This is a genomic window from Streptomyces sp. NPDC007164 (genome assembly GCF_040634135.1).
Lineage (GTDB): Bacteria > Actinomycetota > Actinomycetes > Streptomycetales > Streptomycetaceae > Streptomyces > Streptomyces sanglieri.
In genome coordinates, this window is record NZ_JBEYFB010000017.1 from 114,889 (window position 1) to 166,294 (window position 51,406).

The 51,406-nt window shown below is 68.2% G+C and carries 44 protein-coding genes and 8 pseudogenes (1 of these 52 cut by a window edge); 21 read left to right on the plus strand and 31 right to left on the minus strand.

Features of this window, described 5'->3' with window-relative positions:
- A pseudogene (locus ABZ622_RS22100) lies at positions 1 to 624 on the plus strand (transposase); its annotated part reaches 20 nt to the left of the window's first position; the annotation flags it as partial.
- 18 nt (positions 625 to 642) lie between these two features.
- Here ABZ622_RS22100 and ABZ622_RS22105 read toward each other — a convergent pair.
- Together ABZ622_RS22105 and ABZ622_RS22110 are read right to left on the minus strand one after the other, a co-directional pair.
- Positions 643 to 1,059, minus strand: a complete 417-nt coding sequence (locus ABZ622_RS22105; protein ID WP_360545714.1) for a pyridoxamine 5'-phosphate oxidase family protein — start codon at positions 1,057 to 1,059, stop codon at positions 643 to 645.
- A 279-nt stretch (positions 1,060 to 1,338) separates the two neighbouring features.
- Positions 1,339 to 1,908 (minus strand): annotated as a pseudogene (locus ABZ622_RS22110) (hypothetical protein); the annotation flags it as partial.
- Positions 1,909 to 2,207: 299 nt separating this feature from the next.
- On the opposite strand from ABZ622_RS22110, the gene ABZ622_RS22115 reads away from it, so the two are divergent.
- Together ABZ622_RS22115 and ABZ622_RS22120 are read left to right on the plus strand one after the other, a co-directional pair.
- Positions 2,208 to 2,906: a TetR family transcriptional regulator gene (locus ABZ622_RS22115; protein WP_360545626.1), complete on the plus strand. Its 699-nt coding sequence runs from the start codon at positions 2,208 to 2,210 to the stop codon at positions 2,904 to 2,906.
- Between the two features lie 55 nt (positions 2,907 to 2,961).
- On the plus strand, positions 2,962 to 4,485 hold the full coding sequence (locus tag ABZ622_RS22120) for an FAD-dependent monooxygenase (RefSeq protein WP_360545628.1): 1,524 nt from the start codon (positions 2,962 to 2,964) through the stop codon (positions 4,483 to 4,485).
- Positions 4,486 to 4,710: 225 nt separating this feature from the next.
- Here ABZ622_RS22120 and ABZ622_RS22125 read toward each other — a convergent pair.
- The 4 genes and pseudogenes from ABZ622_RS22125 to ABZ622_RS22140 all read right to left on the minus strand — a co-directional run.
- Positions 4,711 to 5,736: pseudogene (locus ABZ622_RS22125) on the minus strand (IS701 family transposase); the annotation flags it as partial.
- A gap of 7 nt (positions 5,737 to 5,743) precedes the next feature.
- A complete protein-coding gene (locus ABZ622_RS22130; protein ID WP_360545630.1) occupies positions 5,744 to 5,995 on the minus strand; it encodes a transposase in 252 nt (83 codons plus the stop codon).
- Between the two features lie 258 nt (positions 5,996 to 6,253).
- Positions 6,254 to 6,700, minus strand: a complete 447-nt coding sequence (locus tag ABZ622_RS22135; protein ID WP_360545632.1) for a DUF6069 family protein — start codon at positions 6,698 to 6,700, stop codon at positions 6,254 to 6,256.
- The gene (locus tag ABZ622_RS22140; RefSeq protein WP_360545634.1) at positions 6,697 to 7,308 is read right to left on the minus strand and encodes a TetR/AcrR family transcriptional regulator; all 612 of its coding nucleotides are present in this window, start codon (positions 7,306 to 7,308) and stop codon (positions 6,697 to 6,699) included. The genes ABZ622_RS22135 and ABZ622_RS22140 overlap by 4 nt, the downstream gene beginning before the upstream one ends.
- 387 nt (positions 7,309 to 7,695) lie before the next feature.
- Here ABZ622_RS22140 and ABZ622_RS22145 point away from each other — a divergent pair, with 387 nt between their 5' ends.
- On the plus strand, positions 7,696 to 8,187 hold the full coding sequence (locus ABZ622_RS22145) for a transposase (protein ID WP_360545716.1): 492 nt from the start codon (positions 7,696 to 7,698) through the stop codon (positions 8,185 to 8,187).
- A 207-nt stretch (positions 8,188 to 8,394) separates the two neighbouring features.
- A complete protein-coding gene (locus tag ABZ622_RS22150) occupies positions 8,395 to 8,667 on the plus strand; it encodes a hypothetical protein (protein ID WP_360545636.1) in 273 nt (90 codons plus the stop codon).
- A 496-nt stretch (positions 8,668 to 9,163) separates the two neighbouring features.
- Here the strand turns inward: ABZ622_RS22150 and ABZ622_RS22155 are convergent, their stop codons facing one another.
- Positions 9,164 to 9,814 (minus strand): NAD(P)H-binding protein, encoded by a 651-nt coding sequence (locus ABZ622_RS22155; protein ID WP_360545718.1) that lies wholly within the window; start codon positions 9,812 to 9,814, stop codon positions 9,164 to 9,166.
- A gap of 544 nt (positions 9,815 to 10,358) precedes the next feature.
- Here ABZ622_RS22155 and ABZ622_RS22160 point away from each other — a divergent pair.
- Complete coding sequence (locus tag ABZ622_RS22160; RefSeq protein ID WP_360545638.1) at positions 10,359 to 12,158, plus strand: CocE/NonD family hydrolase C-terminal non-catalytic domain-containing protein; 1,800 nt, start codon at positions 10,359 to 10,361, stop codon at positions 12,156 to 12,158.
- 697 nt (positions 12,159 to 12,855) lie between these two features.
- On the opposite strand, the gene ABZ622_RS22165 is transcribed toward ABZ622_RS22160, so the two are convergent.
- The 4 genes from ABZ622_RS22165 to ABZ622_RS22180 all read right to left on the minus strand — a co-directional run bounded on the left by ABZ622_RS22165 (position 12,856) and on the right by ABZ622_RS22180 (position 15,901).
- Positions 12,856 to 13,074: a type I-U CRISPR-associated protein Cas7 gene (locus ABZ622_RS22165; RefSeq protein WP_360545640.1), complete on the minus strand. Its 219-nt coding sequence runs from the start codon at positions 13,072 to 13,074 to the stop codon at positions 12,856 to 12,858.
- A 261-nt stretch (positions 13,075 to 13,335) separates the two neighbouring features.
- A complete protein-coding gene (locus ABZ622_RS22170; protein WP_360545642.1) occupies positions 13,336 to 13,656 on the minus strand; it encodes a hypothetical protein in 321 nt (106 codons plus the stop codon).
- A gap of 104 nt (positions 13,657 to 13,760) precedes the next feature.
- Positions 13,761 to 14,774 (minus strand): SDR family NAD(P)-dependent oxidoreductase, encoded by a 1,014-nt coding sequence (locus ABZ622_RS22175; protein ID WP_360545644.1) that lies wholly within the window; start codon positions 14,772 to 14,774, stop codon positions 13,761 to 13,763.
- Positions 14,775 to 15,286: 512 nt separating this feature from the next.
- Entirely contained in the window at positions 15,287 to 15,901 is a 615-nt protein-coding gene (locus tag ABZ622_RS22180) for a hypothetical protein (RefSeq protein WP_360545645.1), read from the minus strand.
- Between the two features lie 246 nt (positions 15,902 to 16,147).
- Between ABZ622_RS22180 and ABZ622_RS22185 the strand changes: the two genes are divergently transcribed.
- The 3 genes from ABZ622_RS22185 to ABZ622_RS22195 all read left to right on the plus strand — a co-directional run bounded on the left by ABZ622_RS22185 (position 16,148) and on the right by ABZ622_RS22195 (position 18,219).
- Positions 16,148 to 16,975, plus strand: a complete 828-nt coding sequence (locus ABZ622_RS22185; RefSeq protein WP_360545647.1) for a D-alanyl-D-alanine carboxypeptidase — start codon at positions 16,148 to 16,150, stop codon at positions 16,973 to 16,975.
- A gap of 28 nt (positions 16,976 to 17,003) precedes the next feature.
- Entirely contained in the window at positions 17,004 to 17,615 is a 612-nt protein-coding gene (locus ABZ622_RS22190) for a D-alanyl-D-alanine carboxypeptidase (RefSeq protein ID WP_360545649.1), read from the plus strand.
- A 430-nt stretch (positions 17,616 to 18,045) separates the two neighbouring features.
- Positions 18,046 to 18,219: a hypothetical protein gene (locus ABZ622_RS22195; protein WP_360545651.1), complete on the plus strand. Its 174-nt coding sequence runs from the start codon at positions 18,046 to 18,048 to the stop codon at positions 18,217 to 18,219.
- On the opposite strand, the gene ABZ622_RS22200 is transcribed toward ABZ622_RS22195, so the two are convergent.
- A complete protein-coding gene (locus tag ABZ622_RS22200; protein ID WP_360545653.1) occupies positions 18,209 to 18,967 on the minus strand; it encodes a hypothetical protein in 759 nt (252 codons plus the stop codon). The genes ABZ622_RS22195 and ABZ622_RS22200 overlap by 11 nt on opposite strands.
- Positions 18,968 to 19,013: 46 nt before the next feature.
- Between ABZ622_RS22200 and ABZ622_RS22205 the strand changes: the two genes are divergently transcribed.
- Positions 19,014 to 19,637, plus strand: coding sequence for a hypothetical protein (locus ABZ622_RS22205; RefSeq protein WP_360545655.1), 624 nt, complete (start codon positions 19,014 to 19,016; stop codon positions 19,635 to 19,637).
- 44 nt (positions 19,638 to 19,681) lie between these two features.
- A pseudogene (locus tag ABZ622_RS22210) lies at positions 19,682 to 20,452 on the plus strand (transposase).
- A gap of 66 nt (positions 20,453 to 20,518) precedes the next feature.
- On the opposite strand, the pseudogene ABZ622_RS22215 reads toward ABZ622_RS22210, so the two are convergent.
- A pseudogene (locus tag ABZ622_RS22215) lies at positions 20,519 to 21,456 on the minus strand (FAD-dependent oxidoreductase); the annotation flags it as partial.
- 476 nt (positions 21,457 to 21,932) lie between these two features.
- Complete coding sequence (locus ABZ622_RS22220; RefSeq protein ID WP_360545657.1) at positions 21,933 to 22,181, minus strand: hypothetical protein; 249 nt, start codon at positions 22,179 to 22,181, stop codon at positions 21,933 to 21,935.
- Between the two features lie 137 nt (positions 22,182 to 22,318).
- Here ABZ622_RS22220 and ABZ622_RS22225 point away from each other — a divergent pair, with 137 nt between their 5' ends.
- Positions 22,319 to 22,867, plus strand: a complete 549-nt coding sequence (locus tag ABZ622_RS22225; protein WP_360545659.1) for a hypothetical protein — start codon at positions 22,319 to 22,321, stop codon at positions 22,865 to 22,867.
- A 508-nt stretch (positions 22,868 to 23,375) separates the two neighbouring features.
- On the opposite strand, the gene ABZ622_RS22230 is transcribed toward ABZ622_RS22225, so the two are convergent.
- The gene (locus ABZ622_RS22230; protein ID WP_360545661.1) at positions 23,376 to 24,527 is read right to left on the minus strand and encodes a hypothetical protein; all 1,152 of its coding nucleotides are present in this window, start codon (positions 24,525 to 24,527) and stop codon (positions 23,376 to 23,378) included.
- A 474-nt stretch (positions 24,528 to 25,001) separates the two neighbouring features.
- Here ABZ622_RS22230 and ABZ622_RS22235 point away from each other — a divergent pair, with 474 nt between their 5' ends.
- Positions 25,002 to 25,469, plus strand: coding sequence for a hypothetical protein (locus ABZ622_RS22235; protein WP_360545663.1), 468 nt, complete (start codon positions 25,002 to 25,004; stop codon positions 25,467 to 25,469).
- 644 nt (positions 25,470 to 26,113) lie between these two features.
- Positions 26,114 to 26,581, plus strand: a complete 468-nt coding sequence (locus tag ABZ622_RS22240) for a hypothetical protein (RefSeq protein WP_360545665.1) — start codon at positions 26,114 to 26,116, stop codon at positions 26,579 to 26,581.
- A gap of 165 nt (positions 26,582 to 26,746) precedes the next feature.
- On the opposite strand, the gene ABZ622_RS22245 is transcribed toward ABZ622_RS22240, so the two are convergent.
- Positions 26,747 to 27,742 (minus strand): integrase core domain-containing protein, encoded by a 996-nt coding sequence (locus tag ABZ622_RS22245; protein ID WP_360545667.1) that lies wholly within the window; start codon positions 27,740 to 27,742, stop codon positions 26,747 to 26,749.
- A gap of 449 nt (positions 27,743 to 28,191) precedes the next feature.
- Here ABZ622_RS22245 and ABZ622_RS22250 point away from each other — a divergent pair.
- A pseudogene (locus tag ABZ622_RS22250) lies at positions 28,192 to 28,380 on the plus strand (LuxR C-terminal-related transcriptional regulator); the annotation flags it as partial.
- Positions 28,381 to 28,613: 233 nt separating this feature from the next.
- Here ABZ622_RS22250 and ABZ622_RS22255 read toward each other — a convergent pair.
- Both ABZ622_RS22255 and ABZ622_RS22260 read right to left on the minus strand, forming a co-directional pair.
- Positions 28,614 to 29,336, minus strand: a complete 723-nt coding sequence (locus ABZ622_RS22255) for a response regulator transcription factor (RefSeq protein ID WP_360545669.1) — start codon at positions 29,334 to 29,336, stop codon at positions 28,614 to 28,616.
- Positions 29,333 to 30,559, minus strand: a complete 1,227-nt coding sequence (locus ABZ622_RS22260) for a sensor histidine kinase (RefSeq protein ID WP_360545671.1) — start codon at positions 30,557 to 30,559, stop codon at positions 29,333 to 29,335. Before ABZ622_RS22260 ends, ABZ622_RS22255 begins: the two co-directional genes overlap by 4 nt.
- 236 nt (positions 30,560 to 30,795) lie before the next feature.
- On the opposite strand from ABZ622_RS22260, the gene ABZ622_RS22265 reads away from it, so the two are divergent.
- From ABZ622_RS22265 to ABZ622_RS22280, 4 genes are all read left to right on the plus strand, one after another.
- Positions 30,796 to 33,009 (plus strand): MMPL family transporter, encoded by a 2,214-nt coding sequence (locus tag ABZ622_RS22265; RefSeq protein WP_360545672.1) that lies wholly within the window; start codon positions 30,796 to 30,798, stop codon positions 33,007 to 33,009.
- 325 nt (positions 33,010 to 33,334) lie between these two features.
- Positions 33,335 to 33,676: a hypothetical protein gene (locus ABZ622_RS22270; protein ID WP_360545674.1), complete on the plus strand. Its 342-nt coding sequence runs from the start codon at positions 33,335 to 33,337 to the stop codon at positions 33,674 to 33,676.
- A gap of 202 nt (positions 33,677 to 33,878) precedes the next feature.
- Entirely contained in the window at positions 33,879 to 34,301 is a 423-nt protein-coding gene (locus ABZ622_RS22275; RefSeq protein ID WP_360545676.1) for a hypothetical protein, read from the plus strand.
- A 38-nt stretch (positions 34,302 to 34,339) separates the two neighbouring features.
- Entirely contained in the window at positions 34,340 to 34,573 is a 234-nt protein-coding gene (locus ABZ622_RS22280; RefSeq protein ID WP_360545678.1) for an alpha/beta hydrolase, read from the plus strand.
- Positions 34,574 to 35,225: 652 nt separating this feature from the next.
- Here ABZ622_RS22280 and ABZ622_RS22285 read toward each other — a convergent pair.
- The 10 genes and pseudogenes from ABZ622_RS22285 to ABZ622_RS22330 form a co-directional block, all read right to left on the minus strand.
- Complete coding sequence (locus tag ABZ622_RS22285) at positions 35,226 to 36,809, minus strand: alpha/beta fold hydrolase (protein WP_360545680.1); 1,584 nt, start codon at positions 36,807 to 36,809, stop codon at positions 35,226 to 35,228.
- Positions 36,810 to 37,110: 301 nt separating this feature from the next.
- Positions 37,111 to 37,368, minus strand: a pseudogene (locus ABZ622_RS22290) (transposase); the annotation flags it as partial.
- A 323-nt stretch (positions 37,369 to 37,691) separates the two neighbouring features.
- Complete coding sequence (locus ABZ622_RS22295) at positions 37,692 to 37,886, minus strand: hypothetical protein (protein WP_360545682.1); 195 nt, start codon at positions 37,884 to 37,886, stop codon at positions 37,692 to 37,694.
- A gap of 222 nt (positions 37,887 to 38,108) precedes the next feature.
- Positions 38,109 to 38,568: pseudogene (locus tag ABZ622_RS22300) on the minus strand (IS6 family transposase); the annotation flags it as partial.
- 192 nt (positions 38,569 to 38,760) lie between these two features.
- Positions 38,761 to 40,008 (minus strand): 2-oxo acid dehydrogenase subunit E2, encoded by a 1,248-nt coding sequence (locus ABZ622_RS22305; protein ID WP_360545684.1) that lies wholly within the window; start codon positions 40,006 to 40,008, stop codon positions 38,761 to 38,763.
- Positions 40,009 to 40,014: 6 nt separating this feature from the next.
- Positions 40,015 to 42,669, minus strand: coding sequence for a pyruvate dehydrogenase (acetyl-transferring), homodimeric type (gene aceE, locus ABZ622_RS22310; protein ID WP_360545686.1), 2,655 nt, complete (start codon positions 42,667 to 42,669; stop codon positions 40,015 to 40,017).
- A 219-nt stretch (positions 42,670 to 42,888) separates the two neighbouring features.
- A complete protein-coding gene (locus ABZ622_RS22315; RefSeq protein ID WP_360545688.1) occupies positions 42,889 to 43,656 on the minus strand; it encodes a DsbA family protein in 768 nt (255 codons plus the stop codon).
- Positions 43,656 to 44,252 (minus strand): GntR family transcriptional regulator, encoded by a 597-nt coding sequence (locus ABZ622_RS22320; RefSeq protein ID WP_360545690.1) that lies wholly within the window; start codon positions 44,250 to 44,252, stop codon positions 43,656 to 43,658. Before ABZ622_RS22320 ends, ABZ622_RS22315 begins: the two co-directional genes overlap by 1 nt.
- Positions 44,253 to 45,000: 748 nt before the next feature.
- Positions 45,001 to 45,255 carry a hypothetical protein gene (locus ABZ622_RS22325; RefSeq protein ID WP_360545692.1) on the minus strand — a complete coding sequence of 85 codons (255 nt, stop codon included), beginning with the start codon at positions 45,253 to 45,255 and terminating at the stop codon, positions 45,001 to 45,003.
- 81 nt (positions 45,256 to 45,336) lie between these two features.
- Positions 45,337 to 45,597: a hypothetical protein gene (locus ABZ622_RS22330; RefSeq protein WP_360545694.1), complete on the minus strand. Its 261-nt coding sequence runs from the start codon at positions 45,595 to 45,597 to the stop codon at positions 45,337 to 45,339.
- 115 nt (positions 45,598 to 45,712) lie between these two features.
- On the opposite strand from ABZ622_RS22330, the gene ABZ622_RS22335 reads away from it, so the two are divergent.
- On the plus strand, positions 45,713 to 46,378 hold the full coding sequence (locus ABZ622_RS22335; protein WP_360545696.1) for a helix-turn-helix domain-containing protein: 666 nt from the start codon (positions 45,713 to 45,715) through the stop codon (positions 46,376 to 46,378).
- A 60-nt stretch (positions 46,379 to 46,438) separates the two neighbouring features.
- On the opposite strand, the gene ABZ622_RS22340 is transcribed toward ABZ622_RS22335, so the two are convergent.
- Positions 46,439 to 47,020, minus strand: a complete 582-nt coding sequence (locus ABZ622_RS22340) for a 3-oxoacid CoA-transferase subunit B (RefSeq protein WP_360545720.1) — start codon at positions 47,018 to 47,020, stop codon at positions 46,439 to 46,441.
- Between the two features lie 200 nt (positions 47,021 to 47,220).
- Between ABZ622_RS22340 and ABZ622_RS22345 the strand changes: the two genes are divergently transcribed.
- Positions 47,221 to 47,919: a hypothetical protein gene (locus tag ABZ622_RS22345; protein ID WP_360545698.1), complete on the plus strand. Its 699-nt coding sequence runs from the start codon at positions 47,221 to 47,223 to the stop codon at positions 47,917 to 47,919.
- On the opposite strand, the gene ABZ622_RS22350 is transcribed toward ABZ622_RS22345, so the two are convergent.
- Complete coding sequence (locus tag ABZ622_RS22350) at positions 47,832 to 48,902, minus strand: RNA polymerase sigma factor (RefSeq protein WP_360545700.1); 1,071 nt, start codon at positions 48,900 to 48,902, stop codon at positions 47,832 to 47,834. The genes ABZ622_RS22345 and ABZ622_RS22350 overlap by 88 nt on opposite strands.
- A partial coding sequence (gene uvrA, locus ABZ622_RS22355; RefSeq protein WP_360545702.1) for an excinuclease ABC subunit UvrA occupies positions 48,899 to 51,406 on the minus strand: 2,508 nt, incomplete at its 5' end. The genes uvrA and ABZ622_RS22350, both read right to left, overlap by 4 nt.

Consider the following 51,406-nt stretch of genomic DNA (forward strand, 5'->3'; position numbering starts at 1 on the left):
CCAGGCATGGGACCGGGTCCATCCCGGCTCGCTCACCGTTCCTCATGGCTCGACTACGAGGGTGAACTGCCCTTGGTCGAGGGAACATTGACCGGCCTGAATGCCGAGTACCTGTCGAAGGAACGGGACCCTCCGCCGGTGTGGCTGTGGTCCTCGAAAGCCGGTTGTCACCCCGGACGAAGTGGACCGTTTCTGGCAGGCATTCCTCCGCCGCTTCGATCTGGAGCACACCATCCGCGTCGCGAAGCAGACCCTCGGCTGGCCCCCCGAAACTCCGTACTCCCGAAGCAGCGGACCGCTGGACCTGGATCCTGATCGTCGCTCACACCCGGCTCCGGCTCTCCCGGCCGCACGCCGCAGACCTTCGCCGACCCTGAGAGAGACCCGCCGCCTCCGACCGGCTCACCCTGGCCGGGGTCCGCCGGGGGCTCAGGAACATCCGCGCTCACCTCGCCTGCCCGAGCCGTGTTCCCCAACCTCGAGTCGTGTTCCCCAACCCCGAGGCGTCGACCCCGGACGTCCACCCGGCGCCAGAACAAACGCCGGGCACCCCGCTACGACGTCGGCAAGACCTTCAAACGCCCCGAGACCCTCAAGGCCATCGGCAGACCCGGCAGATCCTGGTCGACACAGAAAGCAAGCTCAGCGAGTGGCCGTATAGCTCAGATCGTGGGCTGTCAGGGACGAGGGGGTGAGTCGCAGCCACACCGTGCCGCGCTGTTCAGGATCATCATGCAGGTAGCGGACGAAGCGTGAATCCCAGCAGGACTCATCCGTGCCCAGATAGCGGACCAACTTGCGGCGCCCACGCGGAACGTCGAAGGGAACCAGTTCGGCACGTCCACGGGCGATGACCTGGCGGACAAGTCCCGTAGCGATGTCACATACATCCACCACAAGAGCGATCTGCGCGTCCGCGCTCACCCGGTGAAACAGCTTGGTCCACGGCCCGGTCAATACCCAGAAGGCGCTTTCCTCCCACAGAAACCACACAGGCCGCACGCTCGGTCCATCGGTAGCGATGCGCGCGGTGAGCGGCTGGCTGAGGAAGACATCAATGTCAAAGGGAGGAGGCGTCACGTATCCATGCTCGTTCGTCCAACCACCGCCGAACACCCCGACCTTCGGCCTAGGCCGAGCCATCGGTAGACCTGGCATGTTCGGGTTTTCTGCTGGTCGGGGATGTTTTGCCTGGTCAGTATCGGTTGGGTGAGCGGGCTCGTGGGGTGTGGTGGTGGGTTTCGGCGAGGTGGTCCAGGCGGACCTGGTCCAGGGACGCCGGTGGATCTCGTCGATCATCACCAGACGCACGCCCGTACGGTTGTAGGTGTGGCAGACGGCGTCGGTGATCTGAACCTGGGTCATCCGGCCGGTGGCGGAGATGTCGAGGTAGCGGGTGAACTCGGTGGCGAGTGCTTTCGCGGTTGCCCCGGGCGGGACCAGTGGGCGGGCGACCGGCGCCGGTGCATTCGTGGTGGTGGCCGATGGGTGTCGTCGGGTGTGGGTGAGGTGGCAGGCACGCCCGACGTGGAGCAGCGCGGTGGTCTTCCCGGCTCCTGCCGGCCCGGTGACGATCAGCAAGGGCCGGGCGGTGGTCTGCTGGTAGCGCCCCAGGGTCATCGGCGTGCGCACGTTTGTGGTGAGGGTGTCGATGGCGGGGGCGCGGACGGTGACGAACGCGGAGCGGTACGCGAGACGTTCTCCACGCCGCCTACCGGTTCCCCGAGTGCGGGCGACTGCGGGGGAGGGGTGGTCGCGAAGTGCTGCCAGCTCTGCCGGGTGGTCACCGGCCACGTTTCGCCGCCCGATTCGTCGAACTCTGGTGCGCCCGTACCGTGTTTTGACTGCCCGTCGGCTTCCTCCGCCGCCAAAGAGGCCACCTGCTCCCGGACGGTGGCCGGTCACCATTTGAGGGCCTGCCCCGGCGTCGTAGAGCCCGCACCTGCCACCGACACCGCCGGGCCGTCCACCGCCTGGTCTTCGCCCTCGGTGGTGTCCTGTGCGCCCCGGCCGAGGTCGTCGAGGCTGTTCTCTCCCGCGAGCTCGTGGCTGCCGAGTCCAGTTTGTGAGTGAACCCCGGTCCTTTGCCCTTGCGGTCGGCGTCGGCCGACCAACACGTTGGTGCACTGTTCCAAAAGTGGACCGTACGGCACTTTGGTGCAGCGAACTAATTTGGATCGCCGTACCAAAAGTGGCACCATCGAGGTATGACGACACGAGCACGCCGACCACAGCGGCGAAACCAGGTGCTCTCCCGGGAGCAGATCATCGACACTGCGGTCGAGATGCTCGATGCGGGCGGCGAGAGTGCGCTGACCACCCGGGCGCTGACCGAACGGCTGTCCACCGGTTCCGGGGCGATCTACTACCACGTGGGCAGCCGTGACGAGCTGCTCGACAAGGCGACGGAAACCGTGATCGGCGCGGCGCTGGCGACCCCGCCCGCCACGCCCGCGGCCACGCCCGCGGACGAGATCCGTGTCGTCGCACTGGCCCTGTTCGACGCCATCGCCGCACATCAGTGGCTCGCCACGCGGCTGACCCTCCAGATCATCAGGAATCCGGCCGGCCCGGTGGCGGTGGGGATCTTCGAGCGGATCGGCGGGCAGGTGGGCGCCCTGGGTGTGCCGCGAGCCTCCTGGTTCGACGCAGCCTCGACGCTCGTGCACTACATCCTCGGAGCCGTCAGCCAGAACGCCCGCATCGAGGGGGACACCTCCGGGGTCGACCCCGACGGGGACAGCGACGAGTTCTTCGACGCGGCGTCGACGGCATGGCAAGGGCTCGACCCGGAGGCTTACCCGTTCATTCACGCCATCGTCGGCCAGATGAGAGAGCACGACGACCGCGAGCAGTTCCTCACCGGCATCGCCGTCATCCTCGACGGCCTCACGCATCTGCGCTGACCCGTCCGATCTGGCCGGGTGACCCCATCGTTCGTTTCTCGAAAGGACACCTCTCATGCATGATGTCGTGATCGCGGGCGGCGGCCCGGTCGGTTTGTTCCTGGCCGGCGAACTGGCCCTGTCCGGCTGCTCGGTTCTGGTCCTTGAGCGAGACCCGGAACTCACCTCGCCCCTGAAGGCGTTCCCGCTCGGCCTGCGGGGCCTGAACGCCGGATCGGCCGAGACGTTCTACCGCCGCGGCCTCCTGGAAGCGATGGCGCAGGCTTCGGGAGTCAACCCGGAGAAGGTGGGCGCAGATCCAGCAGCAGTCGAGGCGCCCGACCCTCGTGAGCTGAGCCATTTCGCGGGTATCACTCTCCACGCGGCCGACATCGACACAGCCGCCCTCCCGCCCCGCCTGCCCAGCCCGGCGATGGCGGGGTTCATGACGAGCCTGGAAGCGGTCGGAACAGTACTGTCCGAGCGGGCCACCGCGCTCGGAGTCGAGATCATCCGAAACGCTCCCGTCACGGCCGTGGCGCAGGACACTGAATCTGTTCTCGTCACTGCAAAAGGCCAGAAGTACCAGGGGCGTTGGCTGGTGGGTTGCGACGGCGGGCGCAGCGCCGTACGTCAGCTCGCCGGCTTCGAATTCGTCGGTACCGAGCCGCTGTTCACGGGATACGTCGCCAAGGTCACCTTCGCCGACCCCGAGTGCCTGCCGCTCGGGTTCAACCTGACGCCGAACGGCATGTATCTGCGTACGCCCCTCGAAGGGCACCTGGGCATGATGGACTTCGACGGCGGTACCTTCAACCGTTCCCAGCCGCTGACCCGCGAACACCTCCAGACGGTCCTGCGCCGCATCAGCGGCACCGACGTGACGCTGAGCGAGGTCCATCTCGCCTCCAGCTTCACCGACCGCGCGATGCAGACGACGACGTATCGCGAGGGTCGGGTGCTGCTCGCCGGCGACGCAGCACACATCCACTCGCCCCTGGGCGGACAGGGCCTCAACCTCGGCATCGGCGACGCCGTCAACCTCGGCTGGAAGCTCGCCGCCACCGTGCGCGGCTCTGCTCCCGGGGGCTTGCTCGACACCTACACCACCGAGCGGCACCCCGTCGGCGCCGCCGTGCTCGACTGGTCCCGCGCCCAGGTCGCAACCATGAAGCCGGGCCCCAACGCCCCTGCGCTGCGTCAACTTGTCCACGACCTGATGAGCACCACCGACGGAACGACCCACGTGTACCGAAGGACCTCCGGTCTGTTCAACCGCTACGACCTGGGCAGCCAACAGCCCTTCATCGGCCGCACCACCCCGGACTTCCGCTTCGAGGACGGCACCCGCCTCGGCGAATTGCTGCGCCAGGGCCAGGGAGTTGCGCTCGACTTCAGCTCCGACCGTGCGCTGCAAGTCGCGGCCAAGGGGTGGGCAGGCCGAATCCACTACGCGGCCGGCCCGGCGCGCAATGACCTCGGGCTGGGTGCCGCGCTGGTTCGGCCCGACGGCGTCGTGGCCTGGACGAGCGGGCCCGTCCCGGATCGCGACGCGTTCGAGCAGGCGGCTGCCCAGTGGTTCGGCGCGCCGCAGAGCTAGAACAACCAGCGGCTCCCTGGTCCGTTCCAGGCGCGGTGCCGTTCACCCGCTGAGGATCGCCCTCCCCGGCGCCGGGGCGTCGGCCCGGAAGCACAAGACCGCGAACGACACCAAGGCCCCTCCAGCGCATCAAGCAAGGCCGCCTGACATCGAACTTTCGAGCACCAACACTTCCAAGCACCGCCCGTCGGCGTCGGGGAACACTGGTACTCCAGCCGAATTTCTTCATTTGCACTGGTCAACGGCTTGGGCGCGGAGAGCGTAGCGGGCTGGAGTGAGGGTGGGACGGCCTTTCCGGGTAGTTCCACGAACGTGTGGCCACGCTGCTTGTAGTGGCAACGGTGGGCGCGTGCTTGGTGACGGCGACGCCAGTGGGACCACGTCATTGCGTGGCGCGGTCCGGAGCACGGCGGTGGGGTCCAACTGCCGGCAGACGTCGAATCTCGGCCGGTGTACGCTCCACGACGTCGAGTGTGTCCCGCTCAGTGTCCCCTTTTCCTGTTTCTGGCCGGCCAGGCCGGCCAGGACGGCCAGGACGGCCAGGACGGCGAGGACGGCGTGGGCGAGCATGGCGAGTGTGATGTGTTGGTACCAGCTCACGTAGCGGCGCACTTCGTACTGGCCAAGGTCGCATTCGTCCTTCGCGCTCTGGAAGCATTCCTCGACCTTCCAGCGGCAACAGGCGATGCGTACGAGGTCGGCGACGGTGGTTTTCAGGGGTGCGCCGGCGAGGTAGTGGGCGCTCTTGTCGGGCTTGATGCTGTTGCGGCGGGCCGACGTCCAGCGTTGCCGGGTGGGTTCGGCGCCGTCGAGTTCCCACACGACCGGCAGGCGGGCTGCGGCCCAGTCGTAGAATCGCTCGCCCTTCGCGCCGCTTCCTGCGGACTGCTGCTGCCAGGCTTCGGGCGGGGCCTGGCCGATGAGGTGATCGATGCGCGGGCCGTGGATCTGCTGGGACTTGGGTACGGCGACGACGTAGAAGAAGCTGTGGTCTTCGAGGAAGCGGCGGAAATGGGAGTCCTGGCCGTAAGCCGAGTCCGCGGTGACTCGGCCGATGGGCGGGGGTGAGGCGAGGGCCCGTAGGAACAGGGCCCTCGTCAGTTCGCCCTCGGTGGCGAAGACACGGTCTTCGGGGACACGAGCGGTCCGACAGCGTTCGCGGTCCTTGGTCCAGGACTTGGGCAGGTAGAGCTCACGGTCGACGAGGGTGTGGTCGCGGTTGGTGGCGTAGGCGGCGAAGACGCCGATCCGGTAATTCTCAGTGCGGCCTGCGGTCCCGGAGTGCCGACGTTGGGCACCCCGTGGACGTGGTCCCCTTCTCCACGTAGCCGGTGTCGTCGATGGTCAGCACGCCGCCGTCCGCGCCGAGGTGCTCGGCGACATAGGCTGGCAGGTCATTGCGGACCTTGTCGGCCTCCCAGCGGCTCCGGGAGAGCAGATGCCGCAGCCCGCCAGGGGTGCCATGACCGGCGTACTCGGCAAGCTGCCAGCCGTTCTTGTGGCGGCCCACAGGGCCAAGAAGCCCACAGACATGGTCCCGCATCCGGCGCCGGGGTTCCACACGGGCGAACCGGCCCCCGATCCGCAAGAGCAGGTCACCAAGTCCCTTTTCCCGCAGGTTCGTTGGCGCTTCGTTCACGTTGGCGGACCGCCCACAACGTGGCCATTGCAAGCAGCGTGGCCACATGTCCGTGGGACGGCCCGAAAATGACCGTCCCACCCTCACTCCGGCCCGCTACACTCTCCCCGCCCAGGTCGTTGACCAGCGTCAATGAAGAAGTTCGGCTGGAGTATCAGCGGCACTGGCACTGGCACCGGCACCGGCTCCCGCCCCGGGTGACCTGCCGCCCAGCCCCGGGATCAGTACCGCCGCCACTGCCAGGTGCATCAGCGCGAGGGAGGCCCGGGTACCGCCGTCCAGGCCGTCGCCGATGAACGGCAGATAGGACACGGCCAGTACAGCGACGGCCACTCCGGTCCAGATGCTGCGGGCGCGCCACGCCCCGAACCGCTCCAGGGCGGCCAGCAGTCCCCAGCCGGAGAGCGACGCGAACAGTGCGACGACCGCCACGGGCACGGCGCCGATGTCGAGTGTCTGCTCGCCGTCGGCGATCCGCAGCCGGTGTCCCAGCAGTGGGTCCGTGACCAGCCACACCAGGACGGAGGCCAGGACCGCGAGGCCCGTAACCGCCAGACGCCTTCTCCGCACGTTCACTTGGTGCCCCCCGAGAGCGCCCCGTACAGGAAGACCTCCACCAGCTCCTGCGGGGTCAGGTCGGGCTCGTCCTCCGTACGCGGCTGGGTGAAGAGCAGTCCGAAGAAGAGAGCCGCGATCTGCTCCGGCGGCCGGCGCAGGGCGGCCTGGTCGGGCTCCAGCAGCTCCGTGAGGGCCGCGCGGATACGGGCCGTCGACTCGTTGCGGCCCGCGCCGCGTACAGTGCCGGGGTGCTTGCCGCCGCGATGCCCCAGCGAGCCGACGATCGCGCCCATCCTCGACAGGTGCGCCTGCAGCGCCTCGGCCGCCTCCGCGAGCCGGTCGGGCAGCGGTTGGGATACGTCGATCGCGTCGAGCTCACGGACCGCGTGGTCGGGGGAGAGCGCCTCGGCCATGCAGGCCTGCAGCAGTTCGTCCTTGTCGGCGAAGACCCGGAAGATCGTGCCCTCGCCGATGCCCGCGGCGCGGGCAATCTTCGCGGTCGTCACCGCGGCGCCGTACTCGGCGATGAGCGGGATCGCGGTCTGGATGATCATTTTGCGGCGCTGCTCCGGCGACATGCCGGGGGCGCGGCGGCGGGTGGTCTGGTTCTCCCTGGGTGCTGTCATGACTGCGAGAGTACGGAGTGAGTCCTCACTCCGTCAATGAGTGAGGACTCACTCCGCTCACATTTCTCGTACCCGGCTGCTTGCCGATGGCAGCCCACCAAGATCCGCAGCTACGGCTGGAGTAGAACCAGGGCCTTGTTACGTATATGGGCAGGCGGTCGTTGGTGTGACTTCTTGCCGGTGTGAGGGCTGGTGAACTCGCAGCGTGTCGAGGTCGGTTGGAGGCGTTCTCCGGGGAGGTGTCTGCGCCCCTGGCGCGTGCGGATCAGCGGGTGAAGGGCCGGTTGTATCTGCGGGGTCTGTTGCTGGATGGGCGTCGGAAGTCGATGCAGCCGACGACTGGGCGCCTCGGTGTGGACCATCAGCAGTCAGCGGTTGCAGCAGTTCATGGCCTCGTCGGCCTGCTCGGTGGACACTGTTTGTGCAGGGTTGGCCCGCTGTGCGGTGGCGGTGGTGCGGCCTCAGATGTGGGTGGTGGACGACACCGGGTTCCCGAAGGACAGGACGTCCTTGCCCGGGGTGGCCAGACAGTACTCCGGCACTCTGGGCAAGGTCGGGAACTGCCAGATCAGGCCAGTGTCCATGCGGTGTCCGATACCGCTTCCCGCCCGCTGTCCAGGCGGTTGTTCCTGCCCGGCAGCTGGGCTGGCAGCCGCGGACGGGCGGGCCCACTGCCGGATTCCCAAAGGCGAGCACCACCGGCCGAAATGGCAGCTCGATGAACTGGCCGCCGTCGGACTGCGGCCGGCGGTGCTGGTCGCGGACACCGGCTACGGAGCGAACGCCGACTTCCGCCACGGCCTGGAACAGCGGAACCTCGCCTATGCGTTGCAGGTCAGGGGCGAGACGACTGCTCACGGCGAGTGGGCCGAACCCTAGGAGCCGTCTTGTGGCAGGCTCGGGCCGCGCCCGCTGCCCCACTACCGCACCCGAACCGCCCTGGCCGCAGGACGCGGCAAAGCAATCACGGTCACCTGGCGCAAGGGCTCGAAAGCTGAAACGACCTCAAGGTTCGTTTTCCTACGTGTCCGGCTGGCCGGCCGCCGCCCCACACTCGCCCGGGACGGTGTCATTCCACTGCGGTGGATGATTGCCCAGTGGTCGGAAGGCGAGGATGAGCCGGTCAAGTACTGGATCTCCAACCTGCCCGCCGACATTCCCGCCCGCGAGCTCGTCCGCCTTGCGAAACTGCGCCGGCCCATCGAACACGACTACCGGGAGCTGAAGACGACACTCGCCCTCGACCACTTCGAGGGCCCGTCATTCACCGGCTGGCACCGCCCCGTCACCCTCGTGACCGCAGCCCAGCTCTTCCTGACCGAACAGCGGACCTGCCCAAGAGTCCCTGCCAAGGCCTGACCCCCTACCAGGCCCTGGACCTCCTCCAACACCTCCTGGCCACCTGGACCGGAACCTGTCCCACCTGCCGACAACCCACCCCATGGCCGATCGTGGTGACGGTGAGGCCGCAAGGGCCACTTTGCATGACCTGGCGGGCGAGCTTGGGGCTGCAGCCCTGAAAGTGCGAACTCTGGTCGTACTTGGCGACTTGCTGGCTTCTGACGGTAATCACGGCATGGCCCGACACGTACTGCGCGAGGCCGTCGTCCTGGGCCAGTCACTGGACGGAGCCGATGACCTGGTGGACCACGACGTGAACCGGGCCCGCGATGTCCTGGAACATCTGGCCTGACGCCCGACGCCTCACACAGCGAAGCCACGACGCCTTCGACCTCGGAGAAGCACTACTCCGGGGCGTACGGACCCGTAGTGCGCACTGGCCGTTCGCGGGCGGGGGTACGGTGCCGTTGGCTTCCCGTCCTAGGAAGCCTTGAGCGCGGTGCGGGGATCCGGATCAGTAGCCGACGGTGAAACGCTCACCGATGTGCCCCGGCTGGTCGATCTCGTCGAGCAGGGCGACGGCGTAGTCCTCGGCGGAGATACGGCTGCTGCCGTCCCCGGCGACGACCAGGTCCTCCACGGCGGTGCGGTAGGCGCCGGTTCGCTCGCCCGGCTCGATCGTTGCGGCCGGGCAGAGGCAGGTCCACCTCACGTCGTTGACCGTGCGGTAGAAGTCCAGGGCATCCCCGTGCGCATGCATGATCTGGAGCAGGAACGCCGGCAGGCCATCGGCGTCCCAGACCTGCTTGCCGTCCGGTGTGCGCAGGGATCCGGCGCCGCCGACCACGACGAGCCTCGGCATGTCGGCACCCAGTCTGCGAAATCCGGCGACCAGGGATTCGGCGGCCGGCCTGATGGTGGCGATATGGCCCGGACCGTCGCCACCGCCGACCGCGCTGATCACGGCGTCCTGCCCTTCGGCCACCTCGGCGACGGACTCGGGATCCAGCACATTGCCGGTGACCACGGTCAGATTGGGGTCGGCCCGGGTGAGCTTCGCCGGGTCACGTACGACGGCAGTGACATGGTGGCCGCGGCGAAGCGCCTCGTCCAGGATCCGGGATCCGATGGTTCCGTTGGCACCGAACAGGGCGATCTTGGACACGTGCTTCTCCCGTCGACTGGCCATCCGGCTGGTCGGCAGACTAACGAGACGCCTCATGTCAGCGACGGTGAGACCGGCCGCAGCCGAGGGAAATCGACCCCATCAGGTGACACCGGCCCGGCCGGGTGACACCGGCCCGGCCGGTCAATGTCCCGGAACACGAGCTCGGCTGCTGGCCCGGCGTGTTGCGACCGGTTCGTTCGCAGTCTTTCCGAGCGCCGCCGCTGTACCGCCCGCGCCGCCTTGTTGCCGGCGGCCCGGCGTGCTCAGGCCGCAGTACTCCTGACCACTGCGAACGGGACCCTGACGGGTCGAGCAGCATGGCGGTGCGATACGCACCGCCCTCCCCATCCGGTACTTGCCTGACCTCAGCCGGCCCCGGACTCCCCCCAACAATCTCTTGCTCCGAAGCCCCACAGAGAGCCCCTTCCCTCGTTCGGGTTCAACTGGCGCCGCATTGGTTTCGGTGCCGGTGCTCCTGATCATGATCGGCCCCGGTGGCGTCCCCTCGGGCGCCCTGATCTGCCAGGAAAGGGCGGTTCGTATGACAACAGCAGATGGAGAGCCGATCGCGTCGGTCACCGACGCGACACTCGCCGACATCGCGGCCAACGGCATCTGGCGCAGCGGCGGGCTGGACATCAATCCGTCGGTTCTCGCCGTCGCCCGGGCCCTGCTCGCGGCGGTGCAGGGCACCGCGCCGGCCGGCACGCTTCCCGAGGACTTGCGGGAGCTGGTGGCCCGCGTCCTGCGGGAGGCCGGGATCACCTTCCCCCGCATTTCCGTGACGGAGGAGATCAGCCTCTCCGCGTTCGCGATCAAGCAGCAGACCTCGGAGCCGCGCCCGGTGGTCATTGTGCCCGCCGGGTGGAACCCGTACGGCTGGATGCCGTTCATGGCCGGTTATCTGGCGCTGGCGGCGCGCGGCTACCACGTGCTGGCCTACACGCCGCGGGGGATCGGCAAGGCGGAGCTGCCGTACACCTCCGAGGGGCTCATCAACATCGCCGGGTCGGACGACTGGGCGGACGGATCGAAGGTGATCGACCACGCGGAGGAGCTGTTCGAGCCGAGCAAGGTCGGGTTCATGGGCCTGTCCTACGGTTCCGGCATCAGTCAGCTGGTCGCCGCGCACGATCCGAAGAACCGGGTCGCCGCTGTGGCCGCGCTCAGTACCTGGGGCAACCTGGCCACCAGCCTCTACGACAACGGCACCCGGCACGAGGCGGCCGTACAGACGCTGATCGACTTCACCGGAGGTGATGAGGAGGACAAGTTCGACGAGGGGACGCGGCGGATCCTCCAGGACTTCCGGGACGGCCAGAACATGGAGGGCGTGGTGGACTGGGGCACCGAGCGTTCCCCGGAAACCTACGTGGACACCACCAACACACGGGGCATCCCGACCTTCTACTCGAACACCTGGCACGAGAGCCTGTTCCCGGTCGGCGAGGCGATCGCCGTCTTCGAGAAGATCACCGCCCCCAAACACCTGAACCTGTGGATCGGCGACCACGGCGCCCCGGAAGGCGCCGGCATCACCGGCCTGGCGACCGGCACGCCCTTCCCCGGCCTGATGACCCCGATGAGGGAGGCGTACGCCTGGCTGGACCACTACCTCCTCGGGACGGCCAACGATGTGCCGGACTGGCCGGTGGTCAACAGCCAGGTCATGTTCACCTACGAGACCGCCCCGGCCGTCGGCGGCCGGCGGATCACCGTCCCGGCGCGGCGCGAACCACTCCACTCCTGGGCCGAGGCCACCACCGGCAGCGAGTCCTGGTACCTGAGCGGCAACAACGGCGGTGACGGCACCCTGTCCGACAAGCCGTCCACGGGCTGGAGCCGAGACTTCACCGCCGGACACGAGACCACCGCCACTGCCATGGACGACATCATGGACACCGGGCAGAAGGAGTGGTTCGGCAACCCCAAGCGCTACGACCCGGCCGGCTTCAAGCCGAACCTCCTGCTGACCTGGTCCACCGAGGCACTGACGGACGGCCGCCGGATCCGCGGCGCCGCCACACTCCGGCTAACGGTCCGGTCCGACGAGGCGGACGCCGCGACCCTGGTCGCCTACCTCTTCGACGTGGCCCCGGACAACAGCGCCCGGATCATCACCCACGAACCCTTCACCACCACGGACCTGCGCCCCGGCACGGACCGCACCGTCAACTGGACGCTCCAGCCCACCGCCTACGACCTACCCGACGGCCACCGCCTCGCGCTGGTAGTCAACAGCCGCGACAAGCTGTACGCGTTCACCGGCAAGCAGGACAGCACCACCACCATCACCTCCCTGACCGGGGAAGAAGCCGTCCTGGAGCTGCCACTCGGCTGAGCAGAGCCCCCTTGCGCGAACGGACGGATCCGAGCATGTCCCATCCGTCCGCATACGCAAGGGACTCAAGCGGACGTAACACCGAACCGGCCGTTGTCCCCTGAAGGGATCGCCTATCTGACCTACGCCCTCGAAGGCAGCGGCCGGGAGCCCCTGTAGACCGCAGGTCACTCCAAACATCAAGGGTCACGAGGAAACGGCAAGGGTCCTCGCCACGACATCCTTCCCGTCGAGGTCAGAGATCTGTTCATCGGCTCCGGCTTCAAGGAGGAACACGCACGACAAGGGCGCCGGCGTGAAGGCATCCGACTCCCGACCTGGGAGCCGTCGCGGACGCCGACGCCCTTCTGACGCATCGGGTCGCCTCCACCGGGTGGCCCGATGACGGCTCTCGTCGTCGTGTCTTTGTCGCGTAGCAGCCGCAGGACGCCGGGCGGATCGGGAAGGCAGAAGAGGTACATCGCATCGAGACCGGGAGGAAATGCCACGCTCGTGAGACTGAGCGGTTATGCACCCGGTGTGAGACAGCGACAGCGCCGCTGATCAGCGGGCATGGGCCCATGCCGAGAACCGCGAGATCCCACAGGCCGGGAAGTCGACCGGAATGCCGGGAAGTGTGCCCCGCTCAAAGGTGGGGCAGGGCGCGACCGGGCCACCGCCCGTAGTCCGATCCTTGTGCGGGGCGGGAGCGATCGCATCACCAAGACGCCGTCCCGAGGTCGCAGCTGGCCCTGCTCATGACGATCATGCTTCGGGCTCGGTGACGACGGGCTTCCAGGCTCGTGATTCGCACGGACATCCCCTCTGCCTCGGTCGTCAGCTCCAGGTGGGGGATGAACAGGCCCTGTCGGCGTACAGCGTCCGGCAGAGCCGGCTCGCACCGGTTCGCCTGGGAGCGGCGCTGGTCGAGCAGCACGACGGTGACCGGCTAGCCGTCCACGTAGCGGGGCGCGGTGCGGCCGCAGCGCTGGACAGGCCTTGCGCGGGAGTGGACTGGCCGCCGGCATCAAAAGGGATCGCGACGTCGTCATCGCTGGTCTCACACTGCCCTGGAACTCGGGCGTCATCTAGGGGCATGTCAACCGGATCAAGATGCTCAAGAGGCAGATGTTCGGTCGCGCCGGCTTCGCGCCCCAGAGAGGTGTGCGGCGGTTTCAGTGCGTCAGGTAGCGGCGGGTCAGTGCCTCCAGCGGCGGAACGCCAGCCCTCGGGCCGGGGGCGGACCCACCGCGGGCCCGACCCGGGGCCGCGGTGGGCTCAGAAGGGTGTCGCCGGCCCAGCCCCACTGGCTGGGATCGCCGGCGCGCCCGCCGGCCCCGTACATGCCGTCGTTCGTGATCAGCATGGCGCCGGTGGCCCGTTCTGCGGGCGTCCAGTGGGTGACGTCGACGAGCTGGCCGTCCAGGGCGCCGACGAGCTCGACGTACCCGTGGCCGGGCTGCTCGTCGGGGTCGTCGTGGTGGGATCCGTACACCCGTCGCCGAGGAAGTGCAGCCATGGGACAGGCTTGCACCGGGCGCCCGGCGACGGCATCCGTTGTCCTGTGTCACGGGATCTTGACCGTTTGCCAAACGGCAAACGATCTTGATCGCGTGTCTGATCTCATCCGGTCCTGGTGTCTGCTTCGCCGTGCTCAGTCGCTGGGCCTTCAGTCTCACCGGACTCTGTCGGTGCGGTGATCGTCAGGTCGTTGCCAGTCAGGTCGCGGCTGGCCGCCCAGAGACGTGCCGCGGTCGTGGTGTCGGCAAGATTGTTCCAGAGGGGTTCGATCCTGGGCGTACCGCGCAGCCCGAACTGTCGTGGGCTCCACATCTGGCCGCCGCGGACGTTCGGGTCGAGCACGGCCCGGACAGCGGGCCATGCGGCAGCGTCCTTGCCCTGGACGAGAAGGCCGAGCGGCAGATGGCGCAGCCGCTCGCCGGCGGTCCGGACATGGAAGGGCGGGCGCGAAGGCGTGAGGGAGTCGAGCGCGCCGCCAGGATGAACGACCACGCTCAGTGTCGTGCTGCCGGCAGCACGCAGGCGGCGGTCGAGTTCGAAAGCGAAGAGCATCTGAGCCAACTTCGACCGCGCATAGGCGCGCTTGGGCTGGTAGTCGTGTGTGCTCTGGAGATCGTCGAGGTCCAGGCGTTCGGACTTGGCGGCGAAGCTGCCGGTGGTGACGATCCGGCTTCCCGGGGTTGCCGTGAGCAGGGGGACCAGGTGGTGGGTCAGCGCGAAGTGCCCCAGGTGGTTGGTTGCGAGCATCAGTTCGTGCCCGGCCGTGGTTTCGCGCCGCGGCGGATGGTCGAGCGCCACGCCGGCGTTGTGGACGACGGCGTCGAGGCGATCCAGTCCGAGCGCGTCCACGGATGCCTTGAGCGATGCGAGATCGGCCAGATCCAGGGGCAGATGCTTCACCTTGGCGCCGGGAACGCGCGAGCCGATGGAAGCGATCGCGTCTTCGGCCTTCGCCCTGTCTCGACTACCGAGAACGACCACGGCTCCAGTGCCGGCGAGCTGCTCGGCGATGAAATATCCGATGCCCGCGTTGCCGCCGGTGATCAGGAAGCTTCTATCTTCGGCGTGAGGCAGCCGGTGGACGTCCCACTGCGGGACCTGGGGTACGGAGGGCATGGCGGGCTCCCGGAAGCTCGGAGTGGTCTGGAGGCGGGCGGGACCGTACATTCACAACCGGCCACGCCCAGTTCCCACAATCTCGGGCGCCACTTACATCCCGCCGACAGCTCGCCGTCCCCGCCGACAGCCGACCGACATCGCCCGAGCCCATCGCGCCAACAGCCGCAGCCTCCCGCCGAACAAGAACAAGTGACAGAAACCGCTGGCCATCAAGATCATTTGGCAAACGGCCGAGATCGCTCGCCATGGGACATCCGTTCGAGTGGACCGCCCTGGATCGAGTCGCTGTCCCGTCTAAAGTAATCTGGTCCCTGTGCCAGATGATCTGGTTCGATTGGCTCGTTGTCTCACATGATCTGGTCCGCTGGTGCTGCTGTCCGGTCCCACTGGACCAGGGGCCGTCCGCTTGGTCTCACGCGGCAGTCGGCGGATAACCGGGGTTTTGGCTTGCAGGTCGGGGGCCGGTCGGGCGGGTGTCGGCAGGTATCAGGGCCTGGGTGGCTGACGGGCTACCTGTCCTGGGAGTCCCCGCGCAGCGAGCGTGTCAGCTCGGAGACGTTTAGCGCTTGGACAGCGGACAGCCGTCGCGCCTCCCACAGCAGCACGGCGGCATCCATCGCCTCAGGGGACGGAGGGGGCGGCATCTTGCGCAGGGAAACGCCCGTCAGCGCGGCCAGTTCGCAGGCGTCGATCCCCAGCAGGGCGGCGAGATCTGTCACCAAGCCCGGGGTCAGCTCCTTGCGACCGGAGCCGATCACGCCGTAGGTGGCCGCCGACAGGTACGTGGGCGTCACGAACGCAAGCGCCCTCGCTATGCCCATCCAGTTCAGGTTGCGGTACTGGAGCATGCGGATGGCCCAAGAGCCCGGACCGCCAACGAGGGGCACGAGTGGCTTCGGGGCGAAGCTGGAACGCCGTTCCTCCTGCGGTAGTGAGCGGATCAGCTGGAGAAGTTCGCAGCGTCCCGCTTCGGAGAGGCGCACTGCATCCGTCACCATGCTCGCCGCCCACTTCGCGGCCGTGGCGTCTAACGGCGCCAGGTCATTCGGGACCGCCCGCCCCGCAAGGATGAATAGATCGACAGCGTGGAATCCCAGCGTGGGCGCAAGCCGTCTGAGCAGCACCTCACCTGGGCCCTCCCCTGCAAGCACCGCCCGGACCTCGTCCGCGGTCGACCCGGCGCGGTCGGCCAACTCCTGCGCGCTGAGCTCTCTGTGGTTGGATGCAGGTTGCGGCCGCGTGCAACTCTGTTGGTCGCAGGTTCGATGGAGGCTGCTGTCACGATGTCGGCATGCTCCAATAACTCCACGGACCATTTAGCTTCTCCGTCGTCAAGTACTGCGCGAGTAAGTTCCGACCTGAAAAAACTTATGAACGGTGCACCGTGGTCATCAGGCCAGTGGGGCGTGCAGGTCGCCGACCTGAAGACCGGAGAAGTTGTCCAATCGAAGAGCACTAATTCTCAGTTCATGACTGGTTCGACGGCCAAGACTTTTGCTGTAAGTGCCGCGCTCAACGTCCTGGGCGGCGACCATCGTTTCCGTACGCCAGTAGTGCATTCAGGCACCGTATCGCCTGACGGGCGGCTTTCAGGAAACCTGACTATGGTCGGGAGCGGTGATCTGGCGCTCGACGGGCGGACCGCTGCGTCAGGGGCACTCGACGTGCCGGACTTCGACCACTATGGCGCCAATGCTGTACCTGGAATGGCGACCCTTACTCAAGAGGATCTGCTGGCGGGCATCAACGAACTGGCTCGGCAGGTTGCGGCAAGCGGCATCCGTCCGATCGACGGTGACGTGGTGATTGACAACCGGCTCTGGGATCCAGTGTCGATCGGCGGCGTGCCGGTCACCCCAACCATCGTCAACGACAACCTGATTGACGTGCTGATCACGCCGGGCGTCCCCGGCGAGCCGGCGAAGGTCGACTGGCGTCCGAAGACAGCAGCCTTCAGCGTCGACGCACAGGTGACAACCACGCCTGCTGGAAGCAAGCCGGCGGTGACGACCGAAAGTGTCACCCCCGGTCAGATCAGGGTGCGAGGTTCCGTGCCTGCGGATGCGAAGGACCCCTTCGTGACGACGTACCAGGTTCCCGACCCGGCAGCCTTTGCCCGGACCGTGCTCATCGAGGCACTCGCCCGGAACGGCATCAGTGTGACTGCACCGCGACTGGGAGAAAACCCCCAGCAGTAAGCTCCCTCCGTGGAAGGAGGTGAACGAGATGCCTGCTTCGGTAACCTGTACGTCACCACCCTTCAAGGAATACGCAAAGCTGATCAACAAGGTCAGTCATAATCTCGGGGCGAATCTTCTGCCACCGCTGATGGCGGTGCAGCATGGTCAACGAACCTATGCGGACGGGATGAAGATCGAGCGGGACTTCCTCGCTCGCTCCGGTATCGATCCGCATTCACTCACCCTCGTCGACGCCCAGGGCCTACCCGGTGACAAGGCAACGCCAGCTGCCCAATTAGCATTGCTGCGACATCTTGCCCGACAGGACAACTTCGACGTCTTCTACGACTCCATGCCGAGCATGGGGGTCGATGGTTCGCTCGCTGATGTCATCGAGCGCACCAACCCTGCCGCAGGGCACATCCGGGCGAAGACCGGCACCTTGGTCAGCGCTTACAAGGGCAAGCTGGCTCTCGGCACGAAGGCACTCGCAGGATATATTGACGCGAAGGACGGTCACCGCTACGCCTTTGCGATATACGTGAACAACATCCCGGTGCCCAGTAATTCCGTGAGCGATGCCATCGACCTTGCACTCAGGGCCAACAAGCAACTGGGAGCGATGGCCGCCAACATTTGCAAGTCACCCAAGGCTTGATGGGCACTCAATGAGGTGAGCGATCTGGTGTCCTTGGGCGAGCGACGAATCAGTGCGTTGCCGGCACCACGCGGATCTTCCTCGACCTCGTACGACGGTCCGCCGACGGAGTCGGTGGACCGTTTCGCTTCATGTGGTTGATGGTGGCCATGCCGGTGCCCCGGGCCGCCGAGCGGTGGCGACCGGCTGGGCGGTTGTTGAAGAGACAGAGCTGTGTCTGATGGGTCAGAGCGAGCAGGCGCCCAGGCCCGCTGGTCAAGAGCGATCTGAACATCGTCAGCCGAAAAGGGTTCTGGGCGGGGGTTGGACCAGCGAATTGTGACTGTTCCTTGCGAGCGATCAGTCACATGCCCTGCGGTCCGGCCCGCGAGCGAGCAGGCGGTCGGTGAGCTCGTTCAACCCAGGCTCCGTTCAGAGGAGGCGCTGGTGGATGGCCTCGACGATCAGCACACAGACCGAGTGGGACAACCACCGTCCGCGCTGGGCCAGGCGCCGAACCTTCCACGGGCTCGTCTCGGAAGATCACCGCACTTTCCGGGGGATAAGCGCCGATGAGTTCGGACCGCTGAATCTGGTCGGGGTGTTCTTCCTGGTCAGCATGTGACCGGTTCAGGGCCGTTGTGTACGGGCCCAAGTTGGGGTCGGGGCGGAGCGGTGGTGGGCTTCGGTGAGGTGGTCGAGCCGGATCCCGTCGAGCAAGGGTCTGGTGGTTTTCCCAGTGCCGTCACAGATCGCGGTGATCGCGGCCTGGCGGACCAGCCGGGGCAGGCTCCCGATCCGGCCCGCGGTCCTTCGGTGGAGATAAGCGGCGTGGCGGGGGAGGGTTCCGGGCCGATGCTGCTGGAGGTCGAGGGCGTTCTCAAGGTGAGTGATGAGTTCTCTGAACGGCTCGTGTGTCCCGTGCCGGTCGCGTACCGGATCCGGCCCTGCCAGCTCTTGGCCGCACACTTCAGCGCGTGGTCGCCGGTGAAGTCGAGGACCACGCCCCGGCCTTGGCGCAGCAGGTCACCGAGGCGAGTGCCGTCCTCGAAGTGGAAGTCGAGGGCAGTGCTGCCGACGAGCGGCTGCGCGCTGCCCAGGTTGTAACGGTTGAACCCGGTTGTCTTCCGGTAGGCGAGGGCCGTTCCGTCCGTGGTGCTCAGCAGCTCGTGGACCAGCTGCCGCAGCGCGGGGGCAGTGGAGCCGGGCTTCATGGTGGCGACCTGGGCGCGTGACCAGTCCAGGATGGCGGCGCCGACGGGGTGGCGCTCACTGGTGTGAGTGTCGAGCAGCCGTTCGGTCGCGGCGCCGTGCACGGTCGCGGCGGGCTTCCAGCCGAAGACCTGTTCCGTAACTGGGCGGCGCCTCCACACCGATCCCGGATCGAAGCGTGTCAGTGGCTGGTGGCAGGATCCGAGTGTGCTGATCAAGGGATACGACGAAGGCCCGCTGGTTGCGGGCGAGTCACTGCTAGCCCGTCCGGGCTTCTGGTCGAACTACCTCATGCCGATGTGCGGCGATGGGTCGAGTACTACGCGTGCTGTTCCGGAGTGGTTCGGCGATGACGGCGCCGATGCCGATGCCTTGTCCGAGATCCTCTTCGATCCCGAACGCTGGCCGGTGCTCCGGGTACCGGCTGAAGACGGTCCCGGAGTTGTGGTGATCTACCGCAACATGGTCGGCGAGTACGGCATCGACTACCTCTTCACTCATCCAGGCCGGAGCCACGCCCAGCAGATCGCCAGCTGGGAGGGAGACCTTTCGGGGACCGGTCTGACGTGGGAGGAACTGGTCCGCATCGCTGACGCTCCGTCTCCCGCGGTCGAAGGTGTCGAGGACGCGGCCGCCCGCCTCCTGCTGGTCCTTCCCCTCGTTACCGACTCCGACGTGCCAGAGTCGGCGCCGGCAAGGCTCAGCGCCGCCCTGACCTCGGTTGGAGCGCTGCAAGACGCCGTCCTCGGTACGGCAGAGCGACTACTTGCCCGCCTGACGAGAAGATCGCGCCACGATCCCACCTGGGGATCGCCGCTGAGCGGCAGCTAAACGACGGGCCCATGCCGCTGGTCACCCCACGGGACGATCTTGGTATGGCTGGTGTGATTGCATCGTCGGAGCTTGCCTGGATAGCCCCGTTCACTGGGCTGAGCCCGCGCCAGTTCGGCAAGCTGGTGACCCTGCTGCGGCGCGAGGGGGCGGACGAGGTCTGCAAGGGGCGGCCGTGGAGCCTTCGGCTGGAGGACCGGGCGCTGCTGGTCGCGGCGTACTGGCCGACGAACTTGACGATGCGGCAGATTGCGCCGCTGTTCGGCGTTTCGAAGTCTGCAGCCCACCGGATCATCGATGTCCTCGGCCGATGCTCGCGCCCCCAGCCCCGCAAGCGGTTCGCCAAGGACGCCGTACTCATCGCGGACGGCACCCTGGTGCCCACCCGCGACCACGCCATCGCCGCGCAGTCAAAGAACTACAGGTACTCCACGAACCACCAGGTGGTCATTGACGCTGGCACCCGGCACCCGGCGTGTGGTCTTGGTCGGCCGCCCCTTGCCCGGAAACCGCAACGACCGCAGGGCGTGGGAGGAATCCGGTGCCAAAAGCCGCCGTCGGCAAGACCACCAGATCGCTGACGGCGGCTATCCCGGCATCGGGCTCGTCATGCCCACCGTCGCCGCGAGGGAGAAGACCTGCCCGGGAAGGAAGCCCACAACACATCTCACAAGCAGGTTCGGGCCCGCGTCGAGCATGTCTTCGCCCGCATGAAGACTTGGAAGATCCTCCGCGACTGCCGACTCAAAGGTGACGGCGCTCACCACGCCATGCGCGGCATCGCGCGCCTGCACAACCTCGCCCTCGCCGGATAGGCGAGCGGGCTGCACAGCGAACAGCCACGTCTCCACCAGCTCAGAGAGCACTTACGGGACAGCCCTGAGGTTGACGGCATCACCGATACCGAGGTTGAGCCCCTGGCCGCCGAGGGGGAGTGGCGGATGTGCGCGGCACCGCCGGCGAGCAGGACGCGGCCCTTGCGGTAGGCCGTCACCTGCATCGCACGGTCCGTCAAGGTCGATGCCAGATGAACATTGGTCAGCGTCAGGTCGGAATCGGTGGTGCGACGCAGGACTTCCTGAAGGTGCTCACGGGGCAGCGGCTGGGAACGGTTGAACGTGCTGCCGTCGAAGTCCATCATGCCCAGGTGCCCCTCGAAGGGCGTACGCAGATACATGCCGTTCGGCGTCAGGTTGAAGCGAGTGGCAGCTGCTGCGGGTCGGCGAAGGTGACGCGCGCGACGTAGCCGGTGAAGAGCGGATCCGTGCCGACGAAGTCGAAGCCGGCGAGGCCGCGCACCGTACTGCGGCCGCCGTCGCATCCCACCAGGTAGCGCGCCTGGTACTCCTGTCCGGCTGCCGTGACGGCGATGGACTGGTCGTCCTGCGTCACAGCCGTGACGGGGGCGCCGCGGACGATGTCCACGCCGAGCGCAATGGCACGCTCGGCCAGGACCTTGCCGACCGCTTCGAGGCTGGTCATGAAAACTTCCTTCGCCGGGCTGGACGGCCGGAACGGGAAGGCGGACACATCGATGTCGGCCGCGTCCGGGCTGATGCCCGCGAAATGACTCACAGCCCAGGGAGCCGGCGCCTCGTCGCGTCGGGGCCGCGCCGACCTTCTTCGCATCGGCGCCGGAAGCGTCAATCACGGCTTCGAGCAGGCCGCGGCTGTAGAACACCTCGGCCGATTCTGCGCTCAGGCCGCGCAATCCGAGCGGGAGTGCCTTGTAGGGCGAGGCGACCTCCTCGTCCCGCTCCAGGACCAGGACGGAACAGCCGCCCGGGGCGAGCTCGGTGGCCCCGAGGATGTAGTGCACAAGCGTCGAGACGGCGTCGAACCAGAAAGCCTGTGGCACACCCAGCGCGCCCACTTGATGGCCGATCCTCTCGAAGATCCCTACCGTCACCGGGCCGAACGGCTTCCGGACGATCTGCAGAGTCAGCCGTGTCGCGAGCCACTGGTGCTCGGCGATCGCGTCGAACAGCGCCAGCGCAACGCAGCGGATCTCGTCGTCGGGCGTGGCCGCGGCGGGCTTGGCTGCCAGCGCAACGGTGACGACCGTTTCCGTTGCCATGTCCAGCAGCTCGCCACGGCTGCCCACCCGGTAGTAGATCGCCCCGGGCCCGGTGGACAGGCGCTCCGTCAGCGCTCTTGGTCAGTGCGCTCTCGCCACCCGCGTCAAGCAGCTCGATCGCAGCCTCGATGATCTGCTCCTGGGAGAGCACTTGGTTGCGACGCTCTAAATGCTTCAGCGTACCTTCCGAGAGTGCCCAGGCGCTTGTTCGACCGACGTCAGGTGAGGGGTGGACGGAATGGAACGACGTTGTCGGCGGCCGACTCCTCCCGCTGGATGCGAACCGCGCCGGCCAGGGTCAGGCTGGTCGCCAACCGTCGGAGTTCTGTGATCTCTTCTCGCGGTTGGAGGCAGCTGACGGTTTGTCGCAGTCGCAGCCGCAACCGCTTCTCCGTCTCCGGCATCTGCTGGGCCTCGGTGCGAATGCGCTCGCAGAACTCGATCTTCAGGTCCGCGTGCCGCTTCATGAGGGCCATGCGGTGGACGCCGGCTTCGACGGTGGGCGGTCGCGTCGTGGATGTCGGCTGCGGGGTTGCCCCGGGTGGTGCGCCGCGAGCAGCGCACTGGCAATGGCCCGTCGGTGCCGTGTGCTTGGATCGCTTCCATGACGAAGGACGACGACATCCAGCAGACCCCGGAGGGCTCCGCCGAGCTGTGGATCGGGGCGGTGCCCTCGCTCGGGCCCGGTGGGCGTGATGTGTTTCTGGGGCTCGGGTCGCACGCCGACGAGCCCGGAGCCCGGCTGGCGCGGCTTCTTCTCGACCGGGGGCACGAGGGTGAGGAGGGCGTTTTCTACCTGCTGCCGGAGGATCTGGCCGCCCGCTACGAGCGGACCGGTGACCGGCTCGCGGTGACGCTCCTCGCCCACCGGGACGTCCTCGCCCACAGCCTCCGGGCGTGCCCGGAGGAGGGGCGCGTACTACCCGGAGCACTGCCCTCCGATCCGCTCGACGCCGACCGGGTCATCCTGCTCCGCCGCGAGCTGACCACCGGCTTCGTCCCCGTCGAGCAGGGCGGGGAGTTCCAGCCGGTCCTCCTCGTCGACCACACCGCTGGTCCGAATGCAGGGCCCGAGGAGCTGATCGCCCTGTTCGAGGAGGGCGAGGCGGGCATCGCCGTACTCAACGCGGAATTGCTGCCGGACCGCGCCTGACGTTCCAGTGCGGGACGGTTCGGTCGGGGCCGGAACGTCCCGATGGCCCGTTCCGTGCTCAGCTGCGGAGGCTCCTCCCGATCCCGATCCCGGACCTTGACGCTGGCGCCCCACCATCCTGCGGGTGTTCAGGAAGCTGCTGAAACGGAGCAGCAGCCCCGGGCTGAGGACGTCGGCGCCCTGGCGCACTGCCTGCCGAGCGCGGCTGCCGTCGGCCACGCGAACGATGAACCGGACATCGGGCGGCCGGAGACGATCGGATCGCCGGCCCTGCGGAGCCCGCAGGTGGTGACAGGCCAGGAGCGGGCGCGTCTTCAGCAGCCGCGCTCACGCCGCCGGGAAGACCTCAGATGTACGGCCGTACGTCGTGCCGTCGGACATTGCGTTCCGCCGCAGGCATCCCAACCGGCTGCTCGTCCTGACGATCAACCTCGAAGACCGGCTTGTACTTCGCGACCGCTCCGACCGCTCTGACCGCTCGCCGACGTGGCGAACCTGACCGCGCCCCTCAGCCAGTGGCGGGATAGGTGACCATGTTGATGTCCATGGCTGCGTACTCGTTGACCAGGTACAGCTGTGGGCCGGTGAAGGTCGTCCGGTCCTTCCCCGTCTTGGCGTCAAGGATGACGCCGTCGGGGGCGGAGCCGTAGACAGCACCGTGCAACGCGCCCAGGATGGTCGGCATCTTACGAGCGGGGTCGTCCTCCGAGATGTCCCACAGCACCTTGCGGCTGCTGGCCTTCACCCCCCACACATGCTCATTGCCCTCGCACACCACCACCGACTGCTGGTCGTAGTGGCAAGTGAAGGTGTCGCCGCCGCCGATTCCGGCCACAGGCTCACCCGTCCGGATGTCGTGCAAGCCGGCATTCGAAGCGAACAGGCCGCCTCCCACGCCGTCGATCACCAAGCTGCCGGTAGCCCCGCCCTTCCAGCTCACCGATCCGTCGGTGACGGCCCTGCCGGTGAGCGCGAGAGTGTCGTCGTCGGAGTTCCAGCCGAGCAGGCTCCCGAAGTCCGCTCCGTCACCCACCTGCGCACCGACAACAGTTCCGCTGTCAACAGCGGAGGCAGCAAAGCCCTGCTCCTTCCACTTCACCTGACGTGTGCTCACATCGACGGCGTAGGTGACGGCGCTCTCGCCGTCCCCGCTCGCTTCGTCGAGGCTGGTGAGGGCCGTGACGACCGCTGTCCCGTTCTCCGCCCCCACGACGACCGGTTCCATGTCACTGACTCCCATCCCGGTCGGCGCCGGCAGGCGGGTCGTCCAGGACACCTTGCCGGAGTCCGCGTCGACGGCCCGCAGATAGACATCGGTCCGGTCGACACCGGTGCCGGTGCCCTTCGTGTAGTCGGTGTACGCGAAGAGCGCCTCCGTACGGTCGCCCTGCTTCACGAACACCGGTGGGATCCGCCGGTCGTCGGGGTCGTCCACCGCCGTACCGGTGTAGCGGTCCTTCCGGCCCAGGGCGGACGACCAGATCTTGCGTCCGGTCGAAGTGTCGTAGGCGTCGAGGCCCTCGTCCGTCCGGATGTACGCCTTGGGGCCCAACAGCGCGAACCCCCGGGTCCTGACACCCTCGTCGTACTCCGGCTTCACACCCTTGCCGAACTTCAGCGGAGGGTCGAACGCCTTCGCGCGGGCCGCGGGTTCGGCCACCGGCCCGGCCTCCGGAACCTTGCCGGATCCTTCGGAAGAACCGCCGGAGCAGCCAGCGAGGCCAATCAGGACAGCAGCGGACATCAGGCACATGACAGATCGATACGCGAATCGCACAGAAGACTCCCCGTTCATGGTCAACTGTGCGCCACCTTAATGCTGTTCGCGATCGTCTTCATGAACCAGATCACCACCTTCCAAGACGTCCGGAGGCTGGTCGACGGGTAGTGCCGTCTCGGGCCGCCCGACGGGTTTCGGGGGCGCCGGGCTCGCAGGATCCATTCCGTGGCTGGAGCGCATCCGCCACTTCGGCGGCGGGTCACCGGGCGCGTTGAGTATCAGGAGTAGGCCGATCTTGTCGCAGGTGTGCTGACTTCGTCACAGCAGCGCAACTGCCGTGCTCGCCCCGGCTGTTGCTTCGTCTCGCTGGATGAGGTCCCCCTTGAGATCACTGGCAGATCAAGAGGGGGAATCATGGGGCTCAGGCGTGTGGGCCGGTTCGGCACCGTCGGCGCGGTGGTCGCCGGGGCACTCGGCGCGTTGGTCGTCTTCACTCCGTCGTCGGCATCCGCGGCAAGCGACTGGCACTGTTCCGGCACCGCGGTCAAGCGCTGCGCCACCGTCTGGTGGGACGAGGCAGCCAACACCTTCCGGGCGCGGGCGAAGATCACCGACGTTGCCGGTGGCGGCAGCTACCAGGTCAAGGTCACCAACGTGAAGCTTCAACGCACCAGCAGCAGCGGCGGCTATGTGACGGTGCGTACCGCGAAGGATTACGACGGCTGGCACGGCACCGAGGACCTGGCCGGCACCAGCACCGTCAACCCATGCGCCTGGCCGGGGCAGAGCTTCAGCGTGGTGGCGACGTTCAGCTGGAAGGGTGCGTCCGCCGGCGAGAAGACCTGGCGTCCCAACAACGCATGGGGCCATCTCTGCAGCTGACACCGCGCAATGCGTCCGTCCCGCACCGAGCGGTGCGGGACGGACGCGCTCTCTCGGCCGCATGCGCCGAGCTGATCAGCGGCCTGACCTGCCACCTTGGACAGCTGCCATGAGAGACCAGGTCCGACCGGTCGGTGATGTGATCGCGTAGCTCACTTTCAGCAGCAGCTTTGTCCGGTACTCCGGGCAGCGGCTGGAGGTTGACGGGCCCGGGAATGTTCACGAGAAACCGGAGGCGCCCCCACCCGGCCCCACCGAAGACTTCGACACCACCTTTCCACTACTGCCAGGTGCGGTCGTTGAACAGACGATGGACGTGCTCGCGGCGGATCCACGGGATCTCGGCGAGCTCCCCGTCGGCGAGCCGTACCCAGATCCGGCGAACGTCGTGCGGGCTGCTGTGGAATTCCCATTTCCCGCCCCCGCCACTTCGGAGTCCCGGCCTCGGCAGGGGCCCAGCAGATCGTGGTCGTAGGCGCGGTGATGGAGACGGGTGCCGCGTTCAGTGACGGCCTGCCACCGCACCGGCAAGATCGGCTGCACGACTTGGCGGCACACCATTGTGGGAAGCTGACGTCCGCCGCGCCCGAAGGCTGTCCCGGCTCGCCAAGTCCCTTCTGGTGCAGACATGTTGGAATGCCTATATGGTCACTCCCGCTGACGGAACCACGCGCCTGAGTCCGGACGAGTTCGCGCACCGCCTGCGTGCCGAGATCGAGCGGCTGAGAGACGAGGCGGCACACCAGAGACAACTCGCCCACCGCCGGGCCGAGTTCTGGACCAAGATGGACATCGCCCTCGGCTTCCCCGCGGCCCTGCTCGCGGGCACGGCGGGAGCGGCAGGACTGGCCTCGGCGGACGTGCGCGTTCCCGCCGCCCTCGCCGCTCTGGCCTCGGCCGGGTTCGCGGCGGGAGCGGGCTTCCTGCGCAGCGACACCAGGCGCCGCGCCAACAAGCGCGCCCGGCACGCATGGGCCTCGGTCGAGGCCAGGGCCATGGTGGCACTGACCCAGGAGCACGTGACCCACGAAGACCTGGGCGAGCTGCTGGAATGCCGCCAGGCTGCGCTGGGGGCCTACGACGGCGAGGAGCCCCAGCCCGGGGCGTCGTGATCCGCAGCTCTTCGGCTGCCGCTCCGGTTGAAGAACTCGGAGCGGGCGACCTGGCAGGCGCAGCCGCCCCCGTGTAGGGCTGCGTCCACCACACCTGTGGCTATGGCTTCGGCTTCGCTGACGCGGCTGTGGAACGTCAGGTCCTTGCGCAGGTTCTCCTGGCTGCTATTGAGCCCTGGTGTGAGTTGGGGCGTGGGTGCGAGGCTGGGCTGGGGAGCTGAAGGTTGAGTGAGAACCGTCCGGGGTGTTTTCAGATGATGTATCAGGCGGCCTGGCCTGGTGTGGTGTCAACTTCGGTGAGAATGCCAGGCGTTGCCGCAGATCGGTGTCCGCGTCTAATGGCGCGTCCGTGTTTTGGCTGGCCAGGGGCGTTCTGCCTGGTTGGAGGGGTGGGGTTAGCGGCCTCGGGTGGTGCCGTTGGTTTCGGCGAGGTGGTCCAGACTGATGGCTTCCAGAGTTGATGATGCCGCCGAGGACTCTGGTGCGGCGTAGGCCTCGGTCGTCGAGGTCGTGCACGATTGCGGGCTGCCCGGTCGCGCTGGGCGGTAGGTGTTGCCGGGATCGGTGCGGCCGGTGTCCGTTGTAGTGGTCCTGGTAGTCAGTCAGGACCTTCCTGGTGTGGCTCTCGCCCAGGGGCAGGACGTGGTCGAGAGCCTCGCGGTGGATGGTGCCGATCACGCGTTGGCAATGCGCGTTTATGCGCGGTGCCCAGGGGTCGCTGAGCAGCACCTCCGTGTCCTCGGTGGTGAAGACGGCATCGAAGGCGTCGGTGTACTTGCTGTTGCGGTCGCGTAGCAGGAACCGTGGCTCGGCGCCCCGTTCGCCGGGTTCGGCAGCGATGTTCCGGGCCTGTTGTACCGCCCACTGCGCGGTGGGGTGCGTGGTCATCCCGGTGATGTGCGGTCTCCGGGTGCCGTGCTCGATGAACGCCATCGCGTGCAGGCGCTTGCCCTGGGCCGTGTCGATATGGCAGAGGTCCGCGGCAAGGATCCCCTGAGCCTGCGACGTGAGGAAGTTGCGCCAGGTGGGGCCGGAGCGGCGCGGGGCCGGGGCGATGCCTGCTGCGTGCAGGATCTCCCAGACCGTGGAGGCTGCGACGGGGTGCGCGAGTCTGGCCAGTTCGCCCTGGATGCGGCGGCGGCCCCCAGTGGGGATTTTCATCGGCCAGGCGCAGCACGAGACTCTTGAGTGCGGCCGCCGTCGGCGGCCGTCCGGTGCGGGAGCCGCGGGCGGGGCAGTCCCACTTCCTGACGATCGGTTTGCGGCGCCAGGCCGGCAAGGTGCCGGGGGCGACGGGGAGGACGGCGGCTCAGCTGACCAGCGGCCACGCGGTATCAGCGAGTTGAGGGCGGCGAGCCAGAATCGGTTGGCCGGCTCATAGCGCACCCTGCCCTTCACGTGCCTGCGCAGGATGGCATTCTCGTGCCGCAGCACCAGCAGTCCGGCATCCTTGGCGGTGTCTCGACGCAGTAGGGGCGCGGGGACGGACAACAACAGTGCGCGGGCGGTGCGGTAGAGCAGGGACACGATCATCAGGGCAGCATTACAAGTCCCCACCGACGGCCCTGGAAGCGGGGGCTGACCAGCAGCAATGACTTTTCGAGCCCCCACAGGAAGTGCTGCGCCTGATGGCCACCGACCTATCCAACCCGGAGATCGCAGAGTCGCTCACGGCGAGCCTGGAGACGGTGAAGACCCACGTCGGGAACGCGCTGACCAGGCTCGGCGCGCAGAACCGGACCCACGTGGTGATGATCGCGTACGAAACCGGCCTGGTCGTGCCCGGGGTCGGGGGCTGACGCGACGTCAGGTGGCCTGACCCGGCCTGCCCGGCCGCTGAACCAGCGTCCGGGGCAGCCCACGCTCTGGGCGCCTCCCGACCCCAAGGAAAGCCCGGCTATGGGAACCTGGGGAGATACCCGACCTTGCGGCGGGAGCAGTCGGCCGCGTAGGAGTTTTGGGAGGCACTGCCGATGGCCCGGCCCTCCTCGACACCACCCTCTGCAAGCCGTGAGCGCACCGGTCGGCCCGGCTATGCGGTGTTTCCGTCGCCGCGCGGGCTGCCGGTTGCCGCGCGGGCGGTGACCAGCCCCGATTCGTAGGCCGCGATGACCGCCTGGGCGCGATCACGGACGTCGAGCTTGCCGAAGATGCTGGTGATGTAGTTCTTGACCGTGGAGACGCTGATGTGCAGGGCGTGGGCGATCTCGGCGTTGTCGAGACCGGTGGCCATCAGACGCCACACCTCGACCTCCCTGGGAGTGAGTTCGCCCAGGTCGGTGGGGAGTGGCTGCGACGCGCCGTGAGGGACCCGTACGTAGGTGGAGATCAGCCGCGTGAGCAGACGCGGCGCGACGACGGCCTCGCCTGCGTGGACGGTGCGGATCGCCGTGCTCAGGTCCTCCGGCGAGCTGTCCTTGGGCAGGAACCCGCAGGCTCCGGCGCGCAGGGCACCCACGACGTACTCGTCCATGTCGAAGGTGCTGAGGGCCAGGACCCGGCACCCGGGCACAGTGGCGGTGAGTTCCCCGGTCGCGCCGACACCGTCGAGGACGGGCATCCGGATGTCCATCACCACGACGTCGGGGCGCAGCCGGCGGGCGAGGGCGACAGCCTGCGCGCCGTCCTCGGCCTCTCCGACGACCTCGAAGGACGGGTCGGGGGAGAGGATCAGCGACAGGCCGCGCCGGACCAGCGGCTGGTCGTCCGCGATCAGCACTCTGATCCTCGGTGTGTTCGGCCGGGTCCCGGTCATCGGTGTGCCTCCTCGTGCTGGACGGCTGCTTCGGCCGCCTCGTCCGTGGTCAGCGGCAGGTCGGCAACCACCGCGAACCCACCGTCGGCCTGGGGGCCGACGGCGAGGGTGCCGCCGTGCAGGGCGACGCGCTCGCGCATGCCGATCAGGCCGTAACCGTCCGAGCCCATCGATGATGCCCCCTCCTGCGGCGGTGCGCCCCCGCCGTCGTCCCGTACTTCGACGGTGACCCGATCCTGGTGGTACGTCAGCCGTACGGACGCGTGGGCGGGCCCCGCGTACTTGCGGGCGTTGGTGAGGGCCTCCTGGGTGACCCTGAACACCGTGAGGCCGACGGTCGGCGGCAGCGGGCGCTGCGGCCCGTGGACCATGAACTCGGTCGGAAGTCCGGCAAGGCGGGATTCGGCTACCAGACGGTCGAGGTCGTCGACGCCCGGCTGGGGCTGCGACGGCGCGGACTCCGGTTCGTCACCGGCCCGCAGCACATCGAGGAGCTGGCGCATCTCGCGCAGGGCAAGCCGCCCGGAGGATTCCAGGGTGACCAGGGCGTCCCGGACCACCTCCGGTCGGCCGAGGTTGGCCCGGGCTCCGCCGGCCATCAGCTGCATGGTGGTGATGTGGTGGGCCACGATGTCGTGCAGCTCCCGTGCGATGCGGCGGCGTTCGTCGGCCACCGCACGGTCGGCGAGAAGTCTGCGGTTCGCCGCCACCTCCCGCTGCCAGCGGTTGACCGCCATGGCGGTGCCGACGACGATCAGGGCGGAGAAGGGCGTGACAGCGGCGTCCTGCCAGGGCGGAATCCGGCCGTGGCTCTGGCTCAGCAACGTCAACGACACCGTCGCGACAGCCGCGAGCGCTGTCACCCGGCCGGTGCAGGCCCTGGCGACTGAGTACAGGGCGACCAGCAGGACGGCACCGAAGTGTCTGGGCAGCGGCGCGGTCAGGGTGGCTGTCGTATCGAGTGCCAGTACGGCAGCGAGCGCCACCACCGGGTGACTGCGCCGGACGAGCAGCGGCAGGGCTGCCAGCGCGACGAGGAGGAACCCGACCACGCTCACGGCGTATCGGCCGCCGGGGTCGTCGAAGAACACGTAACTGAGCAGGTTCATCGCGCAGGCCCCGCCGGTCACGAGCGCGTCGTTGCGGGACCACGGCGGCCCGGCGCTGTCGCTGTGCAGCGGCTCCTTGGCATCGCCGGGCCCGATGTGTCGGCGCCTGCGCATTTCTGTTCTCCCTGTGTCCGGGCCCTACGGTCTCCGGTACAGAGTTGCACAGCAGCTGCAGCTCGCGGCCCGCGACCAGGACCTGGGTCCTGGTCCCTGGCCAGGGCAGGACCCAGGGCCCCGGCCCGGATCATCCGCTGCCAGGACGCTTCCCGGCCCCTCGGGGTGATGGTCTGGATACCGGCCGGGAGCCCCCGGCAGACATCCGCATGCAAGTCCGTCCGCCGGAGGACATCGTGATCCGCGCCCTGACCGGATACTCCACCAGACACCCGTGGAAGGTCATCGCCCTCTGGGCGGTGCTGGGTGTCGTGCTGAGCGCCCTGGCCCCGACACTGATCGGCCGTGTCACCCAGAACCAGACTGGGGATTTCCTGCCCAAGACCTACGACTCGGCCGCCGCGCTGGAGATCGCCGAGGAGCAGTTCGGGGTGAACCCCGACGCCACCACGGTGACGATGCTGGTCGCCCGGTCCGACGGCAAAGCTCTCGGCGCCGCCGACCAGAAGCGGGTCGAGGCCGAGGCGGCGAAGCTGGCGCAGCGCCGGGTGATCATGCCCAGGGAGGACGACAGGCCGAAATTCCTGGTCCCGGACCGCTCCCAGACGCCCCGGATCGCCCCGGCGATGGTGGCGCCCGACCGGAGTTTCGAACTGCTCTCCGTCGAGCTGATCGGGAACCGTACGGACAAGGGGGTCCAGGGCGTCTACCGGGCCTTCCGGGACGCCGCCCGGACGCAGTTCTCCGAGGTGGGGATGCGCACCGGCTTCACCGGGAGTCTCGCCGACACCGTCGACACCACCGATTCCCACGAGACCGCCGCGAAGGTCGGGGGCGCCCTTCTCATGGGGCTCATCCTGCTGATCAACGTGTTGGTGTTCCGCAGCGTGCTGGCGGCCCTGCTGCCGCTGGTCGCGGTCGCCATGATCATCGGCGTGGCGGGGGGAGCCGTCGCGGGAGCCGCGATACTCACCGGGCGCAAGCTCGACGCGGGCACCCCTGATCTGATCAGCGTGGTCCTGCTCGGCATCGGCATCGACTACCTGCTGTTCCTGCTGTTCCGCTTCCGCGAGCAACTGCGCGCCCAGCCGGAGCAGTCCGCCCGCGAGGTGGCCGGGCAGGTCTCGGGACGGGTGGGCACCGCGATCACCTCGGCGGCGCTGACCATCGTGGCCGCGTTCGCCACACTGGGCGTGGCGACCTTCGGCCAGTTCCGCTCGCTGGGCCCCGCCATCGCCATCGCGGTCCTGGTGATGCTGCTCGGCAGCCTCACCCTGCTGCCGGCGCTGCTCGCGGCCGCCGGGCGCAAGATGTTCTGGCCCTCCAAGACCCTTGGCCACGAGCCCGACGAGGGCCGTGCCGCCCGCTTCGGAGCGCGGGTCGCACGACGACCGATGACAATGACGTTCGCCTCCGTCGCCCTGCTTGCCGCGCTGGCCGCCGGGCTGATCGGGATCCGCATGGACTACGGCCAGGGCAACACCGCTGCCAAGACCCCTGCGGCGGCCACCGCGACCGAGATATCCCGTGCGCTGCCGGCCGGAGTGTCGGACCCGACGAGCGTCTTCGTCACCACCACTGACGGCGGCACCCTCACCGCAGACCGACTGGACGACCTCTCCCGTGCTCTCACCCAGGTCAAGGGCGTGGGCCAGGTCGCACGGACCGTCCTGAACAAGGACCACCGCGCCGCCCGGATCGACCTCTACCCGACCGCGGACCCACAGAGCCAACAGGCCCGCGACCTGGCCTCCGGACCCGTGCGGGCAGCGGTCACCCAGCACACACCCGCCGGAACGACGGCACACGTGGGCGGAACGGCAGCGATCTACGCCGATATCTCCACCGCCGTCGACCACGACCTGAAGATCGTGTTCCCGGTCGCGGCCGCACTGATCGCGCTGATCCTCCTGCTGCTCCTGCGCAGCCTACTCGCACCGGTGATCCTGATGCTCTCCGTCGGGCTCGGCTTCGCTGCCACCCTCGGCGCCGCCACCCTGCTCTTCCAGCACGTCCTCGGCAAGCCGGGCGTCAACTTCTCCCTCCCGCTCGTGCTGTTTCTGTTCGTCGTGGCACTCGGCACCGACTACAACATCCTGATCAGCGACCGGATCCGGGAGGAGATGCAGCGACCGGGCCCGGCCCGCGCCGCCGTGGCTCGCGCGGTGCAGCACACGACACCGGCCATCGCGACCGCAGGCCTGGTCCTTGCCGGCTCCTTCGCCACCCTCGCCACGACCCCGGGCAACGAGCAGATCGCCTTCGCAATGACGCTCGGAATCCTGCTCTCCGCGCTCGTCCTCTCGCTGGTGCTGGTCCCCGCCCTTACCGCACTCCTCGGACGGAGCACCTGGTGGCCGGTCCGCCCACGGCCCACCAAGGGCGGCCACCCGCAGCACCGTGCGAACGCACCTGCCCCGGAACCCGACCGGTTCATGATGGTGGACTGACCGAACGGCTCAGGTGACCCGTGAGCTCTCACCTCCGGCGTGGCCTCGCATGGTTGAGCGTGCGCACCCGTGACAGCCACCAGATGTTTCAAGAGCCGTCAGAAAACCCTGGAAGCCCACTGGAAATCTTGAAATCGCGCCAGGCCCAGGCAGGTTCCCCCGATCGATAGTCAGGGGCGAAGCGGTTGAGCCAGGCAGTCAAAACAAGATCTTCATCGGACTTCCAGGTCCACAGCAACAAGGTGCCTGATACCGAGCCGAAGCCGACTTCCGCGCCCCCGGACACCGCGTTCCGCGCCACCGACCGTACCCGCCAACCCAAGGAGTGACCATCCTCAGCCCCACCGCGCGGCGTGCCTCCGCCGCGAGCCTCACCCTCGCCGCCTGCTTCATCACTTCCCCTGCCCTGGCCTCAGCTTCGGAGGCTCCCGCCAAGAACGGCACCGGAGCCGGGCTCGACCAGTACTACCGGCAACACCTCGGCTGGGGCAGCTGCGTCACGGGCCCCGTCGACACGACGGGCCGCGATCTGGGCAAGACCGGTGTGCAGTGCGCGGACGCCGCTGTGCCGCTCGACCACGCCCACCCCGAAGGGCGCACGATCACCCTCGCGATATTCCGGCTCAAGGCCACTGACACCCACCACCGCATCGGATCGACCTGCTGAACAACGGCGGGCCAGGCGGACCTTCAGTCCAGTCGCCGTCGGACGTCCGCAAGGCGATGAAGGACGTCGGTGCGCGCTACGACATCGTCGGCTTCGACCCACGCTTCGTCGGCCGCAGCACCCCACCGGACTGCGGCCGGCCCGTCGGCACGTCCTGGCTCCCGGCCGGCACCAGCCGGGCAGGCTTCGATCCCGCGCCCAAGTGCTCACCACCGTCGACCGCGCCCTCAAGGCGTCCGCCAGCGGTCCGCTGACTGTCGGCACCGGCTCGGACACCTGCCGGATCGACGACTCCCAGGTGTCGGTCCTCCTCTACTCCAGCATCGGGGAAGACACCGACCCGCCGCGGGCGTTCCTTGCCGTGCCCCGCGCGGCCGTGCTGAGCCGGGCCGCACGGGGCACGGCGCCGACGCCGCTCTCACCTGCGACGCTCCGGCACCTACTGCACGGCGCGGCCGAACCGTCGGGAGTGCAGGCCGCGGTCCTTCGCGGGGACGTGGCCGCCCCACGCGACCCCGAGGCCTACTGGCGTGACATCGAACGCAGCCGGGCCGCGCACCCGGTGTTCGGACCAATGACCAACAACATCGCCCCCTACGCCTTCTGGGACCGCCCCCCCCCGTGAGGACCCCACCCAGGTCCGCCGCGCCCCCCGCACTGATCGTGGCAGCCACCGGCGACCGCCGCGCCACCTACAAGAGCAGCGTGACCCTGCACGAGCAACTGCTTGGCTCCAAGCCGCTCACCCTCAAGGGCGCCAGCCGGCACGTCCTCTTCGGCCGCTACAGCAATGTCTGCGTGGACGACGAGGTCAACAGGTACCTGGTACCGGCAAGCTGCCGACGGAGAAACAGACTTGCGTCAAGCGCGCCGGTGAGGCGTCTTCGTCGGATCTGATGACGACAAAGGCATTGTCCGCGCAGATGGGGGCGTCGATCAGCATCAACACCGCGGCGGTCACTGGTGCAGCCGCCGCGCTGATCGTCGCTGGTGGCGCCGCACCGCCGTCGCAAGACCCGCCGCGCCGCCCGAGTGGAATCGGCGCAACCCAAGGGCGGGCTCGCCTCGGCGGGGTGCCGCCCCTCGCCAGCGTCTGACCCACCGTCATGCGCCTCCAACCCCGGAACCGCTCCCGCAGCATCCGGACCTCGGTATCGGCCAGCACTCCGAACCAGCCAGGGAGCACCGCGACCACTGAACCGTTCCGGTTTGATCGGGGCTCGGTGTCCTGCGACGCGCCGGCGGCGACTGGACGACCGCCGGCATCACGCACCCAGGTCCGCAGCGCCTCGGGTTGACGTTCAGATCAGCCGCGACGTCCTTGAACGTCCGCCTGCCGGCCGAAGCCTGCCACAGCGCGATCGCGTCGGACCAGAACTCCGCACTGTACTGCCGCGGGCCCCCGAACCGGGACACTGGGTCAGAACGTCACCAGCGGGCCCGCCCCGCGCGTACAGCCGATGCGCGGGGCGGGCCGTTCCTGTCGAACCTCCCCCTCAAGATGGGTGTGGCTCCTCTTGAAGGAAGTTCCTGATCAAGGAATGTGCGCTCACCTGGGCTGAAGCCCGGCTTGCTTGGAGCAGGTCCGGTCGTTGGCAGGTAGCCGGCCGGTTGCCAGGTACTGGTTGACCTTGTTGTCGACGCAGGCGTTCTCGTACAGTCCGTAGATCGCGTGCCGGTTCGCACCCTTGAGGGTGATCAGCTTGGAGCTCGGCAGCAGGCCGTGCAGGGCAACGGCACCCTTGTGGGCGGTGCGCGTGTCGCCGGTGGCGGACACGATCAGCGCCTCGGCGTCGTGCTTCACCTGGGTGGGCTTCTCGCGGGGCCGGTCCCAGAAGGTGCACGGGTTGATGTTGTTGGCCAGCGGGCCGAAGCGCGGGTACGCGGCGCGGCTGCGCTCGGTGGCCCGCCAGTAGACCTCGGGGTCGCGCGGGGCCGCCCTGTCCCCGCAGATGACCGCGGACTGCACACTGCCGTGGTGTGACTGCTCGCCGGTCAGCGCGAATCGCAACAGCCCGGCGAACTGCGGTGACAGCCGGGTCGGCTGCCCGGCCGCGGCCTCGTTCAGCACGGACACCTGCTCGCCGAGGGCCGCGCGCGACGCGTCGGTGTCGCTGTCGAGGCCGGCGAGCAGGAGGAACGGGGTCTGGGTGTCGTCAAGTTGGAAGGCATCCGGGGCGCTGCCGACGGTCAGCGGTGCGCGCGCGGATGCCCTGATGACGCGGTCGATGGTGGCGAGGACCTGGGCGCGGGTGCGGCCGAGGCCGTAGGTGTCGTTGCGGGCGGCAGCCCAAGAGGCCCAGTCGGCGAGCGCCTGCTCGTTCTCACCGACGGCCTCCCGGAGCAGCCGGGGGCCGAACTTGCGTGGGTCGATGGCGCCGTCCAGGACCATGCGGTCGGTGCGGCCGGGGAACATCTGGGTGTAGACGGTGCCCAGGTAGGTGCCGTACGAGTAGCCGAAGTAGGAGATCTTCTTCTCGTCGAGCGCGCCGCGGATGATGTCCATGTCGCGGGCCGTGTTCCGGGTAGTGACGTGTGGCAGCACGGAGGCGTTGGTGGCGCGGCACTTGTCGGCCAGGTCCTTCTGGAGGGCGACCTGGCGCTCGAAGCTCGCCCGGCTGAGACCGGCCGAGAAGAGGTTGGTGCCGACGGGCAAACCGCAGTCCAGCGGGGTGCTGCGGCCGACGAAGCGCGGGTCGAAGCCGACGATGTCGTATCGCGGGCCAACCTTCTTCATCCACGCGTGGAATTCCGGCGGGGATTCGAGGGCGGTGCCGCCGGGACCGCCGTTGTTGAGCAGGATCGAGCCGACGCGGTGGCGGGTGTCAGTGGCCTTGAGCCGGGATATCGCGACCGTGATCGTACGGCCCCGGGGGTCGGCGTAGTCGAGCGGCACGGTGACGTCCGCGCACTGCACGCCGGCCTTGTCCAGATCACGGCCCATGGTGTCGCCCGCGCCCTTGGCGCAACTGCCCCAGCCCAGGCGCTGATCGTAATAACGGTCGAGCCGGGCTTCGGACTTCGACATGGTGGGGGCCGGCGCGGCCGTGGCGGTGGGTGCCGCGCCGAGGCAGGCGACGAGGGCGAGGCCCACCGCAGAGGTGCGGCGCAGGGTGGGACTGGAGGTGATCACGAAGCCCCCTTGGGGCGTTGGGTGTTGTGGTCGGAAGTGCCAGTCGTATGCGCCGCGTCCGCCGTGAATGCGGCAACCGCCACCACGCCCGACGGGACAGCCGACACCGCTGCAGACCGGGCCGGCCGGTGCCCGTCGAAGGGGGATCTCTTCGCCCTGTTCCGTATATGTTTCACACCGTAGACGCTATGCGCAGCAGGAGCCCCACTCACTACGGCTGTCCCCCCAATCCCGGTGCGGCCATCCCCAGCAACGGATCGTCCACGTCCCGGAACGAGAAAGGGTCCACGGCGTCCTCGGCTGCCTGGATGCGAGACAGCAGCATCCTCCACGTTCCATCAGCCGACCAGCGACGATGCCGTTTATAGACCGTCTCCCACGGCCCGAACCGCTCCGGCAGGTCCCGCCACTGCACACCGGTTCGCACCCGGTACAGCAATCCGTTGATCACCCGACGGTGATCGCTCCATCGGCCTTCACGCGCCACCACCAGGAGGAAGGGAGGAAGGAACGACTCCAGCCGGGCCCACTCCGTATTCGTCAGATCCCCACGGCCCATGAAGTCGGCCTGGCCCCAACACCCCTCTCAGGTCAGGGGGTTCGAGAAACAGTGCCTAATCGCACCGGGTTTTCTTGCTGGTCAGGGCTGTTCTTCCTGGTCAGTACGGTGGCGGGGGCAGGGCCGTCGTGTGCGGGGCCAGGCCGGGTTGGCACCGAGGTGGGGAGGTGGTGTCGTTCAGCAAGGTGGTCGGGCTGGATGCGGTCGGGGCTTCCAGTCACGGTTGCTCAGCTCAGCTCTTCTCCCCTTGATCCTGCTCGGCACCCTCGACCTCGAACGCGAGGGAGCTGTTCTGCAGCAGCCCCTCCACCCACGTACTGATGTCACCCGTGGTGACGCTCTTGTCGTTCGCGCTCTGCGTGACGTGGTGAGAGCTTCACCTGGCTGATCACGGCGTCACCGGGGCCGCTTTCGTTGACGAAGATGACGTCCGATGCCGATGCTGAGGGCGCGGCAACGGCGAAGAGTCCGGCGACCAGACTGGCCAGGGTTGCTGCGCAGGCGAGATTCCTCTTCATTGTCCATCTCCCGTGTGTTGGGTGCGGGTACGTGTGCTGATCTACCCGCGTCCGGCCAGTAGTGATCAGTTCGGGGATTCATTCACCACAACAGGGGCGAACCGGCTGAGTAGGCTTGTTCACGTTGCGGAGCAGCGTTTCGGCAGCAGCTCGGGAGACGGTGCCTCAAGCGGGGGCTGTCACGTTGTTGAGTGCGTGAGTGCCTATGGTGTGTCGGGTGCCGATCGAGGGCATGACCTCGCGGTGGGCCTCGCCGTAGGAACGGAGCTTGTCGGTGACAACCACCCGGGGCACTGTACGGGTCTTCTTCAGCAGTCTGCGGAAGAACCAGCTGGCCGCAGTGGTGTCCCGCCGGTTCTGTACGAGGGTGTCGAGCACGGTGCCGTCGGCATTGACGGCCCGCCACAGGTACTTCAACTCGCCGTTGATCTTGATGAAGACCTCGTCCAGATGCCACTTGTCCCCGGGGCGGAGCTGCCGGCGGCGCGGCGCGCCGGCGTAGGCCTGCCCGAACTTGGAGCACCAGCGGCGGGCCGTTTCATGGGAGCCGAGCACGCCGCGCTCGCATCAGCTCATCGATTTCGCGGAAGCTGAGCGGGAGACGGAAGTACAGCCACACGCAGCACGCGATGATCTCCACCGGGTACCGGTGTCCCTTGTACGACGGGGGTGCGGACGACACGAGCGATCCCCGTGTCCAGCACGATCAACTCCAAGATCATCCCAGGTCGGTCAGTCACGTGACAACGCCCGACGAGCGCGTCCTGGCCGACCTTTGATCGGGCGGACCCAGATCGGCCCGACCAGCTCGCCGCGCCCGTCGCTCGGGCCGGACATGCCCATGTCCTCAGCATCTGAGGCTTTCCTGAAGCGGCTACAGACCCAGCTCGGCGGTGAACTCGCACGCCTCAAGGATCTGCTTGACCGTCGTCAGATAGCGGGCCGCGTCGGCGCCGTCCACCAGGCGGTGGTCGTAGGAGAGCGTCACGTAGGTCATGTCGCGCACGGCGATCGTGTCACCGAGTTCCGGGTCGGAGACGACGACCGGGCGCTTGACCGTGGCGCCGATGCCCAGGATGGCAACCTGGCTCGGAGGGACGATGACCGTGTCGAACAGCGCACCGCGCGACCCGGTGTTGGAGATCGTGAAGGTGGCGCCGGCCAGGTAGTCCGGGGCGATCTTGTTCGTACGGACCTTGTTGGCCAGCTCGGCGGTCCGCTTGGCGATGCCCGCGATGTCGAGGTCACCCGCGCCCTTGATGACCGGGGTCATCAGGCCCTTCCCCGAGTCCACGGCGATGCCGACGTCCTCGGAGTCGAAATAGGTGATCGTGCTCTCGTCGTGGTTCAGGTGGGCGTTGATGACCGGGTGGGCCTTCAGCGCCCGGACGGCGGCCTTGACGAAGAACGGCATCGGGGTGAGCTTGACGCCCTCGCGGGCGGCGAAGCTGTCCCCGGCCTTGGCCCGGAGCTTCATCAGCTTCGTGCTGTCGACCTCGATGACCGAGGACAGCTGGGCCTGCTCGTGCAGGGCCATGTGCATGTTGTCCGCGATGGCCTTGCGGATGCGTGGCAGCTTGACCGTCCGGCCACGCAGCGGGGGTGATCCCAGGACGGAGGCCTTCGGCGCGGCGGCGGCCGGCGCAGCAGTGGCGGGCGTGGCCGTCTTCGCGGCCTCGGCGGTGGCGATGACGTCCTGCTTGCGGATGCGGCCGCCGACGCCGGTGCCCTGGACGGTGGACAGGTCCACGCCGCTCTCCGACGCGAGCTTGCGTACCAGCGGGGTCACGTAGGCGCCGTCGTCCGCGGGGGACACGGCGGCCGGAGCGGCCGGAGCCGGGGTGACCGGCGGGAGGGCCGGGGCTGCGGCGGCCGGAGCGGCACCGGCGGCACCGATGACGGCGAGCTCGGCGCCGACCTCGGCGGTCTCGTCCTCGGCGACAGCGATCTTGAGGAGAACACCGGCGACGGGCGAGGGGATCTCGGTGTCGACCTTGTCGGTGGAGACCTCCAGGAGCGGCTCGTCCTCGGCGACCTCGTCACCGACGGCCTTCAGCCAGCGCGTGACGGTGCCCTCGGTGACCGACTCGCCCAGCGCGGGCAGGGATACAGAGACTGACATGGTGGTTCACTCCTTCCCGGTCAGGCCGTAGCGCTGGGCGGCGGCGTCGGGAACGTCCGGTTTCACGTCGCCGCGGGCGGCGAGCGTGCGCAGGGTGTGTACGACGATGGACTCGGCGTCGACACCGAAGTGGCGGCGGGCGTTGGCTCGGCTGTCGGAGAGGCCGAAACCGTCGGTGCCCATGGAGGTCCACTGCTGTGGCACCCAGGGAGCGATCTGGTCCGGCACCGCGCGCATCCAGTCGGACACGGCGACGACGGGCCCCGGAGTGCCGGCCAGTGTTTCGGTGACGTACGGAGTGCGGCCCTGGGCCTCGGCTTCCATGGCGTCGCGGCGCAGCAGTGTCCAGGAGGGGGCCGACCACACGTCGGCGGCGACGTTCCAGTCGGTGGCGAGCAGTTCCTGGGCTCTCAGAATCCAGTGGATCGCGGTGCCGGAGGCGAGCAGCTGTGCGCGCGGAACGTCTGCGGCGGCCGCAGCGGCGGGCCGGTAGCGGTACAGGCCGCGCAGGATGCCCGCCTCGATGCCCTCAGCTTGCGGCATCGGCGGCTGGATCTTGGTCTCGTTGTAGACGGTGAGGTAGTAGAAGACGTCCTCGGGGCTCTCGCCGTGCATGCGCCGCAGACCCTCGCGGACGATCACGCCGACCTCGTAGGCGAAGGCGGGGTCGTACGGAAGACATGCGGGGTTGGTGGAGGCGATGAGGTGTGAGTGGCCGTCGGCGTGCTGGAGGCCCTCGCCGGTCATGGTGGTGCGTCCTGCGGTGGCGCCGACCACGAAGCCGCGGCCCAGCTGGTCAGCGAGAGCCCAGAACTGGTCGGCTGTGCGCTGCCAGCCGAACATTGAGTAGAAGATGTAGAAGGGGATCATCGGCTCGCCGTGCGTCGCGTACGACGTCGCGGCGGCGGTGAAGGAGGCGAGTGAACCGGCTTCCGTGATGCCCTCGTTGAGGATCTGACCGCTGGTGGACTCCTTGTAGTAAAGGAGCTGGTCTCGGTCGACGGGCTCGTACGTCTGGCCCTTGGGGGAGTAGATCCCGGCGGACGGGAACAGCGACTCCATGCCGAAGGTGCGGGCTTCGTCGGGGACGACGGGCACCCAGCGGGCACCGGTCTCCTTCTCCCGCATCAGGTCTTTGACCAGGCGGACGAAGGCCATGGTGGTGGCGATCGCCTGGTTGCCCGACCCCTTCGCGAGCGCGGCGAACGGCTTGTCGGCGGGGGCGGGGAGCGGCCGGGGTACGACCCGGCGGGCGGGCGCGGGGCCGCCGAGTGCGCGGCGACGTTCCTGAAGGTAGGCGACCTCCGCGGAGTCGGCCCCCGGGTGTGCATAAGGCACCAGACCCTCACCCAATTGGGAGTCGGGGATGGGAAGGTCGAGGAGGTCACGCATGACGCGGAACTCCTTGCCGGACAGCTTCTTCATCTGGTGGTTGGCGTTGCGTGACTCGAAGCCGGGGCCCAGCGTCCAGCCCTTGACCGTCTGGACCATGACGACGGTGGGAGCCCCACGATGCTTGAGCGCGGCCTGGTAGGCAGCGTGGATCTTGCGCGGTTCGTGTCCGCCGCGCGAGGTGCCGACGATCCGGGCGAGGGCCTCGTCGCTGTAGGGGCGGGCGAGTCCGGCGAGCGCGCCGGTGAACAATCGCTCGCGGATGTACGCGCCGTCGCGGGCGGCAAAGGTTTGCAGCTGGCCGTCGGGCAGGTTGTCGAGAGCGTTGAGGAGCAGCCCGTCGGAGTCGGTCGCGAGCAGGCCGTCCCACTCCACGCCCCAGGGCACCTTGACCACGTTCCAGCCGGCCGCGCGGAACTGGGCCTCCAGCTCTTGCATGATCTTGAAGTTGCCGCGTACCGGGCCGTCGAGGCGCTGCAGGTTGCAGTTGATGACGAAGGAGAGGTTGTCGAGTTCCTCGCGGGCGGCGAGTGCGAGGGCAGCCGTGGATTCGGGCTCGTCCATCTCGCCGTCGCCGAGGAACGCCCAGACGTGGCTGTGGCTGGTGTCCTTGATCCCGCGGTGATGCAGGTAGCGGTTGAAGCGTGCCTGGTAGATCGCCGAGAGAGGGCCGAGCCCCATGGACACGGTCGGGAACTCCCACAGCCAGGGCAGCCGCCGCGGGTGCGGATAGGACGGCAGACCGCCGCCACCCGCTTCCATCCGGAAGCGGTCCAACTCGGCCTGGTTCAGGCGCCCTTCTAGGAAAGCGCGGGCATAGACGCCGGGCGAGGCGTGGCCCTGGACGTAGAGCTGATCGCCGCTGCCGTCGGCATCCTTGCCCTTGAAGAAGTGCTGGAAGCCGACCTCGTAGAGCCACGCGGCCGACGCGTAGGTGGCCATGTGCCCGCCCAGGCCGCCGCGTTCGTTGCCACGGGTGACCATGACAGCGGCGTTCCACCGGTTCCACGCCGTGATCCGTGCCTCCATCGCTTCGTCGCCGGGATAGGCCGGCTCGGCGGGGGTCGGGATCGTGTTGACGTACGGAGTCACGGACTGTGGCGGCAGAGGTACTCCCACCTGGCGCGCGTGGTCGACGACTCGCTGCAGCAGTCGCCCTGTGCGCTGCGGGCCGATGGCGCCGACCGCACCGTCCACGGAAGCGAGCCATTCGGCCACTTCCTGGGGGTCGGGTTCGGGCAGCTGGTCCAGCTGGTGGTTCAAGGACATGGGAGTACCCTTCTGTGACGCGGGCCGACCGGAACCGGATATGCCTTTGGCCGCCGTTGGTGTGCTGGAACCGGCTGGCCGTGGTCGTCGAACCCTTGCACTCAATCTTCCGTATTGTGGAAGCCTGATTTCTCTCTACAGAAATCACTTGCTGTCAGATCGTGCGATCGGAAGCTACTGGCTAGCAATGTTCAATGATCGATCAAATGTGTGTATGTTTCACCGTTGTTGTTCGGCCAGTTCGTCGGCGGTGCGCAGGATCGTCTCCCATACGTGCGGATCGTCTCGAGTGATCGTCGGGAAGCCGGTTCCGTAGGCTCCGTGCCAGGCCGCCTCGACGCCGGGATTGGCCCACTCGCGACCGTCGGACGCGAAGACGTGCGGACTGCACCGGACTTGGTGGCGACGGGCGCATTCGAAGTCGAGCGTCACGAGGCGACGGGCTCGACCGTCGTCCAGGCCTGCCGAGACCAGCTCTTCGCGCACTTCGGGGGTTTCGCGAGCAAGGGCAATGATCTCCGAACGGGCACCGATGGGCCTGCTGTGGGCCCAGAACGCCCGGCGTATGGCCCGGTCGAGCGCCTCGGCCGCGGCAGGCCCCTGCTCCTTGGCCAACTGCACTGCCTCCAGGGCGAACAGTGAGGTGGACGGGAACTTCCAGTCGGGTGAGCGCCACATCTGCCATCCGGCGTTCGGTTCGATATGCGCGATCCCTCCGACCTCGGAGTCGGTGCCACGGCGTGGACTTGGCCCGTTGTTGAACAGTTCCAGAGGGAAGGCGCGGTGGTTGAGCCGGATCCGCTCGGTCAGGCCGAGTCGTTCCCGTGTGCTGTGCAGGCGATGCAAGGCGACGTGCGCGAAGGAGCACCAGATGTCCGAGAAGACCGTCAGGGTGCCGGGGAGTGTGGTGGTGCGCGGATCGGCGAGGCGCGCGACGTGGTGCGGCGGTACGTCGTCTGCGAGGCCCTGAGCTTCGGTCGTAGGCATCAAGCATTCCTCGATTCATGCGCATAGTCCATGATGTGCAGTTCCATGAGGCGTCCCAGGTGCGGGTCGCCGCGGAGCAGGCCTTCGGTGATCTCCTCGTGGTCCTCCACGTTGTCGTGCAGTTCCGTGCGCAACCACCGCAGGGAGAGGCGGGTCCAAGCCTCCACGCCCAGCCAGTCCCAGTGCCGGATGAGCACGGGATTTCCGCATGCGTGGACGATGGTGCGGTGGAAGGCCACGCCGTGCAGAGCCTGGCCGTCAATGTCCCCCTCGACAGCCGCGCGGCGCATCTCGAGCAGGTGTTGTTCCAGTGCGGCGACGTTGCCGGCCAGCCGGGGGGCGGCCAGCGTGACTGCGCGGCGCTCCAGGGAGGCGCGCACAAGGTACACATCCCGGAGCTGATCCAAGGTCAGCTCTCGTACCCGGACGCCTTTGTTGGGTGTGGACGTCACGAGCTCCATGGTCTCCAGCTCGCGCAGTGCCTCGCGCACCGGCGCCTGGCTGATGCCCAGTTCGATCGCGATCCGGCGCTCGACGATGCGGTCTCCGGGCTCCCAGCGGCCGGCCACCAGGCCTTCGAGGACGAATGTACGCACGCGTTTATGCAGAGGAACCCGCTCCAGTGAGAAGCCCGGCCTGGTCGCTCCGGAGGGCTGGGGGGTTGGGGGGCTCGTGGGGAGTGACAACTCGGCTCTCCTCTGCTCACCATTTGAGCAATGATCGATCATCTATCAGTAGAGTACTCGACGAATCGCAATCGCGGCTACCTCTGTTGCCGCGCATAGGCGTTGCGGATGTGGGCCCAACCCCGCGATCTGTCGGTTGCTGACCAGTGCCGCAGCGCGTTTTCCCATCACTCGCCTCGGCGAATGACCACAGAGCCTGTCGCCGGACAGAGCCCTCACGCCGGCTGCTTGGCCTCGCTCAGGGAGAGGCGCGACCGAGCAGTTGCTCGACCTCGCTCAGCACGAGGGGTGACGGTGTACTGCTTGACCGCATAGGAGGCGCACGCCGAGGATGAGGGCGGGCGCGAGGGTGCGGTAGTGCCCGCCGTGATGCCGCGGCGGTGCGGTGCCTCGGCGGTGTCGCGGATGCCGCACAGTGCGGCGGACGGTGCTCCCAGGGCGAGGGCTTCGGGAGAGGCGTCGCGGGGAAGGGTGTGTCCGGATCGGGCGGCGATTCTCTGGTCCGCATGAGGGATGACAGAGGTGGTGCGTGGTGTGCGCCGGCCGGGCCGCGGGGTGGGGAACCCGGCAGCGCAGGGGGTTCCCCGACGCCGTTCGGTCGTCGTCACTGAGCCGTGTGCGCGGCCTCCGGCCAGTTGAGGAACTCGCAGGCGAAGTGTCACTGGTGGCCGGTGAAGACGTGCTCGGGGGCGAGTGCGGGGAACTGGATCGTCAGGCGGATGCGCAGGCCGTGCGGACCGTCATCGAACTCATGCATGATGCGGCAGATCTCGGTGCCGTCCGTAAGTCGGCCGGCGCCGCCGATCCGGACGGGACAGGTCTCGTGGCCCTCGCCCTCGATCGCGACGCCGTCGTGGAAGGTGAGGAAGAAACGCAGCGGTCCGGAGCCGATGGTCTCGATGATCTCGACCACCCCGTCGGCCGAGTCGGCGAGGTAGTGCTCCGGATTGGCCGAGAGCAGCGCCGCCCGGTCGGCGCTCGCGAGCCGGCCCTGTCACCAGGTCTGGAACTCCTCAGAGGTGATCCCGCCGATTTCCATCTCGGTCACGGCGGACCGCCACGCACCGCCCGAGGCGTCCGGGAGCGGGGCCATCGCCCGGTCCGCCGCCCGGAGGTCCTCGGTGAGCAGTTCCCGCATCGGCTCGTCCCCGATCCGGTCCTTGAGCAGCGGGCGCGGCCCAGTTCCCAACGGCGGATGTCGTCCTGTGTACTCGGTGCCGTCGATCACGGTCCGGACGGTCAGTGCGCCGTTCATGGCGCGCTCCCTTCGGTATTGAACCCTTAAGCGGAGAATTTCTCTCTGCTTAAGGGGCGATAACATAACGGAGAGGAACTCTCCGGTTCGGTGGGGCGATGGAAGGCGGTACACCGTGCGGGCAGATGCGGCACGCAGCAGGCGACGGATCCTCGACGCGGCCCGTGATGTCTTCTTGATGCACGGCCTCGACGCGCCGCTGGACCTGATCGTGCGCCGGGCCGGAGTCGGGCCCGGCACGCTCTACCGGCGCTACCCCGACCGGGAGGCGCTCGTCCGGGACCTGACCGGAGACCTGCTCGTCCGCCTGGAAGGCGTGGCCGAAGTGGCCGCCGCGGTGGACGACGACGCCTTCGCGGCCTTGCGCCGATTCGTCCACGCCGCGGCGGACCTGCGGATGGGCGCGGCCGTTCTCGTCCTGCTCGAAGGCCTCGTGGTTGACGAGGAGCTCGTACGCATCCGTACCAGCACCGCGAGCACCGTCGAAGCCCTGATCGACGCCGCACACCGGTCCGGCCAGCTCCGCCTCGACGTGGGCATGGGCGACCTCATACTGCTCTCGATCCGTCTCTCCCGTCCCCTCCCCGGCGGCCTGGACCGTCTCGACACCGACGACGACCTCCTCCACCGCCACCTCGACCTGGCCCTCGACGGGTTGCACACGGCAGCCGCGACCGGGTCCGCAGCAGCCCCGGCGCCGGGCTCTCCCCTGAGCTTTGCCGACCTCGTCGCCGCCGCCGGCCGCCCGGCCGTCACCGACCGGGGGCCCGCGGGCGGGTAGCTGATGGCGTCGGCTGCTCGGCGCGTGCCCCGTCGGTGTCGACGATGAGGGGGTGCGGCGTCAGCGGGTTTTCGCGGCCGTCCTGCCGACGATCTCCTCGGTGGTGACGTCGGGCGCCGTCTCGACCAGGACCGGGCCGCCTTCGGTGACGTCCAGGACGCCGAAGTCGGTGATGATCCTGTCGACGCAGGCCTTGCCGGTGAGCGACAGGCCGCACGCCTCGACGATCTTCGGGCTGCCGCCCTTGGCGGTGTGGGACATGGCGACGACGACCCGTCGGGCGCCGTGCACCAGGCCCAAGGCACCGCCGATGCCGGTCACCATCTTGCTGGGGATGGCCCAGTTGGAGAGGCCGCCGTCCTGGGAGACCCGCGTGACGCCGAGCACGGCGGCGTCGATGTGGCCGCCGCGGATCTTGCCGAAAGACAGTGCGGAGTCGAAGAGGGAGGCGCCGGGCAGCACGGCGACCGTCTTCTTGCCCGCGTTGATCAGATCGGAGTCCACCTCGTCCTCGTACGGGAATCGGCCGGTGCCGAGGATGCCGTTCTCCGACACCAGCACGACGTGGATGCCGTCGGGCAGGTGGTTGGGGATCAGCGTCGGCAGGCCGATGCCGAGGTTGACGTACTCGCCAACGCGCAGACCCCTGTGACGGTGGTCGGCACCCGACCACCGTCACCAACCGCAGCACGCGCTCCGGAAGGCCGCTCCGGCCCGGCCCCCACCGCCGCTCCGACAGACTGGCAGCAGGCCGCTTTACGGGCGTGCGCCTCCTCGAACATCAATCCACTTGCGGGAGACCCCTGTGTACTCGCCCCTCCAACCCGGCCGACGAGCAGCGCATGCGGGCCCAGCACGAACGCACGGCACAGGCCCTGAAGATGACCCGCACCGACGGAGAGCCCTTCTCGGGCTGGGACGGTCGTGCCCTCGGTCGTGAAGACACACCACAACCGGACAGCAGGTATGGCTACGGACGACATCCGCCCCGCAGGACAAGACCCACGGCAAACCAGGGGAAGGCTCGGATACCGCCCAGCAGGCGGCCGGCAACCCTTGGCGGCCACCGGCCCGCGCTACTGGCCGGCCACGACACACAGGCCGACGGCACCGCCTGCCGGACAGAACTGAGCGAGCACCCGAACCAGCCGGTCGTCTCCACCAACCCCGTCCTGCGCCTCCAGCCGCAGCTGCCCGACAGCCGGTGGCCCTCCCTGGACGGCGCGCCGGAGAAGGTGGCGGCCACCACCACCGACCGCGTCGCGCTCTGCCAGGAGTACGTCGAACGCGCCACCCCGGCTTTCCTCGGCATCCCAGCCCCCGCCGTCACTCAACGGACGACTGTCCACGGAGATCTGTACGGGACCAGCCTCACCGCCCCCGAACTGCGCCTACTGGACTGGGAAGCACGGGGCCAAGGCCCCTTGGGCCACGACCGGGCCACGCTCTACGCCTACAGCCTCCTGCGCCCCGACGCCGCCGACCGGATCCCCTTCGCCAGCACCGTCTCCTGGTCCACACACCTGTCGTCATCGAGATAGTCGCGCAGCATGTGCGAGCGTGAAGGGTGGCGCAGCTTGCTCATCGTCTTGGCCTCGACCTGGCGTATCCGTTCGCGTGTCACGCCGTAGACCTTCCCGATCTCTTCCAGAGTCTTGGGGCTGCCGCCCGAGAGCCCGTACCGCAGGGAGATGATGCCGGCTTCGCGCGGGGCCATCTCCGCCAGGATGGTCTGGATGGTTTGCCGGAGGAAGCCGAAGGCGACCACGTCCCAGGCGGAGGGCGAGTCGCCGTCCATGATGATGTCGCCGAACTCGGTGTTCCCGTCGTCGGACAGAGCCGCTTCCAACGAAACTGGCTCCCTGTTGTAGGCGTTGAGTTCGGCCAGCCGTTCCACCGGGACGTCCGCCTTCTCAGCCAGTTCTTCGAGGGTAGGCTCGTCGCCGGACTTGTTGATCAGCTCACGGCGGATCCGCGCCACGCGGTTGATGATCTCCACGGTGTGCACCGGTATGCGGATGGTGCGGCTCTGGTCGGCCAGGGCCCGGGTGACCGCCTGTTTGATCCACCAGGTCGCGTACGTGGAAAACTTGAAGCCCTTGGCGTAGTCGAACTTCTCCACGGCTCTGATCAGTCCGGTGTTGCCTTCCTGGATCAGGTCCAGGAACTGCAGTCCGCGCCCGGTGTAGCGCTTGGCGACGGCGACCACCAGGCGGAGATTGGCCTCGGTGAAATGGTTCTTCGCGCGGCGGCCGTCCTCAGCAAGGAGGGCCAACTCCCGGCGCACATGCGTGTCTGGGCCCCGTTCTTCGGCTAGGAGATGCTCGGCAAGCAGTCCAGCTTCTATGCGCTTGCTCAATTCCACCTCCTGCTCGGCGGTCAGCAGCGGGACCTTGGCGATGAGCCGCAGGTAGTCCTTGACCTGGTCGACTGTGCCGTCTCCTGAAGGGAGCCCGGGGGCGGCGGTCTCGTCGTGCTCCGGGAGCAGGGCCTTCTCCGGGCGCTGCATGTCCGTGGCGTTCACATGGGCTCCAACAGGGCGTTCAGATACCGCCCAGTGTGCGATCGGACGTCGGCCGCGACCTGTTCCGGGGTGCCTTCGGCGATGACCTCGCCTCCCCGGTGTCCGCCTTCCGGTCCCATGTCGATCAAGTGGTCGGCCGACTTGATCACGTCGAGGTTGTGCTCGATGACGACGACCGTGTTGCCGCCGTCGGCCAGTCGTTGAAGCACCGTCAGCAAGCGGGCGACATCAGCGGTGTGAAGGCCGGTGGTGGGTTCATCCAGCACGTAGAGGGTGCGCCCACGAGTACGGCGCTGGAGCTCGGCGGCGAGCTTGACGCGCTGCGCCTCACCGCCGGACAGAGTGGTGGCTGCCTGGCCGAGCTTCACATAGCCGAGCCCGACGTCGTCCAAGGCCCGCAGATGCCGGGAGAGGATCTGGTGGCCGTCGAAGAAGTCCAGGCTCTCGGCCACGGTCATGGTCAGCACGTCCGCGATGGATCTCTCCCTGTATCGCACGTCGAGGGTCTCCCGGTTGTACTGGGCGCCCTGGCATACCTCGCACGGGACGTAGACGTCCGGGAGGAAGTTCATCTCGACCTTGATGGTGCCGTCGCCGTAGCAGTGTTCGCAGCGGCCGCCTTTGACGTTGAAGGAGAACCGGCCGGGCTGGTAGCCGCGCACCTTTGCCTCCGGGGTCTGGGCGAACAGCTTGCGCAGATGGTCGAAGACGCCCGTGTACGTCGCCGGGTTGGAGCGGGGGCTGCGGCCGATCGGCGACTGGTCGACCTGGACCACCTTGTCGATGTACTCGATGCCCGTGATGGTGCGGTGCCGGCCCGGCACCCTGTGTGCACGGTGGACGCTCCGGGCGAGTGCGGCGTGCAGGATGTCATTGACCAGGGTCGACTTGCCAGAGCCCGAGACGCCGGTGACCACGGTGAACAGACCGACAGGGAACGACACCGTCACGTTGCGCAGGTTGTGCTCGGATGCTCCGTGCACGGTGAGGGCGCGGCCCGGTTCAGGCTCTCTGCGCCGGGCGGGCAGGGGGATCGTGCGACGTCCGGAGAGGTAGGCGCCGGTGACGGACTCAGGATGTACGGCCAGCTCCTGCACGGTGCCCGAGCAGACGATCCGGCCGCCGTGTGTGCCCGCGCCGGGGCCGACGTCCACCACCCAGTCGGCGTTCCGCAGCGTTTCCTCGTCGTGCTCGACGACGAACACCGTGTTACCGCGGTCGCGCAGCCGCTTCAGGGTCTCGATGAGCCGCTGGTTGTCGCGCTGGTGCAGCCCGATGGACGGCTCGTCCAGCACGTACAGCACGCCGGTCAGCCCCGCGCCGATCTGGGTCGCAAGCCGGATGCGCTGCGCCTCTCCGCCCGAGAGGGAAGCGGCGGGCCGGTCGAGCGAGAGGTAGTCCAGGCCGACATCGAGGAGGAACCGCAGCCGTTCGCCGGTCTCCGTGAGCAGCGCCTCGGAGATCCGCTGCTCACGGGCACTGAGCTCCAACTCATCGATGAATGCGGCGAGTTCACCCAGTGGCAGGGCTGCCGTCTGAGCGATGCTGCGCCCGCCGACCGTGACCGCGAGAACTCCCGGGGCGAGCCTCGCGCCCCCGCAAGCTGCACACGGCTCCGCGCGCATGTACCCGGCGAACCGGTTCTGGCCGGCTGCGGACTCGGCGCCGTCGGCGTAGCGGCGCTCGATGTGCGGGATGACTCCTTCGAAGCGGGCCACGTGCGAGCGGTCACGTCCGAAGCGGTTCCGGTACGTCAGGTGCAGCCGCCGTTCCGCACCGTGCAGCACCATCTGACGTATACCGGAGGGAAGTTCACACCAGGGGGTCGTGACACTGAAGCCGACGTCTGCGCCCAGGGCTTCGAGCAGGCGGGTGTAGTAATCGGCGCCGCTGGTGTTGGTCCAGGGTGCGATGGCACCCTCCGCCAGTGACATGGTGTCGTCCGGCACGACGAGAGCGGGGTCGACCGCCAGGCGCGAGCCGAGGCCGGTACAGGTGGGGCAGGCACCCCAGGGCGCATTGAAGGAGAACAGCCGGGGCTCCAGCGACTCCAGACCGATGTCGTGGGAGCGCGGACAGGCCATCTCCTCGGAGAGCACCAACTCGCGGCCGGCCGAGCCGAGTTTCTGATCCACGAACTCGACTCGGAGGACGCCGCATCCGATCCCCAGTGCGGTTTCCACTGATTCCGTCAGCCGCTGCCGGATACCGGGCTTGACGGTCAGCCGGTCGACGACCGCGTCGATCGAGTGCTTCTTGCGCCTGTCCAGTTCGGGCGGCGTCGTCAGCGCAAGGACCGTCCCGTCAACCCGGACCCGGCTGAATCCATCGGCGGACAACTGCCGGAAGATCTCGACATGTTCGCCCTTGCGGTCGCGGACGACGGGGGCCAGGACCTGGAACCGGGTTCCCTCGTCCTCGTCCAGCAGCAGGTCGACGATGCGCTGCGGTGTCTGCCGGCTGACCGGCTCGCCGCACTCGGGGCAGTGGGGGTGGCCGATCCG

Coding starts and splice junctions, on each gene's coding strand:
- ABZ622_RS22115 (WP_360545626.1), top strand. CDS start 2,208: ATGACGACACGAGCACGCCGACCACAGCGGCGAAACCAGGTGCTCTCC.
- ABZ622_RS22120 (WP_360545628.1), top strand. CDS start 2,962: ATGCATGATGTCGTGATCGCGGGCGGCGGCCCGGTCGGTTTGTTCCTG.
- ABZ622_RS22140 (WP_360545634.1), bottom strand. CDS start 7,308: ATGACAGCACCCAGGGAGAACCAGACCACCCGCCGCCGCGCCCCCGGC.
- ABZ622_RS22145 (WP_360545716.1), top strand. CDS start 7,696: ATGGCCTCGTCGGCCTGCTCGGTGGACACTGTTTGTGCAGGGTTGGCC.
- ABZ622_RS22150 (WP_360545636.1), top strand. CDS start 8,395: ATGATTGCCCAGTGGTCGGAAGGCGAGGATGAGCCGGTCAAGTACTGG.
- ABZ622_RS22160 (WP_360545638.1), top strand. CDS start 10,359: ATGACAACAGCAGATGGAGAGCCGATCGCGTCGGTCACCGACGCGACA.
- ABZ622_RS22170 (WP_360545642.1), bottom strand. CDS start 13,656: ATGGCTGCACTTCCTCGGCGACGGGTGTACGGATCCCACCACGACGAC.
- ABZ622_RS22175 (WP_360545644.1), bottom strand. CDS start 14,774: ATGCCCTCCGTACCCCAGGTCCCGCAGTGGGACGTCCACCGGCTGCCT.
- ABZ622_RS22185 (WP_360545647.1), top strand. CDS start 16,148: ATGAACGGTGCACCGTGGTCATCAGGCCAGTGGGGCGTGCAGGTCGCC.
- ABZ622_RS22190 (WP_360545649.1), top strand. CDS start 17,004: ATGCCTGCTTCGGTAACCTGTACGTCACCACCCTTCAAGGAATACGCA.
- ABZ622_RS22195 (WP_360545651.1), top strand. CDS start 18,046: ATGGCCTCGACGATCAGCACACAGACCGAGTGGGACAACCACCGTCCG.
- ABZ622_RS22220 (WP_360545657.1), bottom strand. CDS start 22,181: ATGAAGCGGCACGCGGACCTGAAGATCGAGTTCTGCGAGCGCATTCGC.
- ABZ622_RS22225 (WP_360545659.1), top strand. CDS start 22,319: ATGACGAAGGACGACGACATCCAGCAGACCCCGGAGGGCTCCGCCGAG.
- ABZ622_RS22235 (WP_360545663.1), top strand. CDS start 25,002: ATGGGGCTCAGGCGTGTGGGCCGGTTCGGCACCGTCGGCGCGGTGGTC.
- ABZ622_RS22240 (WP_360545665.1), top strand. CDS start 26,114: ATGGTCACTCCCGCTGACGGAACCACGCGCCTGAGTCCGGACGAGTTC.
- ABZ622_RS22245 (WP_360545667.1), bottom strand. CDS start 27,742: ATGAAAATCCCCACTGGGGGCCGCCGCCGCATCCAGGGCGAACTGGCC.
- ABZ622_RS22255 (WP_360545669.1), bottom strand. CDS start 29,336: ATGACCGGGACCCGGCCGAACACACCGAGGATCAGAGTGCTGATCGCG.
- ABZ622_RS22260 (WP_360545671.1), bottom strand. CDS start 30,559: ATGCGCAGGCGCCGACACATCGGGCCCGGCGATGCCAAGGAGCCGCTG.
- ABZ622_RS22295 (WP_360545682.1), bottom strand. CDS start 37,886: ATGAAGAGGAATCTCGCCTGCGCAGCAACCCTGGCCAGTCTGGTCGCC.
- ABZ622_RS22305 (WP_360545684.1), bottom strand. CDS start 40,008: ATGTCAGTCTCTGTATCCCTGCCCGCGCTGGGCGAGTCGGTCACCGAG.
- aceE (WP_360545686.1), bottom strand. CDS start 42,669: ATGTCCTTGAACCACCAGCTGGACCAGCTGCCCGAACCCGACCCCCAG.
- ABZ622_RS22315 (WP_360545688.1), bottom strand. CDS start 43,656: ATGCCTACGACCGAAGCTCAGGGCCTCGCAGACGACGTACCGCCGCAC.
- ABZ622_RS22330 (WP_360545694.1), bottom strand. CDS start 45,597: ATGAACGGCGCACTGACCGTCCGGACCGTGATCGACGGCACCGAGTAC.
- ABZ622_RS22345 (WP_360545698.1), top strand. CDS start 47,221: ATGCGGGCCCAGCACGAACGCACGGCACAGGCCCTGAAGATGACCCGC.